The sequence below is a fragment of the Sphaerisporangium fuscum genome (genome assembly GCF_018531465.1).
In the GTDB taxonomy this organism is placed as follows: domain Bacteria; phylum Actinomycetota; class Actinomycetes; order Streptosporangiales; family Streptosporangiaceae; genus Sphaerisporangium; species Sphaerisporangium fuscum.
The window spans coordinates 1-56152 of the sequence record NZ_JAHDTF010000012.1 but is presented as its reverse complement, the minus strand read 5'-3'; the positions used below and the strand labels follow the sequence as shown (position 1 = coordinate 56152).

The window sequence follows — 56152 nt, the reverse complement described above, 5'->3', positions numbered from 1 at the left end:
AACTCCCGCAGCGCCTGATGATCCACACCCTGTGGATATCTCTGTGGATCAGGGCACAGTGCCGATGAAACGCGCGAAACCGGCCCTCGGCGGGCGAGCAAGCAAGCAACCGTCCGGGAAGGCGCCCACCGGCGCCTGGGGACAACTCTGGGGACAAGCTGGGGAAGACCTGGGGACCACTGGTGGACGACCTGGGGACGGCCTGTGGGTAGGGTCTGAGGACGACACCAGCAGGCACTTCTACCCCGTGGATAACCGGTGGAAACCTCGTGGATGACCAGTGGATGAAGCACCCGGAAACTGGGGACGGCCTGTGTGCAACGTTCGTCCGTCCCCAGGCGGAGCCGCGATACCCACCGTCCACCCACAGGCCCGGTGGACAAAAACAGGGCCCTGACCTGGGCAGACACCTGTTTTCCACAGTATCCACGGCCCCTAATGAGATGACCTGTATCTCTCTCTACTAAGAACTCAAGACCCATAGAAGGGTTCTGACCGTCCTCCCGTGCGGGAGGGTGAAGACTTGCATCAACGGCAGTCGAGCCGGATGCAGACCGCGACGACGCACAGCGGCAGATCAACAGGAGGCGGATTCCCGTGATGTTCCGGGTCGACCGAGACGTACTCGCAGAGGCGGTCGCGTGGACCGCCCGCAGCCTGCCGGCACGGCCCTCGGTGCCGGTGCTGGCCGGCATGCGTCTGGAGGTCACCGACCAGCAGCAGCTCAAGCTCTCGGGCTTCGACTACGAGGTCTCCGCCGAGGTGACCCTGGAGTTGCAGACCGGCGACCCCGGCCTCGTGCTCGTCTCGGGCCGCCTGCTCGCCGAGATCACCAGGGCGCTCCCCGCACAGCCTGTGGACTTCGTGGTGGAGGGCGCCAAGGCCGTCGTCACGTGCGGCAGTGCCAGGTTCACCCTGTTGACGATGCCCGCCGAGGACTACCCCTCGCTGCCGGTCATGCCGCCGGCGGCGGGCCGCGTCGGCAGCGACATCTTCTCCTCCGCCGTCGCCCAGGTCGCGGTGGCGGCCGGCAAGGATGACACCCTGCCCATGCTCACCGGTGTGCGCATGGAGATCGAGGGCGAGACCGTGACCCTCGCCGCGACCGACCGCTACCGTCTCGCCGTCCGCGAGCTGAAGTGGCAGCCGGACCAGCCCGACTTCTCGGCCATCGCGATGATCCCGGGCCGCACGCTCGCCGACACGGCCAAGTCGCTCACCACCGGCGCCGAGGTCGAGATCGCCCTCAGCTCCACGGGCGGCACCGGCGAGGGCATGATCGGCTTCTCCAGCGCCGGCCGCCGTACCACCACCCGCCTCCTCGACCCCGAGTTCCCCAAGTACCGCTCCCTGCTGCCGACCGAGTTCTCCGCGCACGCCGACATCCCGACCTCGGCGTTCGTGGAGGCGGTCAAGCGCGTGGCGCTGGTCGCCGAGCGCAACACCCCGGTGCGCCTGGCCTTCCACGGTGGCGAGGTCGTGCTGGAGGCGGGCAGCGGCGACGAGGCCCAGGCCGTCGAGGTGCTCCCGGTCGAGTTCGAGGGCGACGAGATCAACATCGCCTTCAACCACCAGTTCCTGCTCGAAGGCCTCGGGGCCCTCGACTCCGACGTGGCCCGCCTGCAGTTCACGACCTCCACCAAGCCCGCCATCCTCACCGGTGGAAAGCCTGTGGACGACGGCCTGACGCCCGACTACCGCTACCTGATCATGCCCATCCGCCTGTCCAGCTAGCCGTCCGGTTTTGAGACGGTGGGGCGGGGTACGGCGCGTCAGATGCGTCGTGGATGATGGAGACCTTCACGAGGGGGGCTGAGATGCAGATCGGCATGGTCGGGCTGGGCAAAATGGGTGGCAACATGGCGGAGCGGCTCCGCCGGGCAGGCCACGACGTGGTCGGGTACGACCGTGATCCCAAGGTCTCCGACGTCGGCAGTCTGGAGGAGCTCGCCGAGCGTCTGCAGGCGCCGCGGGTGGTGTGGGTGATGGTGCCCGCGGGTGGCCCGACCAGGGCGACGATCGACGAGCTCGGCAAGCTGCTCTCGCCCGGCGACATCGTGATCGACGGCGGCAACTCCCACTACCTCGACGACCAGAAGCACGCCGAGCAGCTCGGCGCCAAGAGCGTCGGATTCCTCGACGTGGGCGTCAGCGGCGGCGTGTGGGGTCTCCAGAACGGCTACGCCCTGATGGTCGGCGGCGACGCCGAGCAGGTCCAGAAGCTCATGCCGATCTTCGAGTCGCTCAAGCCCGAGGGCGAGGACGGCTTCGTCCACGCGGGCAAGGTCGGCGCGGGCCACTTCGCCAAGATGGTCCACAACGGCATCGAGTACGGCATCATGCAGGCCTTCGCCGAGGGCTGGGAGCTGCTGGAGGCCACCGAAACCGTCACCGACGTGCCCGGCACGTTCAAGAGCTGGCGCACCGGCACGGTGATCCGTTCGTGGCTGCTCGACCTGCTGGTGCGCGCCCTCGACGAGGACCCCGACCTGTCCGAGCTCAAGGGCTACGCCGAAGACTCCGGCGAGGGCCGGTGGACGGTCCAGGCGGCGATCGACCACGCCGTCCCCCTGCCCGCCATCACCGCGGCGCTGTACGCCCGCTTCGCCTCCCGGCAGGAGGACTCCCCGGCGATGAAGATGGTCGCGGCCCTGCGCAACCAGTTCGGCGGCCACGCGGTCTCCTCGGCCGAGGGCCAGCACGCCAAGGGCGCCGACGCCCCCGGCGCCGACGTCACACCCCCTGTGGAAGCCCAGCGCTGAGTGTGTCGCCGGCCAGGCGCGCCGGCGTCCCCCTGGCGGCTGTGAGGTTCGGCCGTGGTGCGGCCTCACAGCCGCAGCCCCCTGCGTGTGTAGGACGGCCCTGCGCGGCCCTGTAGGGCTCGCAGGGGCGCCGAGAAGATCGCGGCGAGGTTCAGGGTGCGATGCGTGCTGTTGTTGTCCTAGGGGCGCACTAACCTTCGTGGGGTGCATGTCGCCCATCTGTCCCTGACCGACTTCCGGTCCTACTCCGCCGTGGAGCTGGCCCTGGAGCCGGGGGTGACGGCGTTCGTCGGTCCCAACGGCCAGGGCAAGACCAATCTGGTCGAGGCCATCGGTTACGTGGCGACGCTCGGAAGCTTCCGCGTGGCGACCGACGCCCCCCTCGTCCGGCAGGGCGCCACACGGGCGATCGTCCGTTCCATGATCGTTCGCGACGATCGCCGGGCGCTGGTCGAGCTGGAGATCAACCCCGGCCGGGCCAACCGGGCCCGGCTCAACCGCTCCCCCGTCCCCAGGCCCCGCGAGATCCTCGGTCTGCTGCGCACCGTGCTGTTCGCCCCGGAGGACCTCGCGCTCGTCAAGGGCGACCCCGCCGACCGGCGAAGGTTCCTCGACGACCTGCTGGTGGCCCGGGCGCCGCGTTTCGCCGGGGTGCGCGCCGACTACGACCGCGTGCTCAAGCAGCGGGGCGCCCTGCTGCGCAGCGCCATGCAGGCCAGGCCCGGACGGCGGCAGAGCTCGCGCCGACAGGAGGCCGAGGCGGGGTTCGCCGCCGCGGGCGCGGGCGACGCCCTGAGCACGCTTGACGTCTGGGACGCCCACCTCGCCCGCCATGGCGCCGAGCTGCTCGCCGCGCGGCTGGAGCTCGTCGAGGCGCTGCGTCCGCTCGTCGCCGCGGCGTACGCCATGCTGGCCCCTTCCTCGGCCCCGGCGGACATCGAATACCGGGGCACTGTTTCCACAGGGCTGGGGATCCGCCCTGGGGAGGCGGGCCCGATGTCCACAGGCCTCCCGCTCGTGCACAGGGCATCACCAGAAATATCCACAGATCCGGGGGCGCCTGACAGGGCCGGACTCCCGGAACCGCCGAAGATGTCCACAGGCCTGGGGATGTCGTCCGACGAGGACGGCGCGGTCGGCCGCGGGCCGTCCACAGGTCTGGCCCGCCCTGTGGCCGACCGCGCCTTCCTCGAGGAGGCGCTGCGGGCGAGCCTGCTGGAGGTGCGGCAGGCGGAGCTCGAACGCGGCGTGACGCTCGTCGGCCCCCACCGCGACGACCTGCTGCTGCGCCTGGGCGAGCTTCCGGCACGCGGTTACGCCAGCCACGGCGAGTCGTGGTCGTTCGCGCTGGCGCTGCGCCTTGCCGCCTACGACCTGCTCCGGGCCGAGGGCGGTGATCCCGTGCTGATCCTCGACGACGTGTTCGCCGAGCTCGACAGCCGCCGGCGCCGCAGCCTGGCCGACATCGTGGCCCCGGCCGAGCAGGTGCTGATCACCGCGGCCGTCCCCGAAGACGTCCCCCCGCAGCTCGCGGGCGCCCGGTTCGACGTCGCGGAAGGGAGCGTCATCCGTGCCAGGTGAGTTCTCCGGCCGGCCCCCGCAGGAGGTCCCCGGCCCCGTGGCGCCCGGAGGCGTCCAGTCCCCGGAGATGATCGCGGCTCGGGGGGCGGCGCTGGCGCGCGAGAAGCTGGCCCAGGCCAAGGCCGACGCCGCCAAGCGCGGGCAGCTCCCGCGGCGCGAGCCGCGCCGCCGGGCGGCGCTCCGGCGCGACGGCGGCGACCCGCTGCTCTTCGGCCGTGCCATCCGCGACCTGCTCGCCGACCGGGGGTGGGAGCAGCCGGTCGCCGTGGGCGGCGTGTTCGGGCGCTGGCACGAGATCGTGGGACCCGACCTGGCCGCGCACACCAAGCCGGAGACCTTCGCCGACGGCGAGGTCGTGGTCGTGGCCGACTCCACCGCCTGGGCCACCCAGGTGCGTCTGCTGGCGTCCACGCTGGTCAGACGGCTGAACGAAGAGCTCGGCGACGGCACCGTGCAGCGGGTCAAGGTGCGCGGTCCCTTGAACGGCCCCAGGCCGAGGGGTGGCCTGCGCGTGACCGGTAGCCGAGGTCCGCGAGACACCTACGGCTGACGGGGCGGCTCGCGGCGGCGGAACAGCGAGATCAGGAAGGTCGCTCCCCGGGGAAACCGATCAGAATTCGCGTGGACGCCAGCGACCCCCGTCCCTCGTGGGGGGATGCTCGCGAGGGCATTGAACGCCGGACAGGCCATCACAGCCGCCGTCAATGCCACCTGATGCGCTTCTGACCGGTAGAATGAACTCGGATTCCGGACACGTCCGCATGCGAGTCACCCCCGGCTTACGGTGCCGGTACCCCTGGGTGGTCGCATCGAGGCACTCACGACGGTGACGGGCACGGCAGGGGCAGACACTTGACGGTCTGGCCTGCCGCGTGTCCGCGGCAGGAGGATTTCACACTTGTCCTACGACGCTAGCTCAATCACCGTTCTCGAAGGACTTGAGGCGGTTCGTAAGCGCCCAGGCATGTACATCGGCTCGACCGGTGAGCGGGGTCTCCACCATCTCGTCCAGGAGATCGTGGACAACTCGGTCGACGAGGCGCTCGCCGGGTACGCCGACCACATCGAGGTCACCCTTCTCGCCGACAACGGCGTCCGCGTCGTGGACAACGGCCGCGGCATCCCCGTCGGCATCGTGCCGGGCGAGCAGCGCCCGGCCGTCGAGGTCGTCCTCACCGTCCTGCACGCGGGCGGTAAGTTCGACAGCAAGTCCTACGCGGTCTCCGGCGGTCTGCACGGCGTCGGCGCGGCCGTGGTGAACGCCCTGTCCAAGCGCCTCGAGGTCGAGGTCCGCACCGACGGCCACCACTGGCGGCAGTCCTACACCCATGGTGTCCCCGACGCTCCGCTGGAGAAGGGCGAGCCGACCGACGAGACCGGCACCTCGACCACCTTCTGGGCCGACGAGACGATCTTCGAGACGACGACCTGGAACTTCGAGACGCTGTCGCGTCGCTTCCAGGAGATGGCCTTCCTGAACAAGGGCCTGACCATCGTGCTCCGCGACGAGCGCGAGGACCATGTCAACGGCGACGAACCGCACGTGGTCACCTACCACTACGAAGGCGGCATCTCCGACTTCGTCCGGCACATCAACGCGAAGAAGGAGGCGGTCCACAACTCGGTCATCGACTTCGAGTCCGAGGGCGACGGCATCTCCGTCGAGATCGCCATGCAGTGGAACTCCTCCTACACCGAGTCGGTCTACACCTTCGCCAACACGATCAACACGGCGGAGGGCGGCACCCACGAGGAGGGCTTCCGCGCCGCGCTGACGAGCATCGTCAACCGCTACGCGCGCGAGCAGAAGATCCTCAAGGAGGGCAAGGACGACAACCTCACCGGTGAGGACATCCGTGAGGGCCTGACCGCGATCATCTCGGTGAAGCTGGCGGACCCGCAGTTCGAGGGGCAGACCAAGACCAAGCTCGGCAACACCGAGGCCAAGTCGTTCGTCCAGAAGGCCTGCAACGACTTCCTGCGCGACTGGTTCGAGCGCAACCCGGGCGAGGCCAAAGAGATCCTCAACAAGTCGCTGCAGGCCTCCCGCGCCCGCATCGCCGCGCGCCAGGCCCGCGACCTCACCCGCCGCAAGTCGCTGCTGGAGGCCGGTTCGGGCCTGCCGGGCAAGCTGGCCGATTGCCAGTGGACCGAGCCCGAGAAGTGCGAGCTCTACATCGTCGAGGGTGACTCGGCGGGCGGCTCGGCCAAGGGCGGGCGCGACCCCAAGTTCCAGGCGATCCTCCCGATCCGCGGCAAGATCCTCAACGTCGAGAAGGCCCGCATCGACCGGGTGCTGAAGAACAACGAGGTCCAGGCGCTGATCACCGCGCTCGGCACGGGTGTGCACGCCGAGTTCGACATCGAGAAGCTGCGCTACCACAAGCTGATCCTGATGGCCGACGCCGACGTCGACGGTCAGCACATCACCACGCTGCTGCTGACGCTGCTGTTCCGCTTCATGCGGCCGCTGATCGAGGCCGGGCACGTCTACCTCTCGCAGCCTCCGCTCTACAAGATCAAGTGGGACCGCAAGGGCGAGGACGCCAGCTACGCCTACTCCGACCGGGAGCGCGACGCCGTCATCCAGGCCGGCATCGAGCAGGGCAAGCGCGACCCGCGCCTGCACGACGGCGTCCAGCGGTTCAAGGGTCTGGGCGAGATGAACGCCGCCCAGCTGTGGGACACCACGATGAACCCGGCCACCCGGGTTCTCCTCCAGGTCACCCTCGACGACGCCGCCCAGGCCGACGAGATGTTCACCGTGCTCATGGGTGAGGACGTCGAGGCCCGCAGGTCGTTCATCATCAGAAACGCACGGGATGTCCGCTTCCTGGACGTGTAGCGGTAGCCGTACAGCCTGATCTTCGAAAAAGGACATTTCACCCGTGACCGAAGTCAACATCCCACCGGGCACCCCCGCCGACCGCATCGAACCGGTCGACATCCAGTCCGAGATGCAGCGCAGCTACATGGACTACGCGATGTCGGTCATCGTGTCGCGCGCGCTGCCCGACGTGCGCGACGGCCTCAAGCCCGTGCACCGGCGCGTCCTGTACGCCATGTACGACGGCGGGTACCGCCCCGACCGCGGCTACTTCAAGTGCTCCCGCGTCGTCGGTGACGTGATGGGTTCCTACCACCCGCACGGCGACGCGTCGATCTACGACACGGTGGTGCGTCTCGCGCAGCCGTGGGCGCTGCGCTACACGCTGGTCGACGGCCAGGGCAACTTCGGCTCGCCCGGCAACGACCCGGCCGCCGCCATGCGGTACACCGAGTGCCGTCTCGCGCCGATCGCCATGGAGATGATCCGTGACATCGACAAGGAGACGGTCGACTTCCAGCCCAACTACGACGGCCGCTCCCAGGAGCCCGTCGTCCTGCCGTCGCGGTTCCCGAACCTCCTGGTCAACGGATCCGCCGGCATCGCGGTCGGCATGGCGACCAACATCCCGCCGCACAACCTGCGCGAAGTGATCTCCGGTGTCCGCTGGGCCCTTGAGAACCCCGAGGCCACCGACGAAGAGCTCCTCGAAGGCCTGATCGCCCGCATCAAGGGCCCCGACTTCCCCACCGGCGCCCTGATCGTCGGCCGCCGGGGGATCGACGACGCGTACCGCACCGGGCGCGGCTCGATCACCATGCGGGCCGTCGTCGAGGTCGAGGAGGACGCCAAGGGCCGGCAGTGCCTGGTCGTCACCGAGCTGCCGTACCAGGTCAACCCCGACAACCTGGCGCTGACCATCGCCGAGCTGGTGAAGGACGGCAAGGTCACCGGCATCGCCGACGTGCGCGACGAGACCTCCTCGCGCACCGGCCAGCGCCTGGTGATCGTGCTCAAGCGCGACGCCGTCGCCAAGGTCGTGCTGAACAACCTCTACAAGCACACCCAGCTGCAGACGACGTTCGGCGCCAACATGCTCGCCCTGGTCGACGGCGTGCCGCGCACGCTCCGTCTCGACCAGTTCGTCAAGCACTACATCATCCACCAGGTCGAGGTCGTCGTCCGCCGCACGCGCTACCTGCTGCGCAAGGCCGAGGAGCGCGCCCACATCCTGCGCGGCCTGCTCAAGGCCCTGGAGCGGCTCGACGACGTGATCGCGCTGATCCGCAGGTCGCCCTCGGCGGCGCAGGCCTCCGTCGGCCTGATGGAGCTGCTCGAGATCGACGAGATCCAGGCGCAGGCCATCCTCGACATGCAGCTGCGCAAGCTCGCCGCCCTCGAACGCCAGCAGATCACCGACGAGTACGACGCGCTGATGACGCAGATCGCCGACTACCAGGAGATCCTGGCGTCCGAGCCCCGCCAGCGGCAGATCGTCTCCGACGAGCTCAACGAGATCGTCAACAAGTACGGCGACGACCGCAAGACCGAGATCATCGCCTACGACGGCGACATGTCCATCGAGGACCTCATCGCCGAAGAGGACATGGTCGTCACGATCACCCGGGGCGGCTACGCCAAGCGCACCAAGACCGATCTCTACCGTGCCCAGAAGCGCGGCGGCAAGGGCGTCCGGGGCGCGCAACTGCGCCAGGACGACATCGTCGAGCACTTCTTCGTCACGACGACCCACCACTGGCTGCTGTTCTTCACCAACAAGGGCCGCGTCTACCGCATCAAGGCCTACGAGCTGCCCGACGCCGGTCGCGACGCGCGGGGCCAGCACCTGGCCAACCTCCTGGCGATGCAGCCCGACGAGCACGTCATGGAGGTCCTCGACCTTCGCGACTACGGCGTCTCGCCCTACCTCGTGCTGGCCACCCGCAGCGGCCTGGTGAAGAAGACCCGGCTCTCGGAGTACGACTCCCCGAGGTCCGGCGGCCTGATCGCCATCAACCTCCGCGAGGACGACGAGGTGATCGCGGCCCGGCTCGTCTCCGAGAACGACGACCTCCTGCTGGTCTCCCGCGGCGCCAAGTCGATCCGCTTCACCGCCTCCGACGACACGTTGCGGCCGATGGGCCGCGCGACCAGCGGTGTCATCGGCATGAGGTTCCTCGACGGCGACGAACTGCTGGCGATGAACGTGATCAGCGACGGCGAAGACGTGCTTATCGCCACAGAAGGCGGGTATGCGAAGCGGACTCCTGCCGACCAATATCCGGTACAGGGTAGAGGCGGGCAGGGTGTACTGACTGCGAAGATTGTCAGTGCCCGTGGCAAGCTGGTCGGTGCAGTCATGGTGAGTCCCGAGGACGAGGTGTTCGCTATCACCTCGGCCGGCGGGGTCATCCGGACCAGCGCGGGCGAGATCAAGCAGTCCGGCCGCCAGACCATGGGAGTGCGCCTGATGAACCTCTCAGAGGGAGACAGCGTTGTAGCCCTCGCCCGCAATGCCGAATCACTCGACAGCGAGGACAACGGGGACAACGGGGGAGATGACGACGAATGAGTCCTCAGGCCAGCTCCGGCGGTGCCGCGAAACCACCCGGTACCTCGGCGAACCGCAAGCGCCCGACCGCCGGCAAGGGGGCACGTCCGGCGTCCTCGGTGAACTCCTCCACCCGTAACCAGGTGACGGAGAGCGTTAACACCTCGGAAAACCCGGGCAAGGCGCGTTCTTCGCGGGACCAGAGTGATGACAGAGTTGTCATCGTGTCCACTGAAGATGGTTCGGCGGCCCCTGCGGGAGACGGCGAGAGCGGAGACGCGACCCTGCGCATCCGCTCGTCCGGCGTGCCCGACAAGTCCTGGTCGCCCTCTGACGGTCAGGGCGGAGGCCCGGCCAGGGCGGCGAAGCCGTCCGCCGCGACTCCGCCGCCCGCGTCCGCGTCGCAGGCGAACGCTCCGAGGCCCGGCGGTCCGGGCACGGCGCCGAAGCCCGGTCCTGGTGGCCCGCGCCCGGCGTCCTCACCCGCTGCCGGCGCATCTCAGGGCGCCCTGGGCGGGCTGGCCTCGCCGGAGCCGGTAGCCGGACGTTCCGGGCAGCGTGACAAGCCGGCCGCGGCCAAGGCACCGCGCAAGGCCCACCTCGTGCTCCGCAGGGTCGAGCCGTGGTCGGCGATGAAGTTCAGCTTCGTCGTCTCACTGGTCTGCTTCGTCGTGCTCTTCGTGGCGGTCGCCGTCCTGTACGGCGTGCTGTCCGCGCTCGGCGTCTTCGACTCCATCGTGAACACCGTGACGCAGCTCACCGTGCCCGACGGCAAGACCACCAGCGGCCTCGACATCAAGTCGTGGTTCGAGCCCGTGCGCATCCTCGGCTACACCGCCCTGCTGGGCGCGGTGAACGTCGTACTGATCACGGCGCTGTCCACGCTGGGCGCGGTCATCTACAACGTCGCCTCCGACCTGGTGGGCGGCGTCGAGGTGACCTTCAGCGAGGCCGAGTAACACCGGAGACGCCGTTGAGGGCCGTCCACAGCCCTCAACGGCATCCCGCGCCGTTGATCGCACGACGATAACGAGTGCGTCCGGTTGGCGCGGGCATGCCCAGAGCACGGTAAGCTTTTCCCTGTCAGAGAGACGGTTCGCCTCAGCGCCAGAGAGGCGATAAAGTTCTCTGGCACGCACGAGCGGGGCTATAGCTCAGACGGTTAGAGCGCTTCCCTGATAAGGAAGAGGTCCCAGGTTCAAGTCCTGGTAGCCCCACCCAGCTAAAGGCCCTATTCCGATCACGGAATAGGGCCTTTGACGGCAACGGGGACGGCAACGTCACCTGATTCCGTCTCCGAACAGCTCTCCCGAGATCTTGCCGATCGCTTCTCTGTGACTGTCCTGGTCGCCGTGCGTGTAGATCTCCATCGTCACCGAGATCCGCGCGTGCCCCAAGATCTCTTTCGCATCGCGGGGGGAGACCTTCAGATTCTTGAGCAGCGTCCCCGTCGTGTGCCGGAGGTCGTGCAGCCTGATCCGGCGCAGGCCCTGACCATCGATCAGCCGTTCAAAGGCCCGGCCGAGGTTACGTGGCTCGATCGGGCCACCGGTCCGTGAGGTGAACACCAGCCCGCTTTCCTGCCAGTCCTCGCCAGCCTTGCGCTTGGCGTTCGCCTGGAGCGCGGCGTGTTCGATCAGCGCATCTCGGACGAATGGCACCAGCGGCAGAGTCCGGCGTCCGGCGTTGGTCTTCACGGGCACCCGGACGAGCTTCCCCTTGATCCGCTGGATCTGCCAGGCGATCCGGATCGTGTTCTCGTCCAGGTCCACGTCATCCCAGCCGATGCCGAGCACTTCGCCACGGCGCAGGCCGTACAGGAGGAGGAAGACGAACGGCAGGTAGTACGGCAAGGGCTTAGCGAGCGAGAGAAACCGCCGCGCCTCCTCCGCCGACCACGGCCGGTTGGTCGAGGGGGCCTCAGACGGCAGGGTGACCAGGCGAGCCGGATTCGTGGGGATCAGCTCCTCACGCATGGCCCGAGTCAGGGCGGCACTCAGGGTGACCTTCATGGCGTAGACCGTGGCGACCGAGTGCCCCGCGCTGAGTTGCCGATTCAAGTAGGTCTGTATGGTCGTGACGCGCAGCCGGTCGAGGCGTTGCTTGCCGAGACCAGGCTTGAGGTAGAGCCGGACCATGGTCTCGTACTTGGCATAAGTGGTCGCGCGCAGCCGCAGAGGAGCGACGTGTTCCAGCCAATAGTCCAGGTACTCCCCCAGCTTCCACGGACGATCCGACACGGGCATCCCGCGCCGAGATCGGTCTTGCAGCTCGACGAGCTTGCCGTGCACCTCCTCACGAGTCTTGCCGTACTTGCGGACCCGCTTGTATGTGCCGTCTGAGGCCAACACGAAGGCAGCGCCCTCCCACCGGCCGTCTTTGCGCTGATAGATCGTGCCCTCACCGTTGGCCCGCTTGCTCGCCCGCTTGCGCCGGGGGTCTTCCGCCACGCCGGACGTCGTCTTTGCCATTACGCCGCTTCCTCTCTGAGATGGCACACAAAGTCATCCAGGGCCGCCACGGGCACCCGCCGGCTACGGCCGACCGTCACCGACTCCAGTTCTCCGGACCGGATCAGGTTGTAGACCTGCCAGCGGCTCAGCCCGAGGAGTGCCATCACTTCCGGCACCTTGAGAAGCCGCCGTTCCAGGGGAGCCACGTTCACGCCGCCTCCTGCATTGCCGAAAGTTCTTCGATGGGGTGCCCGTCTGCTCGGGCTTGGGCTTGTTTGAGTGCCGCCCGCCATTGGTGGCGTTTGCCCAGCTCATCCAGGAGCCGCTTGGCCCGAGGGGGTACGCCGCGATCGGTTGAGGTGACCGGTCGCCAGATGTACCGGTAGGGGTCGACGGGTTCGGCCTGGTCGTTGGTTGCCGAAAGGCCGAGTTGTTCCAGGACCCAGGCCCGGCGGTCTTGCTTGTGTTCGGCGAGGGTCTTGCCGGACCACTTGCGGGAGACCAGGACGCGGCGTCCGGCGTAACCGAGGTGTTCGGGCTTGTGCGCCTTGCCCCGGCACGCCCCGGGCCGCATGCCCGGCTTGGCGCCCTTGGGCTGGATGCCGTAGCGCAGCCAGTTCGGGCAGGTCGGCGCACAGGGCTCGTAGCGGAGTACGTTCATGAGCCGTTCCAGGTGCGCTCGCTGGGCGTCGTTGGTGGCCTGGTAGCAGTCGGAGAGTGATTTGGTGAGGTACTTGGTCAGGTAGTAGAGCCCTTTGTCGGTGCCGGGGGATCCGGCGAAGACGCCCTGGATGTCGATCTGGGGGCCGAGGCGGACCACGTGCAGGGGTTCGGCGTCCTGGTCGGCGTCGAGCAGGTCGAGGGCTTGTTCCCAGGTGGGGAGGACTTCGCCGGTTTCGGGGTCGAGGTAGTCGCCGGCCTGCCCGTCCTCCCGCTCGTCGGCGTTCTCGTCGCCGACCCACACGGGCAGGTGCTCGCCCTCGAACCGGACTTCATCACACGACGGCCACCACACCTGGTGATAGGTCGCAGCCGCAACGGCTCGCACGTCCGCTTTGGGCATCGTCCCCCGCACGGCCATGTGCAGGTGAGGAGCCAGCCGCTTTTGAGGCTCCACGGTGGCGAAGTACTGCACGTCGTATCCGGCGACGCGGCGGAGGTTCTGCACGAACCGGTCGACCAGCTTGGGGAAGTGGATCGCGTCGCGGGCGGCGCGAACGTAGTCGTAGGTCGCGGGGTCGACGGGGGTGCCGTCGTGGCGGACCTTGCCGTAGGTGTCGCAGGTGAGGGTGATGAACAGCGACGGCCGGTACACCGTGCCGTCCGGGGCGGTGTAGGTGCGTCCAACGGTGCGGTTCTCCCGCTGCCGCTTGGGAAGGTCGGGCGCGTCCTGGCGGCGACGAGTCGAGCGGACCCGGCGAGGCTTGCTTTCACCGGGCAGGACGCTGCCCCGTACCCCGGACTCGGCGAGCTGGTTTTCCAGGTCGGTGATGACCTCGTCCCACACGGCCAGGTCCCCGCCGGCCTGCTCGGCCAGTTCCCGGAGTTCTTCGGCGTCGGCGCGTTCTTCGACGAGCCAGAGCTGACGGTCGGTGGGCTGGTCGCGTTCGGCGACGGGTTCGTCTTCCAGGTGCCAGCCCTCGCGGGCTTGGGCCTTGCGGAGCTGCACGGCCCGTTTGGCGCACGGCTCGCACTTGGCTTCGAGAGTGGCGCCGCAGGGGACGTTGACGTATTCGGCCTTGCCGGTGGCGGTGTCGATGCGCTTGAGCACCACGGGGCGGAGACAGACCCCGTTGGCCTTGCACGCCTCTTCGATCACGTCCATGGCCAGCGGCATTGCGGCTCGTACGGCGCGGGGGATGTTGCGGTCGTTGGGGTTGGTCACGCGGCCTCACCCTCGTCGACGGCCGGGAGGGTGAGTGCGATCTGGTGGCATTCGCGGCACTCGACCAGGCCCCGCACCGGATCCAGCCACAGCACATCCAGGCACCGGCACACCTCGCACCGCAGGCCGTCGAGCAGGTGAACCAGGCTCATCGGGCATCACCCGTCTCGGCGTACTCGGCGACCATGGCGCGGATGTCGGCGTCGGAGACGTAGGCCGCGCGGACGCGCACCGGTTCGGGGGAGGCTTCCAACCGCACATATCCCACCCCCGCGCCCGTTGCCGGGTCCGAGGAGATCTGATCGGCCAACGCTCCCCGATCGCGTGCCCCGTCGCCGAGCACGAGATCCACCTGAGGCGACTCATCCAGCCGCAGAGCGACCTTGTCCGGGAACAGGTTGCGGATGGTCAGGACCTCCTTGCGCGGGTCTTGAAGCGCCGCCAGGACCCCGACGCCGACCGCCCGGCCCTGAGTCGTCAATGTCGCCAGCGCGGACGTGATGCGCTCCCTGAGCTTTCGGTCGGGTTGGTAGGCGGTAAGGAACGCCACCTCATCCACGATCAGCAGGACGAACGGATCCTCGACCGTTGGGACGTGGTTGCGCTGGACGCCCGCGAACCGTGCCGCCCGCTCCTGCATGACCTTCACGGCCGCTTCGAGGAGCTCGGCGCAGGCTTCGGGGGTGGCGGCGTACCGGTTGAACAGGTCGCGGCCGTAGGACAGCTCCATGAGCTTGGGGTCAAGCGCCCAGATCTCCACCACCCGTGCTCGCTTGGCGGGGAGTAAGCCGCGGATTGTCGACCACAGCCACGAGCCCTTGCCGGACCCTGTGGCGCCGGCCACCAGCACGTGAGTGCCGTGCAGTTTGAGCAGGTAGGCCGAGCCGTCCTCGCGCAGGCCGATCGGCACCTCCGACACGCGGACATCGCCCCACATGGGCAGCGCGGATATCGGGGTGGCGAGCAGATCACGCCGAGGAAAGAGCAGGGTTACGCGGCCGGGCTTGTCGAGCTGGACGCGGCATTCGATCCCGCTGAAGCCATGTGCGAGGTTGTCGGCCCGCTCCTGCCACTCGGCGACCGACTGGCCGGACAGCATCTTGACCCGCACGACGTCGGCGGTATCGGTGCAGGTGACTTTGACCAGGCGGGGCAGGTATTCGCGGCCGCCGAGGTGTTTGGCCAGGCCGGATACGACCATGACCGGTTGCCAGTGGCGCCGGTAGATCCACATCCACCGCCACCAGGCGCGAAGCCGTAACCCGACGCAGACGTTGAAGGACCACGGATCAGTCAGCCGCCACGCCACCAATCCCGAGACGGTAGCGACGAAGAGCACCAGGGCGAGACGCCAGCCGACCGTCACGGCCAGGGCAACCGGGGCGGCGACGGTCAGGCAGGCGATCGGGTGCCGCCACACCATCTTGACCAGGCCCGCGATGGCGCGGAACAGCATCGCGAGGATCGTGAAGATGGCTGGGGTGTTGACCACCACGGGGCGGAAGACGAGGGAGTCGGGGACGGTGGAGACGATGTCGCGGGTGTAGTCCCCGGGGAGTTTGCGCAGCATAAACTGAACGCCTCTTCTCATCACATGCGGTGTAGGGAGAGATCCGGGGGCCGCCGGAAGTTGCCGCTTCCAGCGGCCCCGCTCGAAAATCCGGTCAGGCAGCCTTGCCGGGCGTCGCCTGCTCGGAGGAACCGCCGGCGACCCGCTCGTCGCGCAGCCGCTCGCAGCCGGCCAGGAAGGCCGCCGCAGCGTCGACCAGCTCACGGGCGAACTTCACCTGGACGTCGGTCACCGTCGTGTCGCGGGTCAACCCGATGCTGATCTGAGAGTCGGCGAAGTCGATACCGATGAAGGCCGCCGGAGTGTCCCGAGACGGGAAGTAGCGGACCATGGCGGTCTCGTCGGGGTAGATGCTTACCCCCACCCGAGGCGATTCGCCCGGTTCCATCCTGATCGTGGTGTAGCTGTAGCCGCTCACGCCCTGCTCTCCTCTCGCCTGGTCTTGCGGGTGTTCTGGATGTGGTGCAGCCGTTCGACCTCCTCGGCGAAGGCCCGCGCCTGCTCGGCCAGCTCACGGGCGAACAGCAGCGAGGCGTAGTCGACCCGGTTGGCGTGCAAGGTGACCTTGACGATCGAGTTACCGGCCGACACCTCGAAGATCGGCGTGCGGTGCGGGTAGACGAAGCACGCCGACCGGCCCCGACCGTCCACGTGTAACGCGGTGGTCTGCCAGGATCCGTTGACCCGCCCGCCCATCACGCCGCGTCCTTGGCGCTCGCGGCGGGCTTGGAGACCGAAGCGCCAGCCCGAGGTGCCCGCATGTCGCGCGCCCTAACCGAGTAGGCGATCCGCTGCCCGTTCAGCCACGGCGTGACGGTGAGGCCGTCGAACTCGACCGGGATGAACGGCAGGCCCTGAAGCGGCGCCGGAGGAACCGGCTGAACCGCCGAACTGACCTTGATCTTCACCATCTTCTCGCGGGCCTCGGGGTCACAGTCCACCACCGTGACCTGCCAGACGAAGTCACCGGTGTCCTTGTCCCGCGCCCACACCGGCTTACTCGCCGTCGACGCCTCGAAGTCCTTGACCTGCTCGACCTCACCCACCATGTAGCAGCCGTGCGGGAACATCTCGCCGAAGTCCACGCGGAACGCGCGAGGGATTGACATCTTCACTCTCCCGTCCACCCCCCTAGACAGCTACGGCGCCTTCGCCGAGGCGAACTGTCTAGGGGGCTATGCATGAAAGAGTAAACGCTACGGCAAGATTCTGTCTAGGGGGGTCGACGAGGCGAGTTTGAGGCTGTCTCAGCCGGAGCTGTTCACGATCGCATACGCGGCCGTCGCGTCATCGAATGTCTTGCCCCGAGGCCAGCGCCTACCGTCGAGATCCGAGCGCTCAGCCTCTCTCACCCGCCCGATAAGCCCGGCCGGGCCATGCTCGCCAAGGATGCCGAGGCCCTCGCGCCATGTGGCCAGGTGGAACCTATCGAACAGACGAGAGGCTCCATCGCTGAGCAGAGCAGCCGCGCGAACACGGTCGGCGGGGACACTGCCGGTAAGGGCCTGCTCGGCGGCGAGGGGGTCAACTGATGCGACCCAGAACCCCCCGTCACGGTTGCGGTGATGCCGTAGCCCTTCGACGTACTCGCGATGAGCCTGCGCGTGTTCAGGACTCCCGCCGGGCAGAGCATCCATGCGGGCGCGGTAGCGCGCTCCGATCTGCGCCTCGCGGTCGTCGCAGATCACCATCGGCTCGGCCGTGTCGCCCACGTCCAGGACCAGGACCGAGTCAGCCAGGACGAGCCATTCCAGCACGTCACCGGCATGGCGGAGCATGACGACCGTGGCCGAGGGTGACCCGGCGTGGGACAGATCGCAGGTGAAGTCATGCATGGACGTCACGGCCTTGATGCCCTCGGCGAGGGTCTCGGCCAGGGGGTCGGCGCTTTGCGTCATCGAGGCGAGCAACGTCGACCCCAGCATGCGGGAGTACCAGGCCACCCCATGCGAGCAGCCAGATTCCGACCCGGCAGGCGTGCCCGCACCGTCGAGGAGCACCACGGCATCAGCGGTCGCCGCCACGAAATCCTCGTTCGGCCGCGTCGAGCTGGCGGGCTCGGTGGCGAAGGTGACGCGCACGTCAGGACTCCTCGTGCCGGTAGAGCGGGCTGGCAAGTTCCGCCTTCACCGGTTCCCCCGTCGCCGGGTCGTACTCCACCCCCACCACGGTGGAGAACCGCTTGTCGGACACCTGCCCCCACAGCGTGTTGATCTCGCCGACGATCAGGCTGACCACGCCGAGGGTTCCTTGCGGGTGGATACCGGTGAAGACCAGCACGTTGCCTTGCCCGTCCGGCCGGCCGAGGCGCCCGAGGTAGGCGTAATCCACGTTGCTGGCAGGGGTGCTGTCCTCCCCCGACCGGTAGGTGTTCCCGGTGCGGCTGTCGTGCAGCGTCCACGGTCCGTCGTCAGCCTTGACCCACTCCAGTACCGGATCGGACTCATAGAGCGCGCCCATGATCGGCGACAGACGCGGCCCGCAGATGACGATGAGGTTTGGCCGGTTGAGGTCGATCTCTCCGCCGAGGGGGACGTGTTCCAGCTCGACGGCCAGGCCGAAGCCGCGCGCCAGGTCTTCCAGCCGCTTGCCTGCGGTGACGTCTTCCATCGCCACGACCGGACGGGCTTTGATCGCGTCCTGCTTGAGCGGCGTGGCGATCGTGATCGTGCCCGTGCCCAGGAACGCGCCCTCTGGAGCCGGACCGGTGTGACGGATCTGGTGGATACGCCCGCGCGAAAGGCCGGCCTTCTCGGCGATCTGCGCATAGGACATGCCTTGCGCGTGCAGCTCCTGAATCACCCGCCGACGTAGGCGAGCCAGCTCGGTCACCTCCTGCTGCGCAAGGTTGAGTTGCTCGGTGGCAGCACGCAGCAACAGGAAAGGGTCGTCGATCGCGGCGATACGGTCCACGTTGCTGGTCTGCATGTCGGCTCCTCTGTCCAAGCCCACCAAGTCTAGGCCCCTGGACAAAACGGCGTATATCCCCCTCGACAGGAAGGGTTCAAGGTTCTCGCCGGTTCGATAGCTGACCGCGCGGATCGCTGAGCGCCGGTTAGGAACTCCTCGGGGACTCATCGCGTCCCCTCATCGAGCCGAGCCGGAGAGGATGGCCGCCCACAGTTCACGGCCTTGCGCGACACACATGCGATGGGTCTCCGTGATCTCCAGCCCAGGCCATCTCTGCACGGTTCGGCGGATGAACGCCATGCCGCCCGCGTGACACAGCTCGAAGAAGACAGCGCGGCATTCACACGTCCAGGCCACGACCCGTACGCGGGTCGCGTTCGCCGGCGGGAGCCAGACGAGCCGTTCGCAACCGGCCTGCGCAAGCGGTACGTGAGGGCTAAGGCACTCGTCATGCACTCGACGCCCCAGCGCCAGGGAGCGGAGTCGGCGAAGCAGTAGCGGTGTCGACCAGCATCACCGCCCACACGGTGCGTCCGTTCTCGTCCCCGCGGACACCGTAGGAGTCGGCCAGCGTCGCCACCAGGAGCAGCCCACGCCCACCCTCCTGCTCCTCGTCCGGCGACAGCATCGCGGGAGCGCCCGAACCGCCCTCATCGCTGACGCCGAGCCACACGCGATCGTGATGAGCCTGAATCCCGACGTAGAACCGGCCGCCGAACCTCTTACTGGCCGAGTGCCGGATCGCGTTCGTCGCCAGTTCGCTCACGATCAGCTCCGCCGTATCCACCACCGGCCATCCGGAGAGGAACGCGGTCACGAACCGGCGAGCTTCCGTCACCGACGGGGGAGAGGACAGGAAGGATCGAGACATGCGCCATGGGGTCATGGAAGCGCTCCGTCGTCTAGGGGGCTATACGACCACGACGGCAGCGTATGACCAGCGCTAGCAACGCCTCAAGGAATTCGACGCATAAATGCGTCAGTTCTCTGAACGGCTCGTCAACTTGCGGAAATCCGTCCCGATATCTGCCAGCAGGCTCCGCAGCTCATCCCCATACACCGCCGCCCCCGCGAAGGCATCGAACACCTCACGGTGAGCCGACACCTCTGCCTGCTCGGTCACCACGACCTCACCCGTGATCACCTCGGCGACCGACACCGCCCCATCGAAGACCGCGAACCCATGTAGCGGAAAGGCCGGCACCTCCACAGACCACGGCACCACACCAAGCCGCACATGCCCCAGCGTCGACACCTGAGCCAGCCGATCAAGCTGAGCCACCATCAACGACGGCGACCCCGGCCACGTCCGCACCGCTCCCTCGGTCAGGACGAAGGAGAACCGACGCCCCTCCTCGAACAGCACCGCCTGCCCCTGCACGCGGATCGCCGCAGCTTTGGCCGCGTCCTCCTCATCCACCGCACGCCCGACCGTTAACGCCAACCGCGCATACTCCGCCGTCTGCAACAGCGCCGGGATCATTGCCGAAGAAAAACACGCGATCTCACGAGCAGCCCGCACACGCGCAGCATCGGCCGACTCCCGACCAGCCAGACCGCCACGAAGCCGCGCAACCTCATCCCGCAGCCGAGCAACCAGCGCATCCAGCTCTACCCGCTCCGCCAGCCCCAGGCCCAGCGCATCCGACACCCGCTCCACCGTCTCCGGAGTCGGCAGGAGCCCGCCGGTCTCTATCCGCGAGATCGTCGACTGCCCTACGCCTGCACGCTGAGCCAGTTCCTTACCCGTCAGCCCCGCATCCCTGCGCAACCGCCGAACCAACTCGCCCAGCTCACGCAGCCGTCCTCGCCGTTCCTCCACATCGAGCGTTCTACCATCGCCCACCCGAGGTGCACCGATGCTCAGCGCGGATCTTGCCGAATTGTGCTTTTAGGTATCAAGGCGACGGCGCTCCGCGCCGCCGCACGGCCCGCCGCCCGCTCCGCCCGGCCGGGCGTGCGGCGTGGACGCCGGTCCCGACCGGCGGCGGGACTCCGGGCCGCCCGCCGTACACAGCGCCCGCCGCACCAAGCCGCCCCCGCCGACCAGGGACGCGCCGCCGCACAGACGCAGTACATGCAGTCCTGGGTGTAATCGTCGACGGCTCCCCTTGCCACTCTTCCCTGGAGTTCGACCTGTCGGACAAACTTTCTTTTCTCCACAGCTCGGGAAGGGCATTTAGCCTGATCGCCGATGGTGCGACTTGACTGCGAAGAGTAGTTTCCACAGGGATGTCCCCAATTTGTCCACACCCGTCCCCAAGAACGGCACACGTTATCCACAGCGTTATCGACAGGACGCGTTGCCTCTACCGGTTGGACCGGACACACTGTCGTATCGATCAGCCCATGCGTTGATCTGAGAGCTAGAAGGTCGTTCAAAAACGAACGGCCCCCTGCGCCAACAGGGAGCCGCTCTCATGTCCACCCAAGCGGTCAAACAAGGAAGGACGAACGTGAGACTACCGGGACGCTCCAAGGGGGAGAAGCAGGAACCGGCTCCGAAGCCCGAAACGCTTCCCCAGCGATGGGTCCTCATACTCGCAATCTCAACAGCAGTCGGCATCATGGTCGGTGCCGCAAGCGTGAATGTGGGCGCCGGGGTCGGTGCCGGCTCTGGCCTGGCACTCCTGCTCCACAACGTCATGTCCTGAAAGTGTCTCCACCGTCCTCCTCGCTGATCGAGTGTCCCGGTTGAGGCCACCGAGTCAAGGGCGCCTTCGGCGTCGCTTCGCGATCAACTTCGTTGACCCTTGACACGGCGGCCTCGCCCTGGGGATCGGCAGCTACGAGGAGGACGGGGGAGAACCAGGCGACGGCTGGGCACGTCGAGGAGTGACGGCAGCGTTGACGGCAACAGTGCCGAACAACCACTCCTGATCTCTCACGGCCATCACGGTGCCGAGCCTGCCGGAAGCCCTTCGACGGGCAGGGTGATCGAGCTGATAAGGAAGAGGTCCCAGGTTCAAGTCCTGGTAGCCCCACCAGCCAAAACGCCCCGTACGGGTCAACGTACGGGGCGTTTTAGTGCAATGGCTCCTGAAACAGGTCATCGACCTTACGAATGGTGCTTTCCCGGCTCTCCTCGTCGCCGTAGATCTCCATCGTCTCCGAGATCCGGCTGTGGCCAAAGATCTCCATGGCATCACGTGCGGCCACGCCGAGCCTCTTGAGCAGTGACGTGGCCGTGTGCCGGAGATCGTGAAGCCGGATCGGCCGCAGTTCCTCGTCCTTGACGATCCGCTCAACGGAGCGCGCGAGGTTACGCGGTTCGATCGGCGCCCGGACTTGGTCGTGAGCACCTGTCCTGTCTCCACACTCGCAGCCCGTCGCCTGGGGCCTGTCCCGGCCGCCGGTGACTCCGGGCCCTGGGTAGACGTCTGGCGGGTAGATTCCAATCTTGGGAGGCAGCATGGTCGACAAGCCACGGATGACATTGACGGCGACGGTGCTCGGTGCGTCCGATGCCCGCGCCCTGGCGGCCTTCTACCAGCGACTGCTCGGCTGGGCGGTAAAGCAGGAGGAACCTGACTGGGTGACGCTCCGCGCGCCCGACGGAGTGGCGGGGCTGTCGTTTCAGACCGAACCGGCTTACGTCAGGCCGACGTGGCCCGCTGGTCCTGGGGATCAGCAGATGATGATGCACTTGGACATCGAGGTAGACAGCCTGGACACCGCCGGAGCCCATGCGGTCGCGGCAGGGGCAACGCTCGCCGAACACCAGCCCCAAGACGACGTACGGGTCTACCTCGATCCCGCGGGACACCCATTCTGCCTGTGGACCCGGTAGGCAAGGGCATTACCGCCGAACCCGTTTCCACAGGCGGAACCAAGAGCGCCCTGCGGGGCGCTCCGGCTCCGGGATGATCGCCCGTGCACAAGCAGGGCCGTAGGTGGTTGTGGTGCAAGACCTGTCCTGCCGGGCAGGCCTTTATGCGTAGAGGAACCAGAACCCGTTCTCGTAGGAGCACCGGAAGGAGGTCCACCAGCCCCACTGGATGCCCAGGTTTCCGCCGTTGTAGCAGTCGGACTGCAAGTAGTAGGCGTACCGGATACTTTCGGCCTGAGCGGGGGCGGTGGTCATGGACAGCAGTACGCCGGTGGCCAGAGCGGCGGAGACGAGTAGGGCCCGTAGCTTGCGCATCCGATTCCTCCAAGGGGCATCGCACGAGGGACGCTGTCGCGGAGAACCTGCAGACCGCTGACAGGTCGAGGACTGGTGGGCGGTACTCGCACTATCGCATCGGTGATCGGCGCCGAACAGGTGGCGGCCCTTCCGCGTAACGGGCGACGGACGTGACCACGGCCGATGGGAGGGGCGGCGGGTGAAGAGCGTGAAAGATTCATCGGGACCCCGTCAGGGCGTGGCGCTCACGATAATTCGCTCGCCGCTGCCGTCTCGGCGGAGTCAGCCTCTGGCGAGGTCGAGAGCGGCATCCACTGGCGGAAGTACAGCGGGCTGAAGAGAAGCGACGGCCTGCCTGACGGTGCAGGGCCGCTGGTGGGCGGTGAGCGCGTCTCTTCAGCCCGCCGGCCGGATCAGAGGTCGAGCTGGTAGCCGTAGACCTGGTGAGTCGGCGTGTAGCCCAACCTGTCGTTGACGGCGCGCATGTAGCGGTTGCTGTCGGCGGTGTCGGTCAGCAGGCCGTCCAGAGCAGGGTGGCGCTCCCTCGCCTGCCGGATCGCCTCGGCCTTCATCCACAGGCTGAGGCCGTGGCCGCGATGTTCGGGCAGGACGCCCGTGCCGTAGTGCTGGCCGTCGCCCGTGCCGTCGCCCCGGACGACCAGTTCGGTGAAGCCGGCGATCGAGCCGTCCGACTCGTCGACGGCGACGACGGTGTGCAGCAGGTCGCCGCGTTCGCCGACGGTCCGGGCCACGGCCCGGACGCGGTCGACGTCCCAGGTTTCGATGCCGTGGTCGGTGTCGTCCATCGGCATGTCGTCCATCGCTCTGCGGGACGCGGCGAAGGTCACGGCGAGCTCGTCCGGGACCACGCCGTCCCACGACGCCAGCCTGTAGCCGGGGTGGGGCCGTTCGACGATCTCGGCGAGTTCCTCCAGGTCGACCTGCTTCAGCGGCAGCCGGGCGTACGTCAGGGTGAGGACCCGGCGGAAGTCCCGGGCACGCAGGAACAGATCGCCGGGTGAGCCGGCCTCGACCTGGGTGAGAACGGAGCGCCGGCCGTCGCCGCGGGCCGCCTCCGTGGCGGCCGCGAGCAGGAGGGTGCCGACGCCGCGTCGCCGTTCGGCGGGATGGACGGCGAGGTCGAGTTCGGCCCGGTGGGTCTGGCCCGGCCGGGTGAACAGGCGCAGGAACGCCGAACCGACGGGAGTCCCGTCCGGGTGGGACGCCAGCCAGGCGAGGCGATGGCTGGAGTGGGTGCGGACGGGGTCGGTCAGCGGGGTGATGCCAATGGACACAGTGTCTCCGTCGTGGGGATGTGGATCAGGGCAGGGTGCGAGGTCGGCTGGAAGAAGCTCCTGCGCATGTGCCGTACACCTCCTTCACGACGAGCCCGCCGAAACGCGGGCGACTGGCGGAACGTACTGCGCCGGCCTGGCGCGCGGCAACCGAATTACGAACCGCCGCGGCGCAGGGGCGGGCGGCGTGCCCAGGTGGCCCAGCGCCAGAGCCATTCCAGCGGGCCCTGCGTGTAGCGGCGCAGCCAGAGCGTGGACCATCCCCACTGGACGGTCAGGATGGCACCGGCGATCAGCAGAATCGTCGTCAGGGGCCAGGTGTGCGGCGAGGTGCCGATGATGTGGGCGATCGCCAGGACGAGGACGGTGGCGCTCAGGTAGTTCGTCAGCGCCATGCGCCCCAGCGGTGCGAACACGGCCCGCAGCACCGGCCGTAGCGATGTCCTGAGCAGGACCAGCATGGTGCACACGTACGCCCCGGCGATCAGCAGTCCGGCCCCGGACATGGCGACGGTGAACGACGAGCCGCTCGCGCCGTCGGCCTGCCACCATGCGAGGGGCGCCGCGCCCGCCGCCAGGGCCGGGGCCAGCACGGCCGGCACCCGCGTCGATCGCTCGAGGCGGTCGACCACGCCGTAGCGGACGAGCGCCGAACCCAGCAGGAACAGTCCGGCGATCAGGACGAACCTGTCGGCGTGGACGAACAGCGAGGCCGGGATGAGCACGGCGGCCAGAGCGGCGACGGCCCAGCGGGGCAGCCAGGACGACGGCAGCAGCACCAGCAGACCGACGACGGCGTAGGTGCTCAGGATGTCCCCCAGCCACAGCAGCAGGAAGTGCGCCAGGCCGAGCGCGAGCAGCACCAGGAGCCGGCGCAGCAGCATCAGCCGCGGGCGGGCGGTGCGTCCCGCGGCCGAGCCGAGCAGCAGCGAGAACCCGATGCCGAACAGCAGGGAGAAGATCGGGAAGAAGCGCTGCTCGACGAGCAGGCCCATCCACATCTCCCCCTGGCTCGCCGGCCGGTCCGACGCCAGGACGTCGCCGAAGCCCCCCGCGGCCGCGATGGGCTGGACGTTGGCCACGAGGATCCCGCACAGGGCGAACCCGCGGATCACGTCGAGCGCGACGATGCGCACCCGGCCGCCGGAGGTGGCGGCGCTACCACTCGGGCCGCCCGTGCCCGGACGGTCGAGCGGCCGGGCCGGGGGGACCGAGGGGGCAGAGTCCGAGTCGTCGGGGCGCCGCCGCCGCGCGGGCTTGGGCGCTCGCACGTGGGGGAAGAGCGTTTCGTCTGACATGGGGCCTCATCCTGCGTTCCCGGCACGGCGCGGGTATCGGTCGAAAGCAGGGCCGTACGGCGGCCGACGGTACTTTCGGCCGGTGCGGCACCCGGGCCGGGATCCCTAGCGTGACCGGCGTGAGCGTTCGGAAATGGTGGGCCGCACGGGCCGGGTCGCCTGGGCTGGACGGGGTGGACGTCCGGAGGTGGTGGGCCGGGTCGCCCGGGTTGAGCGGTGTGCGCGGGCTCGTCACCGACGTCGGGCTCGCCGTCGTGTCCGTGGTGCTGCTCGCCTTCACGGCGTACCGCGTCGCGGGGAGCTGGGGCGGCGACTACTGGCCGTTCGGCTGCGCCGCCGGAGCGGTGGTGGGCGCGATCGCCCTGGCGCGGCGGCGCGGCCGGGCATGGGCGGCGGTCGCGGGCTTCGCCGTGGCGGCGGCCGCCGTTCTGGCGGCCCGGTTCGCCCATCTGCCGGCCGAGCCCGGCCCCGCCATGGCGGTGGCCCTGGCCGTGCTGGTCGGCTCCGCCGTCAGGACGCTGCCGGTCCCGTCGGCGTGCGCGGTGGCGGCCGGAGGGCTGGCCGTGGCGGCCGGCAGCATGCTCTCCTCGCATTCGTCCACGTCAGGCGTCCCGAGCGTGATGGTGCTGAACGTCATGGGATGGCTCGCCGCCCTCGCGGCCGGGCTGTGCGCGCGGCTGATCGCCGCCCGCCGCCGGGCCGTGGTCGAGGAAGTGCGCCGCGACGAGCGCCTGGAGCTGGCCCGGGAACTGCACGACGTCCTCGCCCACCACGTCACCGGCATCGTGCTGCGGGCCCAGGCCGCCCGTCTGACGGCGCGCAGGCACCCCGAGACGGTGGACGGCTCGCTGGCGGACATCGAGGCCGCGGGCTCCGGTGCGCTCGCCGCGACGCGCCGCGTCGTCGGCCTGCTGCGTGACGTGGGCGACGGGGCGCCGGCCCGGCTCGGCCTCGAGGGGCTCGCCGAGTTGGTCGCCCGCTTCGACGGCCGGGGACCCGAGGTACGCCTGCGGGCGGCCGCCGACGAGGCGGCGTGGCCTCCGGGGGTGGCCGGCACGGTCTACCGGATCGTCCAGGAAGCGCTGACGAACGTGGCCCGCCATGCTCCGCGCGCCCGCTCGGTCACCGTCGGCGTGGAGCAGGACGGGGAGAGGGTCACCGTCGAGGTCGTGGACGACGGTCCGCCGGTCTTCGCGCGGCGCGGCCGCCGGGCCGGGTACGGCCTGGTCGGGATGCGTGAACGCGTCGAGGCCCTCGGCGGCACGCTGCGCGCCGGCCCGCGTCCGGGGAACGGCTGGTCGGTGTCCGCGACCCTGCCCGTCCGGGACGCCACGAAATGACCATCAGGGTGCTGGTGGCCGACGACCAGGCGATGATCCGCGGCTGTCTGCGGATCATCCTCGAGGACCAGCCCGACATCGCCGTCGTCGCCGAGGCCCGCGACGGCGCCGAGGCGGTCGCCCTGGCCAGGAGTCTCCGGCCGGACGTGTGCCTCGTGGACGTCCAGATGCCTCGTCTCGACGGCATCGACGTCACCCGCGCCCTGGCAGGGCCCGGTGTCCCCGACCCGCTGCGGGTGATCGTGGTCACCACCTTCGACCTCGACGAGTACGTCTACGGCGCGCTGCGCGGCGGCGCTGTCGGCTTCGTCCTGAAGGACGCCGGACCGACCCTGCTCGTCGAGGCCGTCCGCGCCGCGCACGCCGGGGAGGCGTTGATCTCCCCGTCGGTCACCCTCCGGCTGCTGCGCCACCTGACGGTCGCCGAGGCGCCACCGGCCCGCCGGCCGGCCCAGCCGTTGTCCGGGCGGGAGACCGAGGTCGTCCGGGCGATCGCCCGAGGCCGTACCAACCAGGAGATCGCCGCCGAGTTGCTCATCTCGCTGAGCACCGTCAAGGGCCACATCTCTCACATTCAGGGCAAGCTCGGGGGGCGCAACCGGGTCGGGATCGCGGTTTGGGCGTGGGAGAACCATCTGATGGACCCCGAGATGTGAGCGGTCCGATCCCGATCCTCCTCAGGTGGGCTCGCCAGCAGGGCGGGTACCTGTCCGGGCTCGGCCGCGGCGACTTTCCGCCGACGGTGACCTCCGGTTGTCCGAGTACCTGCCCGCGTGTCACTTGTAGCCCCTTCCCGAAACGTCTGGCAGTGCTTCTGTAAGCGATTGTGCGAGCGCCGGGACCTGGGATTTCCGCTGGTCGAGGTCGTGGTTCCGGAAAGGCGGCACGCTCCGCTTCGTGCCGGGCTTTGCCGGACGATATGCACGGACGAGAGATATCGAAGACCCGTCAGAATGGGCTCCGGTATTTCTCGGCTTACCCGGTGGTCGAACTTTATGTGATCGGTTAGTCTCTGGACGGTCAAGTCGCGACCGGGGGACATCTGATGATGAAGGCGCGCTCTGAGCAGGGTGATGACCAGCGGTTACAGGGCGCGCCGCACCGGGAGATACGGCTGGCGCCCCGCCTGGCCAAGGTCATCGTCACGGTGGTGTTCTGCGGCTTCGCCCTTGTCGACATCATCAGGTTCGTCGGATCGACACCGCGGGCCCAGGGGGTCTGGATCATCGTCGGGGGCGTCCTGATCGTCGTCCTCCTGCTCATGCAGCTACTGCACTTCGGTCGCGCCTCGTCACGGCGCGATCCACGGCGGCGGCTGACGATGCTGTTCCTGCAGGCCGCGCTGGTCTACCTGCCGTTCCACTGGCTGGGGCCCGGGTGGCTGGCGATGCCGAGTTTCGTCGCCAGCAACGCCCTTCTCGTGCTCACGCCGGGGCCCGCCTGGACGATCTTCTCGGTGGTCATCGTCGGAGACGTGGCGCTCCAGGCCATCTACGACGCGAGCGCGCTGTCCCTGGCCTACGTGGCCACCTCGACGGTGATCACGGCGCTGGTGGTGTACGGACTGACCCGGATGTCCGAACTCGTCACGGAGGTGTACCACTCGCGCATCGCGCTGGCGCAGATGGCCGTGGAACAGGAGCGCGTCCGCTTCGCCCGCGACCTGCACGACCTGCTCGGATACAGCCTTTCCACCATCGCCTTGAAGACCGAGCTCGCCCACCGCCTGGGCAAGGAGAACTGGGAGCGTACGAACGAGGAACTCCTGGACGTCCTGCGGATCTCTCGCCAGGCCCTCGCCGACGTGCGGGAGGTCTCCAGCGGCTACCGGCGGATGTCGCTGGAGGACGAGCTGCGGGCGGCCGAGTCGATTCTCGCGGCCGCCGAGATCGAGCCGACCGTGACGGCCGATTCGCTCGACTTCTCCGCGCTCTCGGAGCGCGCCGGCACCGTACTGGCGACCGTGCTGCGCGAGGGCATCACGAACCTTCTGCGGCACAGCGACGCCCGTCACTGCACCATCAGCCTCGGGCACGAGGGCGCGTCCGACGACGGGGTGGTGCGGCTGTCGCTGCGCAACGACGGCGTCCGCGCCGAGCCGTTGGAGGAGGCCGGGGCGTCCGGCCGGGCGGGCACCGGCATCCTCAACCTGACGACGCGGGTCGAGGCCCTGGGGGGACGGCTGGTGGCGGGGGTCGGCCGCGACGGGTGGTTCCACCTGGACGCCGAGGTGCGCACCCGTCCTCCGGGGCCCGCCGGCGCGGCGCCGGATCGGTGAGCGCACCATAACCTCACCGACAGAGTGCTGCCGCCGCCGGGCACGATCTGCTGATCACCTGCTGTGGTCACCGTACGACGGGGGCGATGACCGTGGTGACGATCTTCTGGACGGCTTCGGGCTCGGGCCGGGTGCTCTTCCGGTCGGCGAAGAGCAGGTGGCTCGCCCCGAGCAGCGTGGGGGCGAGGGTCTCGATGTCCGCGTCGGCCGAGATGCGGCCCAGGTCGCGCTCGGCGGTGAGGTAGGAGGCGACCATCGCGGCGGCCTCCGTCAGGAGCGGGATGCCGGTCGGCCGGTCCTGGCGGAGCCGGGCGCGCAGGTCGTCGCGGAAGATGATGAGGCTGACGATCGCCACGGCGACCGACCCGAACAGGGTCGTCAGTGCGCCGGTGAGGTTGCCGATGACGGTGCCGGTTCCGGCCGACTCGCGCAGGGCGGCGGCCTGGGCGTCGAGCCGGGCGATGCGGTCGAGCACGAGCTCGGCGAGGAACGCGTCGAAGTCGGCGAAGTGCCGGTGGAGGACGCCTTTGGCGCAGCCCGCCTCGGTGGTGACCGCCCGGCTGGTCAGGGCGCTCGGCCCGTCGAAGAGCAGGATGCGCTCGGCGGCGTCGAAGAGCTGCTCACGCGCGTCGCGAAGAGCTACTCCCGTGGGCATCGCGCTTCTCCTTCCTCTTGCCCGGCTTCACCAGATTGACATAGTGGGCAAGCGCCCGTTTATAGTGGGCGCATGCCCACTATAAACCAGGCTCCTGACCCCGAACCCCATCGCGCCCGGCACATGGCGGAGTCGTTCGGCGTGGACGTCGAACGGTACGACCGGACCCGCCCCCACTACCCCGACGCGATGGTGGAGCAGATCGTCGCCGCCAGCCCGGGGCCGGACGTCCTCGACGTCGGCTGCGGCACCGGCATAGCGTCCCGGCAGTTCCAGGCGGCCGGCTGCAAGGTGCTCGGGGTCGAACCCGACGCGCGGATGGCCGACTTCGCGCGGGGCACCGGCATCGAGGTCGAGGTGGCGACGTTCGAAGCCTGGGACCCCGCCGACCGCACCTTCGACGCGGTCATCGCCGGGACGGCCTGGCACTGGGTGAACCCGGTCGCGGGAGCGGCCAAGGCGGCACAGGTCCTACGCCCAGGCGGGCGGCTGGCGCTCTTCTGGCACGTGTTCGAGCTTCCGCCGGAGGTGGCGGAAGCCCTTGCCGCGGTCTACAAGCGGGTGCTGCCCGACTCGCCGTTCAACCACCAGTCGACCAGGTCGGCCATGGACGCGTACCAGGTGATGTTCACCAAAGCCTCCGACGGGATCGGGCAGGTGGGCGGGTTCACCGAGCCGGAGCAGTGGCGGTTCGACTGGCGGCGGTCCTACAGCCGGGACGAGTGGCTGGACCAGCTCCCCACCCAGGGCATCCTCACCCAGCTTCCACCGGACAAACTGACGGAGATCCTGACGAGCGTCGGCACCGCCATCGACGCCATGGGCGGACATTTCACGATGAACTACACCACCGTGGCCGTCACCGCCGTCCTATCCGCCTGAAGTCTCTTCTGGCGCCCAGCCGTCCGGCGATGGCGACCGCTGCGATAAGAAGTACGGGTGGAGATCGTCGAGGAGCCTTTCGCCGGCCCCTACGAGGGAGTCATGATCAGCCCTCGTGGGGACGGCGAGGTGGGGGTCCTCGTCCTGGCCGGTTCGAGCGGACGCATCGACGTGGAACGGGCGCGCCTACTGGCCCGGCACGGCGCGGTGGCGTTGTCGATTCGCTGGTTCGGCGGTCCAGGACAACCACCGGGCATCTGTGAAGTCTCCTTGGAGACCTTCGTCACCGCTGTCGATCTGCTGGTGGACGCCGGGGTGCGGCGTGTCGGCGTCGTGGGCCTTTCCAAAGGCGCCGAGGCGGCGCTGCTCACTGCGGGAGTCGATCCGCGCGTCGACGCGGTGGTCGCCCTGTCGCCCACCTCGATGGTCTGGGCGAATGTCGGCCCCGGGCTCGATGGCCGTACCCACCCGTACCGATCTTCATGGACGTGGCGGGGCGAGCCGGTGCCGTTCGTCCCCTATGACGACACCTGGTCTCCCGCGGAGCCGGAAGGCCCGCCGACGGCTTGCCGCGCCCTCTACGAGAGCAGCCGCGCCCGCTTCCCCCGAGCGGCGGAGGCGGCAGCCATCCCCATTGAGCGGGCGGACTGCGAGCTGCTGCTTGTGGCCGGTGCGGACGACCAGATGTGGCCCTCATTGCCCTATGCCGAAGAGCTGGCCGCCCGCCGCCTGGCCGTGGGACGTCCCGCGCGCATCGTCAGCAGCCGGGACGCCGGCCATCGTCCCCGTCTGCCTGGGGAGTCGCCTTCCCCCGAGTCGGCGAAGTACCTGTACGGAGGCTCGGCGAACGCGGACGCTGCTCTTGGGACGGTCGCCTGGCCCCACATCCTCCAGACCCTCCAGCTCACGCCGTGACCTGTGCCGGAAATGCGACCATCGTCGCATGCAGGATCGAAGCCGTCACGAGCTACTGACCGAGAGACTTTCGCTGCGGCGGCCGGTGCCGGACGACGTCGCCGCGATTCTCGCCATCCACAGCGATCCCCCCACCTGCGCCCACAATCCCTCGGACGCCCTGTCTCGCCGTCAGGAGGCCCTGGAGCTCTTCCAGCGTTGGAGTGATCATTGGCGACGCTTCGGCTACGGCTACTGGGTGGTGCGACGACGCGGCTCGGATCATCAACTGGGGTTCTGCGGGGTCAAGTCCATGGATTTGAACGGCATGAGCGTACTCAACCTCTTTTACCGCTTCGAGGCCTCCTCGTGGGGCCAGGGGCTGGCCGGTCAGGCCGCGACCGCGGTAGTCGAATGGGCGTCCGTGCGTGTTCCCGATCTGCCCGTCATCGCGCGCGTGCGCCCGGCCAACATCGCCTCTCAGCGGGTGGCCGTGCGCGCCGGTCTGCTGCGCGCCGGGCATCTGGACACGAACGGCGAGGACGGCCTGGACTGGATCTTCGCCAAGAACCTGCCCGACTGACCGAGGCGCACCGCCGTAGCGGAGGCCTCCAGGCCCCGGCGAATCCACGCCGCCGTAGCGGAGGCCTCCAGGCCCGGCGAATCCACGCCGCCGCCCACGAAAAGGTGCCCTCGGCTCGCTTCGTTCGCGGCGCCTCTCACTCACCCGGTACCCATCGCACCGCAGTGGCTCCGCGTCGCGTTCGTAGGGCTGCGCCGACGCCCTGTCTACGTCGGTGGGTGCGCTGTTGGGCGGCGCTGCCAGGTGCTGTCCGACACCTCCCGCCATAGCGTTCACCTTCACCACATTGCAACGAACGATCAGCTGTCATTGCATTAACTGCGAAGACCGTTGCAACAATTTAGCTGTAATGACCTGCAAAAATGCCTATTTCACGCAACACAGGCGTTGTGAAGATCTGGAAAGCAACGTAGCGTTTCTGACGTCAGAAACAACGCGGCAAGCGCAACACCAGGAGCACACCATGAACAAGTTCGACACCCCCGCCCCGATCACCACCGTCCTGAACATTCCCGCCGGACGCGTCCAGCTCATCGCCGCCGACCGCACCGACACCACCGTCGAGATCCAGCCCGCCAACGCCGCCAAGAGCCGCGACGTCAAAGCAGCCGAACAGACCACCGTCGAATACGCCGACGGCGTCCTTCGCATCCAGACCCCGGCGAAGAACCAGTACCTCGGCCCCACCGGAGCCATCGAGGTGACGGTGAAGCTGCCCACCGGCTCCCACATCGACGCCAAGACCGCCAGCGCCGAACTGCGCACCCTCGGCCGCCTCGGCGACGTCACCTTCGACGGCGCCTACCGCCACATCAAGCTCGACCAGACCGCGAGTCTGCACCTCACCGCCACCGACGGCGACATCGAAATCGGCCGCCTGGACGGCCCCGCCCAGATCAGCACCGCACGCGGCGACATCCGCATCATCCAAGCCACCACCGGCAACCTCGAGCTGCGCACCCAGTCCGGCGACATCACCGTCACCGCGGCCCCCGGCGTCTCAGCCTCCCTCGACGCCGGCACCTCCTACGGCCGTATTACCAACACCCTCAAGAACAACGGCACCCCCGAGCTGACCATCCACGCCACCACCTCCAACGGCGACATCACCGCCCACAGCCTCTGACCCGCAGCCATGCCGCAAGGCCCGACCACCAACCAACCGAACAGGGCCGTCAGACCAACCGGTCTGACGGCCCTGAACCTTTCCGCCGCCGCCTCAACTCTCGGACAGAGCCGGCCCGGCTGGAACTCGACCGGCTCCAGCACTTTGTCAGGGCCGGTTGTTCTTGCCGTCCAGCCACAGCGTGTCGGACTCGTCCCGATGGGACCCGGAGCTGCCGACGTGCTTGGCGTCGATCTGCGGCCCCTTCTTGATCACGTGCACCAGCGCCATCGCGTGGCCACGCCCAAGGTCGTAGTCCTGCTTGAGCCAGTCGATGATCACTCCGGCCTTGGTGGACGGGTCGTCGAAGCCGCGCTCCTTCGCCAGGGCGATGAACTCACGTGGTGTCAGTCCGGTCTTGTCCTCGATGTTGTCGAGGTAGGCCTGGAACGACATTGCTTTCTCTCCGTTCTGCTGCGGACATATCGCCCGTGGTGCCCGATCGATGGTCGTCCAGGGTGGACCTGGGCGGGGAGCCTACCTGGTTCGCGCTCCGGCGAGCCGGGTGAAGGTGTCGTGGAGGATCTCGGCGCAGGCGACGGGGTCCGTGGTGGGACCCTGGTGATCACCAGGGAATTCGGTCGCCTTGATGTCGAGCCGTTGGGCCAGCGCCAGGGCCGACCGCAGGGGGACGCCCGCGGGCGAGGCGGCTCCCACGCCTACGGCGATCGGCACGGAGCCGGCACGTAGCGCGGCGACGTCGGGCTCGAAACGCAGCACCGGCAACAGCACATGGGCGAAGAAGTAGTCGAGGTTCCCCTGGATCCGGCCCATCATCTCCAGCGCCTCGGGAGGGAGCCGGGAGGGGTCCGGCATCGCGGGGGGAGCACCGTCGTCCCCCGCGATGGTGGCCACGAACTTCTGCATCGCGGCCCCCGGACCCTCGCTGCGGTAGGTGTCGTGAACCTCTTGGAACGTCGCCCGCCAGTGCGCACTGTCCGGCAGGAACTCCGGGATCGGGGGTTCATGGGCCACCAGGGCACGCACCTGCTCAGGGTGACGTGCCGCCAGATCGAGCCCGGTGAGCGCGCCACCGCTGGTGCCCAGTACGTAGGCGGGTTCGCCGCCGAGGGCTGCGAGCAGGTGGTGCGCGTCCTCACCGAAGGTCGCGACGCTCTGGTCCTCGGGCGGCCCGGTCAGGCTGCTGCGGGACAGCCCGCGCTGGTCGTACGTGACGACGGTGTAGCGGTCGGAGAGCAGTGCGGCGAGCCCGGCCAGTGCCCCGGCATCGGCGGGGGCACCCGGGATCATCAGCAGCAGCGGGCCGGATCCGCTGACCTCGTAGTGCAGTCGTGCTCCGGGAACCTGGAGTGTCTCGTTCATGGATGGTGCCGTTCTTTCTGCGACAGGTGGGTTCAGGGCCGCTGGTAGGTCAGGTCCACGACGCCGGTGGTGAACGCGGCGGATCGGGTGAGCCGGAGGGGGATCGGGCCGGCGGTCTCGGCGAAGAGGCGCTGCCCGCCGCCCAGCACGATCGGGTGGACCAGCAGGCGCAGCTCGTCGATGAGGCCCGCGCGCAGCAGCATCCGGGTCAGGGTGACGCTGCCCGACAGGTGGATGTTCTTTCCCGGCTGCTGCTTGAGGGCGGCCAGGGTGGTGACGACGTCGCCCCTGACCAGGGTCGAGTTCGCCCAGGTCGTGGTGTCCAGGGTGGCCGAGACGACCAGTTTGCGGATGCCGTTCAGCTGATCGGCCAGTTCACCGGTCTGGTGCGGCCAGACCGCGGCGAAGGCCTCGTAGGTCACCCGGCCCAGCAGCAGAGTGTCCGCCGCGGCGTGCATCTGGCCGACCGCGTCGCTCATCTCCTCGTTCAGGTAGGGGAAGTGCCACTTCTCCGGCGCTTCCACGACACCGTCCAGTGACATGAACAGTCCGGCCGTGATTCTCCGGACGGCGGTCATGCGATCACTCCTTCGGGGCTTCACCGGGCAGCCTCGGTGCTCCGGCGGAAGCAAGCTTGTCTTTTGCAACTAAGCTTTGTCAACTGAAGTATGAGATAAGATCTGCATCATGGCGTCTCGTGAGTACGGACAGTTCTGCGGCCTGGCCCGCGCGATGGAGATGATCGGCGAACGGTGGAGCGTGCTGATCCTCCGTAACCTGTTCGCCGGCCCTCAGCGCTTCACCGACCTCCGCAAGGGCCTGCCCGCCATCCCGACCAACATCCTGTCGGCCCGCCTCAAGCAGCTGGAGGAGACGGGCCTCGCCACCCGCCGCGCGCTGCCGCATCCCGAACGCGCGGTCGTCTACGAGCTCACCGACTACGGACGCGACCTCGAACCGGCGTTGATCGCACTCGGCCGCTGGGGTGCCCGGACGATGACCCAGCCCCGGCCTGGCGAAGTCGTCACCGCCGAGTCGGTCGCCATGTCCTTCCGCACCACCTACCAGCCGGAGGCGGCTCAGGGGCTCACCGCCGGCTACGAGGTCCGGATGGGCGACTTCACGTTCAACCTGCAGATCACCGACGGGGTTCTGGCCGTCGGCATCGGCCCGCACCCCGCTCCCGACCTCGTCATCGAACGGCTGACCGGCCACCCGATCCGCGAACTCATGACCGGTGACAAGACCCCGGACGAACTACTCCGCGACGGCGGCATCCGGGTGGAAGGCGACCCCGCGCTTCTCAACCGATTCGCCGAGATCTTCCGCCTCTGACATCGGAAAGGCGTCCGCCCCGCCCACGGCGCCTTCGGCGCGCTCTATTTCAGGCGACTCTCACCTCACCCGGAACCGCCGCAGCACAGCTCGATCGAAATGTGCGGCAGCCGGTCGGTTTCTCGCAGTCCCGGGGTGCTCTGTTACCGCGGGGCCAAGCTGTGCCACCCCAGCTCTACTGGGTCAGACGCTATTCGTCGGTCATGCCCTCCTCAGCCCGGCTGGCCATGGCGGCCCGCCTCGAGGGTCGCGCGGAGGGTGGCCAGGGTCGCGGCGATGCGGGTCAGGTCGCCAGAGGAAACCGCCGCGGTCAGCGAGACGAGTTCGCTTTCGACGAGGGGGCGGGAAGCGGCCAGCAGCTTCTCGCCCTCGGATGTGAGGCGGAGGACGGACGAGCGGCGGTCCTGGGGGTGTGCGACCCGCACGCACCAGCCCGCGGCCTCGAGCCGGTCGACCGCCTTGCTGACGGCTCCCACGGTGATCGCCAGCTCGCCGACGATGTCGAGCACGCGGCACCCCGGCACCCGGTCGATGATTTCCAGAAGCTCGTACTGTCCCAGTCCCAGCCCTTGTTCGGCGCGCAGCCGGGCGCTCACCGCGTTGTAGAGCCGGGTCTCGACGCGAACGAGGTCGGTGAAGATCGGGGTGACGTGGCTCACGAAAACCTCCAATAGATTCCCGGGAATCATCTTCTATGGAATCCGGTTGGGGAAGGCAGATGGATTCCCAGGAATCAATCCTCTCATCCCACCCCCTGGAGGCCCGACATGTCCCGACAGCAGCGCGACGCCCTGGACGCCCTGCTCCGTTCCGCTCCCCGCGGCGAGACGCCGCCCACTCCCAAGGAGCAGCGCAGCGGTTTCGCCGCAGCCATCACCCGCCCCGCGCCGGAGGGCGTGGCCACCCGCAGGACCGTCCTGGGCGGGCGACCCGCCCTGGAGCTGGAGCCGGCCGAGGTCTCCGGCCGCGGCAGGCTGCTCTACCTGCACGGCGGCGGCTACGTCGTCGGCTCGCCCGACACCCACGCCGGGCTCGTCGGCGAACTGGCCCGCCGCGCGGGGCTGCGGGCGACATCGGTGGACTACAGGCTGGCGCCCGAGCACCCATTCCCCGCGGCCGTCGACGACGGGCTCGCGGCCTACCGTGAGCTGCTGGCGGCGGGCACCAGCCCGCGGGACCTCGTGGTGGCCGGCGACTCCGCCGGGGTCGGGCTGAGCATCGCCACCTTGCTCGCGGCCCGGGAGGCCGGGCTGCCGCAACCAGCCGCCGTGGTCGTCTTTTCTCCCTGGGTCGACCTCACCCTCGCTGGAGCGAGCATCCGTTCCAAAGAGGACGCCGACCCCATCTTCACCGAGGCGGACATGCGCGCCTATGCCGATCTGTACGTCGGCGCCGGCGACCGGGCGCATCCCCTGGCCAGTCCGGTGTTCGGCGACCTCACCGGACTGCCCCCACTGCTGGTGCAGGTCGGGGCGAACGAGGTGCTGCTCGACGACGCGGTCCGGCTGGCCGGCCGCGCGGGCGCCGACGACGTCGAGGTCACACTCGAAGTCTGGCCTGGCCTCCCCCACGTCTTCCAGCACCACTACGACCGCCTCGACGAGGCGGACGCCGCACTCGACCGCGCCGCCCGCTTCCTCACCGGCCACCTGGACGCCGGCCACCGGGGCGCCGGCCGTCTCGAACCGGTCCACTGACCCTGATCCCGGCGGCCGGGCCCGCGGCCGCCGGGAAGCCGTGGTGTTACGAGTCCTGCCTCTGAAGCTCTTCGGGAGCGTGGGCGCTGAGGGGCCTCAGCCAGTGGATCTCCAGATCCTCGCGTAGGTAGTCCATGCGCCTCTCCTGGAACCGGGCGAGGTCGGGCTGGGCGAGGTGCCTGCGCAGGTCGTCCCCCGAACGCCACAGCTCGTAGAAGACCAGCGTCGTGGGGTCGGACGCGTCGCGGTGGACCTGGTACTGCCAGGAGCCGGGCTCGGCACGGGTCGGCTCGACGAACGACAGCAGCAGCCGCTCCAGTTCCTCGGCGCGTTCGGGTCGGGGCCGGGCGAATCCGTAGATCCCGATGGGGCCCTCTCCATCAGGTATGACGATTTTCATACCTATGGAGGTTAGGTGCGGCCCTAGGTATGATGCAAGTCGTACCTAGAGGGGGAGGACATGGATCTCGGCAAGGTGTTCGCCGCGCTCGCCGACGACTCCCGGCGGCGAATGGTGGCCGAACTCGCGGCCGATCCGGAGGACCGGGAGCGCCCCTGCGGATCCTTCGACCTGCCGGTGAAGAAGGCCACACGTACCCACCACTTCCGAGTCCTTCGGGAAGCCGGCCTCGTCGCACAGCGCGATCACGGCAACGGGAGCGCGCTGAGATTGCTCAGGAAGGACATCGAGCAGCACTGCCCCGGCCTGCTGCAACTCCTCGTCGCCGAACTGGGGCAATCGGACGCGGACAAGGCGCCCTGACGCCCGAGCCTGCCCGAGGTCGCCGGGTTCGCGCGCCTGCCGACCGTTTAGGTGGTGTCGCCGCCACGAAAAGGTGCCTTCGGCGCGCCTTATTCGAGGCGACCCTCACCTCGCCCGGAACCGCCGCACCGCAAGGCGTCTCAACTCCACACAGTCCGGTGCTGTGGCATGCCTTCTCTGTTGATACGGCGTGCGCACTCGTGACAGCTCGCCGGACAGGCCGGGGTGAGCCGCAACTGCCCGTTCCGGCTCTCGATTGTTCGAGCAGCTCTCTGCTTTCGCCGGCCTGCGGGTCGGTGAGTGGTAACCGTGGTGAGGGTCGCTCTTAATAAAGCGTGCGGAAGGCACCATGTCGGCGCGGGTGCCGGTCCACCAGAGCTCGTCTGTGACCGGCAATGGGTTCGACAACCCTCAGCGAGGGTCGAAGCGACGCCTGAAACGGTGTCGCCGACCACGAAAAGGTGCCTTCGGCGCGCTTTGTTCGAGGCGGCCCTCGCCGCACCCGTAACCGCCACACCGCAGCTCGATCGCCCGCTCGGACATCACTGCAACTGAGCCTCGAATCTGCGCAGTCTCCTCTGTAGGCGGGTTGAGTCGGTGGCTCGTGCGATCTCCGCGACGTCGGCGGCGACCGCACGAGCCTGCGTGATGTCCGCCATGGCCGCATGAGCCTCAGCCGAGTGCAAGAGATATTGCGCCGCCCACTCGGAACGGCGCACCTCAACGGGTAGGGCCGCGAGTCCTTGCTGTATCAGCTCGATGGCCGCGCTGTGCCGGCCGAGAAGCCGGTAAGCCAGTCCGCGTTGCATCAGCAGATAGTCAGAGTCGTAGAAATAGATCCATGGCGGCTCTTCCTCCGGATGCTCCCCGGCCGCCTGTGCCAGCTCCAAGGCCTCGTCGAGCTTCCGGTCGGTCGCCTCTCCATCGCCTGTAAGGGCATGTCCTCGGGCTTCTTGTTGAGCACCGAGCGCCCGTACGCCGGGGCTGACCGTTCGCTCACGCTGGGCGGCCTGCGACAGACCGATCATGGGTTCTACACGGCCGGAGAGCCACCCTAGGTAGCCCTTCATGCTCAAGATGGTGGCGATCATGTTCCTGTCGTCGGTCTCGGTGCTCCACTCCAGGGCGCGGTCGTAGTACCGGTTCGCATCGACCGGCCGTGAGCTGTTCGCGTGCAACCATCCCGCGAACTGCGACCACTGGCTTGCCATGTCCAACATCGGCCTTCGAAATGGACCCCTGGAGTCGATGACGAGCCGCTCGACGACCGTCAGCTGAGCTGTCACGACACCTAGAAGCGGCGCGGACCCGACCAGGTCTTCTGTGCGTCGCTGGGCGGCCAGTACATGCGCCAACGAATCCAGGACCCCGAGATCCAGCCGACGCGGTGCCCGCGCCGCCTCGTCGAGCCGCTCGGCGTCCTGTTGCGGCCACAGGGAGGTCTGCCTGAAGAGCCCGCTCTCGTCGGCACCGAAGGCGTGCGCGTACAAGAGGGGATAAGGATCGCGGGGCCGGTGTTTCCCCGCCTCCCAGTTCTTGATCGAACGGACGAGGGACTCCCGTCCGGGCATCGGGATCTGCAACGCGTCGGCCGCCAAGGTCAGGCGCCTGGCCATCTCCTTCTGTGACCAGCCCCTCTCGCGTCGCCCAGAACGCAGTCGGCCGGCCCACGTCGGTATCTCTTCCATCGCGGACCTCAGGGGGTAGGGGAACGTCCTACCTCCAGTTTCCCCTATCACCCTCTGGTTGTGCACGATTACGCGGGGTTGAGATGGGAGGTGTCCGAAAGAACGCGGGACCCGCAGGCGACCTCACCGCCGCACGGGTCCCTTGATCAGGAAGTGAGTCCTGACCCGTGCCCAAGCCTAGAGTCATTCGTGTCCGGCACCATGCCGATGCGCCTCCCAGACCGATGGGGTGCCGGTGGTGCGGTCATCCGCCGTACGCGCACGACGCGGCCGGCCTTCCGCACCGGCGTCACCATGAGTGGGAGCACCCCACCAACGCGCAGATGCGCGCCCGACTGGACGCCCGGCGCCGCCTCGGTCTGTGCGGCCCGCTCCCGGCCGCGGCTCCGGCCCGTCCGCTGAAGCTCCACCCGCCCGCCGTCGCCCGCCCCGCTCGGCCGGTCACCGCGTCATCGCCTTCGGGGCGCGGCCGTTCGCCGGACAGGAGGCGGTTGCAGCGTGAGGCCGTGGCATGAGCGGGGCATCGGGACGGCCGGCCGACCATGCCGATCACGAGCCGCCGGTGTTGTGGACGTGGGCCGCGGACGACCTCCGCGGGCGCGGCGTACGTGGGGTGACCGATGTACCCGGCACGGCGCACCGCGAGCTGCTGGCCGCGCTGCGGGCGATGCCGAAGCGGGGGCAGGGCAGTATCCGCCAGGCGCGGCTGGATCTCTGCGCGCACCCCTACCCGGCTTACCGCTATGGGCCGGTTCTGGTACGCGCCCGCCGGGACGGTACCACCGGCGAGATCGTCTTCCGGTATCGCGCGGGATGGCGATAGCGAAGACCCGCAGCAAGGCGGTGCCTCGCTGCGGGTCCGTGAGTGGTGAGTGCGGTGAGACTCGCCTCGAATGAAGCGTGCCGAAGGCACCTTCTCGTGGTCGGTGAGGTCAAAAGAATCCGGGCCGGCCCCGTACAGGGCCGACCCGGATGGGAGTGCGTCAGACCAGGTCGAAGCGGTCGGCGTTCATGACCTTGTTCCACGCCGCGACGAAGTCCTTCACGAACTTCTCCTTGGCGTCGTCGCTCGCGTAGACCTCGGAGAGGGCGCGCAGCTCCGAGTTCGAGCCGAAGACGAGGTCGGCGCGGGTGCCGGTCCACTTGAGCTCGCCCGTGGCCGCGTCGCGGCCCTCGAAGATGCTCTGGTCCTCGGAGATCGACTTCCACGTCGTGCCCATGTCGAGCAGGTTGACGAAGAAGTCGTTGGTCAGCACGCCGGGGTTCGTGGTGAAGACGCCGAGGTGCGACTGCTTGTAGTTGGCGCCCAGGACGCGGAGGCCACCGACGAGCACCGTCATCTCGGGGGCGCTCAGGGTCAGCAGGTTCGCCCGGTCGATCAGCAGGTACTCGGCCGGCAGCCGGTTGCCCTTGCCGACGTAGTTGCGGAACCCGTCGGCGGTCGGCTCCAGCGCGACGAACGACTCCACGTCCGTCTGCTCCTGGGAGGCGTCCGTGCGGCCCGGGGTGAAGGGGACCTCCACGTCGAACCCGGCGTCCTTGGCGGCCTTCTCGACGGCCGCGCCACCGGCGAGGACGATGAGGTCGGCGAGCGAGATCTGCTTGCCGCCGGTCTGGGTGGCGTTGAAGGACTCCTGGATCCCCTCGAGGGTGCGCAGCACCGTCGCGAGCTGGTCGGGGTCGTTGACCTCCCACCCGCTCTGCGGCTCGAGGCGGATGCGGGCGCCGTTGGCGCCGCCGCGCTTGTCGCTGCCCCGGAAGGACGAGGCCGACGCCCACGCGGTGAAGACGAGCTGGGACACCGACAGTCCCGAGGCGAGGATCTGGGCCTTGAGGGCGGCGATGTCGGCGGCGTCGACGAGCTCGTGCGTCACCGGGGGCAGCGGGTCCTGCCAGATCAGCGTCTCGGTCGGGACCTCCGGGCCGAGGTAGCGTACGACCGGGCCCATGTCGCGGTGGGTCAGCTTGAACCACGCGCGGGCGAAGGCGTCGGCGAACTCGTCGGGGTTCTCGTAGAAGCGCCGCGAGATCTGCTCGTAGATCGGGTCGAACCGGAGCGCGAGGTCGGTGGTCAGCATCGACGGCGCGTGACGCTTCGACGGGTCGTGGGCGTCGGGCACCGTGCCCTCACCGGCACCGTGCTTCGGCTTCCACTGGTGCGCGCCGGCCGGGCTCTTGGTCAGCTCCCACTCGTAGCCGAACAGGTTCCAGAAGAAGTTGCTGGACCACTTCGTCGGCGTCGTGGTCCAGGTGACCTCGAGACCGCTGGTGATCGTGTCGCCGCCCTTGCCGGTGCCGAAGCTGTTCCGCCAGCCGAGGCCCTGCTCCTCGAACGAGGCGGCCTCGGGGTCGGGGCCGACGTTGTCCGCCGGACCGGCACCGTGGGTCTTGCCGAAGGTGTGACCGCCCGCGATCAGGGCGACCGTCTCCTCGTCGTTCATCGCCATGCGGCGGAAGGTCTCACGGATGTCGCGGGCCGCGGCGAGCGGGTCCGGGTTGCCGTTCGGGCCCTCAGGGTTGACGTAGATGAGGCCCATCTGGACCGCGCCGAGGGGGTTCTCCAGCTCACGGTCGCCGGTGTAGCGCGCGTCGCCGAGCCAGGTGGTCTCCGGACCCCAGTACACGTCCTCCTCGGGCTCCCAGACGTCCTCGCGGCCGCCGCCGAAGCCGAAGGTCTTGAAGCCCATCGACTCCAGGGCGACGTTGCCGGCGAGGATCAGCAGGTCGGCCCAGGAGATCTTCTGGCCGTACTTCTTCTTGACCGGCCACAGCAGGCGGCGGGCCTTGTCGAGGTTGGCGTTGTCCGGCCAGCTGTTGAGCGGGGCGAAGCGCTGCTGGCCAGCCCCGGCGCCGCCGCGGCCGTCACTGATCCGGTAGGTGCCCGCGCTGTGCCACGCCATGCGGACGATGAGCGGGCCGTAGTGACCGAAGTCGGCCGGCCACCAGTCCTGCGAGGTGGTCAGCACCTCCGCGATGTCCTGCTTCACGGCCGCGAGGTCGAGGCTCTTGAACGCCTCCGCATAGTTGAAGTCCTCACCGAGGGGGTTGGCCACGGCCGGGTTCTTGGCGAGGATCTTCAGGTTGAGGCGCTCCGGCCACCACTGGCGGTTTCCGCCGCCCTGCGTCGGGTGCAGGGCACGCTGGTGCGCGACCGGGCAGCCGCCTTCGTCCCCCGACTTCGGGTCGGTGACGATCGCGTCATGGTTCTCGGACATGGGAATCCTTCCGGACTGGATCAGGGTGGCTCATCAACTGCGGACGGTGGAACAGTCGGGGCACAGGCCCCAATAGATGACCTCGGCCTCGTCGATCGAGAAGCCGTGGTCGTCGGACGCGGTCAGGCAGGGCGCCTCGCCGACCGAGCAGTCGACGTCGGCGACGACACCGCACGACCGGCACACGACGTGGTGATGGTTGTCCCCGACGCGCCCCTCGAACCGGGCCGGGCTGCCGGGCGGTTCGATGCGGCGGAGCAGTCCCGCCGCGGTGAGCGCGTGGAGGGCTTCGTACACGGCTTGCAGGGACACGTGGCCCACGCGGTCGCGCACGCCGGAGGCGATCGACTCGACGTCGAGGTGGTCACCGTCCCGGACGGTCTCCAGCAGTGCGACGCGGGCCGCCGTCACCCGCAGGCCGGCACCGCGCAACTCCTCTGCGGCGGTCGGAGTGTGAGACGCGGTCATGCGTCAAACCTACAGGGATAAACCCGAATGATTCAAGTTAACGAATGACCCGCGTTTAGTAATGCTTCAGGAGAGGTTCGTAGCGTGGCGGGTCCGCTACGGAAGGTCGCGCAGCGGGAGCCTCGGGGCCCGCGCGGGCGGACAGGAGGAATGTCGATCACGGATGTGGGATACTCAGATCGGTTGCCAAACCGCTATCCGGGCTTCGGGTAGCGGTTTTTTGTTTCCCGTGAAACCTCGGTCACGTGCGCCAGTCCTGCCATGACCCCGCACAAGGAGAAGCATGACCACCCCCTCCCTGCCTCGGCAGCTCGCCCGTACCCGGCGCTTCGCCCTCGGCGTCCCGAGCCGGGCCACCGTCTCACCGGATGGCGGCACGGTCTTCTTCCTGCGTACCAGTGCGGGGGACGACCCCGTCTCCTGTCTGTGGGCGCTCGACGTGGCCACCGGGAAGGAACGGCTGCTCGCGGACCCGCGGGTCCTCCTCGCCGGGACAGCGGAGGAACTGTCCCCCGAGGAGCGCGTCCGGCGGGAGCGCGCCCGCGAGATGTCCTCCGGCATCGTCGCCTACGCGGCGGACGACGCCTGCGAGCTGCTCGTGTTCGCGCTCTCCGGCGGGCTGTGGACGCTGCGTCCAGCCGACGGCTCGGTGCGGCGCCTGCCCGCCGTCGAGCCCGTCGCCGATCCCCGCCCGGACCCCACCGGCCGGCGCGTGGCGTACGTCACCGGCGGCGCCATGCGCGTGATCGAGGCCGACGGCGGCGAGGACCGGCCGGTCGCGGTCCCGGACGGACCAGAGATCGGCTTCGGTCTCCCCGAGCACGTCGCCGCCGAGTCGATGGGCCGCCACCGCGGGTACTGGTGGGCGCCGGACGGACGGGAGCTGCTGGTCGCCAAGGTGGACACCACACGCGTGCAGCGCTGGTACCTCGCCGACCCCGCCGACCCCGGTCGTCCGCCCGTCAGCTTCCCCTACCCGGCCGCCGGCACCCGCAACGCCGAGGTCACCCTGTGGATCGCCGGTGTCGAAGGGACGCTACGCCAGGTCGAATGGGACACCGCGTCGTTCGAGTACCTCACCGCGGCGGGCTGGGACTCCTCCGGCCCCTACGCCGCCGTGCAGACCCGCAGCCAGCGGCACGTCCGCGTCCTCGGCATCGACCCCGCCACCGGCGCCACCGAGGTACTCGGCGATCAGCACGATGACGCGTGGGTGGAGCTGATCTCTGGACTGCCCGCGCGCACGCGGGCGGGCGTCCTGCTGACCAGCGGCGACACCGGCGACACGCGTCACCTGCTGTTCGGCGGACGGCCCGTCACCCCGCCCGGGCTGCAGCTGAACGCCGTCCTCGCGGTGGACGGCGAGACCGTGCTGTTCACCGCGTCCGACGAACCGACCGAGGTCCACCTGTGGGCCTACGACCCCGCGTCCGGCCTGCGCAGGGTGAGCACCGAGCCGGGCGTGCACGGCGGGACCCGGCGGGCGGGCACCACCGTCCTGGTCTCCCGCTCCCTCGACCGCCCCGGAACGCGCACCACCGTCCAGCCTGAGGGCGGGGACGGCGTCGAGATCGTCTCGCACGCCCAGCGTCCCGTGCTGGAACCCCGGGTGGAGATCCTCTCCCTCGGCCCCCGCGCGCTGCGCGCCGCCCTCTTCCTGCCCTCCTGGTACGAAGACGGCCCGCTACCGGTGCTGATGGACCCGTACGGCGGACCGGCCATGCGCAAGGTGACCGCCGAACAGGCGTGGTGGACGTACGTCTCGCAGTGGTTCGCCGAGCAGGGCTTCGCCGTGCTGGCCGTCGACGGGCGCGGCACGCCCGGCCGGGGACCCACGTGGGAGCGGGCCGTCCACCTCGACCTCGCCGAGCCGGTGCTCGCCGACCAGGTGGAGGCCCTCCAGGAGGCCGCCGCGTGCCGCCCCTCGCTCGACCTCACCCGGGTCGGCATCCGCGGCTGGTCGTTCGGCGGGTACCTCGCCGCCCTCGCGGTGCTGCGCCGGCCGGACGTCTTCCACGCCGCCGTCGCCGGGGCCCCGGTCACCGACCAGCGGCTGTACGACACCCACTGGCGCGAGCGGCACCTGGGGCACCCCGACGAGCACCCGGAGGCGTACGACCGCTGCTCGCCGATCGCCTCGGCGGCCTCACTGAGCCGTCCACTGCTGCTGGTCCACGGGCTCGCCGACGACAACGTGTTCGCCGCGCACACCCTGCGCCTCTCCGCCGCGCTGCTGGCGGCGGGACGGCCGCACGAGGTGCTGCCGCTGTCCGGCACGACACATCTTCCCAGCGAGGAAACGGTGGCGGAGAACCTCCTGCTGCACCAGCTCGACTTCCTCCAGCGTGCCCTGGGCCTGCCCCGGCGCCCGGCCGGCTGAGCCGCCCACCGACGTCCTGAGGTCAGCCGGTGCCGGCCTTCAGGCGTCGCAGGGTGGCCCGCCTTCCTTCGGGCTCACCCGCCTTCCTTGCCCAGGCGGTCGGCGAGCAGGATCTTGCCCCGGTCTCCGGCCTGCCTGCACTGCTGTTGAAGCTCCGAGAACCATTCGGTCAGCTCAGCGTCGCCCTGGCGTCGGGCGTCCTCCTTGTAGGTCTCCAGGCGCCAGGCGTCCTCCAGGCATCCCTGCACCACGGTGATCAGGTCGTAGTTCTTGTCCTTGACCGGGCTCTCGGGCCGCTGCGTCATGATCAGTCCCCCGTGTCTCCGCTTCCCGTTAGATGCCTGATTCCCGGACCTTGACCGGATAACCGCTGATCAGGGGCAGGTCACTCGGCGGCCGCCGGGGGCGGCCGTACGGAGCAGGCCGCCGTGGCGCGCAGCACATCGGCCAGCTGACGAGCGTTGGTCTGCGCGTAGTCCCGGTAACAGTTGTTCATGAGGACGTGGGTCGCCGAGGCGTCCTCGGCCAGCTCGCACAGCTTGGGCGCCCACTCCCGCAGCTCCTCCGGACGGTAGAGGTAACCGAAGCGCTCGTAGATGTCGCGGCTACGCCATTTGTCGCTGTGGCCGTGGAAGCGGACGATCTCCAGGTCCGCCGTGGCCGCGACGACGGGCGGGACCGAGCAGGGGTGGCCCTGCGGCATGTCGACGCAGACGTACGGGATGGCGTACGAGCGGAGGAAGTCCAGCGTCTCGGCCCGGTTCTCCTCGGTCATCCAGGTCCCGTTGCGGAACTCCACGGAGATCTCCAGCGGCTCGCACCGCCGCTTGCACTCCAGGATGTAGTGCTTGTTGCCCTTGCCGATCGGGAACCAGCGCGGGAACTGGAACAGCACGGCCCCGAACCTGCCCGCCTCCCACAGCGGAAGCAGCGCCGTCACGAACCGCTCCCACACCTGCTCCACCACGGCCGGGTCGACGTCCCGTACGTACAAATTCTTCGCGCCCGGCTCCACCTCGCCCCGCAGATCCCTGGGCAGGGCAGCCGGGCGGGTCGGATGGCCGGTCAGCAGCGAGAACGCCTTGGCGTCGAAGGTGAAGCCCGGCGGGGTCCGCTCCGCCCACAGCCGCGCCGTCTCCTCGGCGGGCAGCGCGTAGTAGGTCGAGTCCACCTCCACCACCGGGAAACACGAGGCGTAGTACCGCAGCCGCTCCTCCGCCGTCGTCACCTCCGGCGGGTACCACCCGGACCGCAGGAGGGTCTTGTCCGTCCACGACGCCGTGCCGACGAGGATCTCACCCATGTCGCCGACGGTCCCGCCGCCCGCTCACATACTGGTGTGCGGCCGGGCTCTCCGGCCGGCGAAGTGGTAGGTCTCCCCCCGCGAGATGTAGCGGACGCGGTCCGACAACCCGAGGCGGCTGACGTGCCGGCGGAAGTCGTCCAGCCCGGACTTGAACGCCTCGTAGTCGTCGTAGTGGATGGGCAGCGCCCGGCTCGGCTTCATCAGATCGACCCACTGGGCGCCCTGCATACCGTCCATGGTGACCACGATCTTGCCGGGCAGGGTGGTCCCTCCGAGATGCACCATCGCGAGATCGATCTCCGGGAAGCGCTGCGGGATCGACTCCAGGCGCTGGTCGAAGAGGGTGTCTCCGCTGATGTGCATACGGAGATCCACCTCGCCCTCCTCGTGGCCGAACTCCAGCATGCTGCCCATGACCTGCGGCAGCAGCTTGTCGATCACACCCGGCCCGTGGCGCCCGGGGGTTGCGGTGATCCGCAGTGTGTGCCCTCTGCGGTTCAGCCGGCAGTCCTCCCAGGTCTCCAGGCTCACCGTGTTGTGGAATCCCTGGCGCCTCAGCCGATGGGCGGCCTGCGGGGTGGTGATGATCGGCGTGTTCCGGTCGAGATCCCGGCGCACCACCCGGTCCCAGTGATCACCGTGCAGGTGCGACAGCACGACGGCGTCGATCTCGGGGAGCTGGTTGATCTCGATCGCCGGATTCGTACGGCGGCGGGTGCTCAGCCCCCAGCCGAGATAGGCGCGCTGGCCGCGGTGGAGGAAGTTCGGGTCGGTCAGCAGCGTGAACCCCTGACAGCGGATCAACGTGGTGGCGTTTCCGACGAAGAAGACACTCGCCTCTGCCGGCTCGGACATCGGGGCCACCTCCCCTCTCTCCAGATATTTCAGGTTAAGCACACAACAAGCACCGCCCCGGTACGGGGGGGCACGGCGTTGACCAGCGGTTTTGCCGTCGTTGCCCATACCTGACGGAAGGTGACAGGTACCGGGGGCAGGATGGTCGTGCACCACAACCAAGGAGGACGACGTGCCACGAGCCAACGGCACCTTTGACATCGACGGCTGGGAGCCGGAGACCTACGACGAGCGCGAAGGAGCCACGCTCGGCCGGGTCCACATAACCAAGACCTTCCACGGCGACCTGGACGGCACCAGCACCACCGACATCATGACCGCGATGACGCAGGTGGAGGGCTCGGCCGCCTACGTGGGGTTCGAGCGCTTCACCGGGACGCTCCATGGGCGCAAGGGCACCTTCGTGCTGCACCACACCGCCAGGGGGAGCCGCGGGGAGCAGTCGATGAACTGGATGATCGTGCCCGACTCCGGCACCGGGGAGCTGCACGGCATCCACGGGGAAGGCCAGATCATCGTCGAGGGCGGCGCCCACTCGTACTACCTGGACTACGAGATCGGCTGACGCTCGTCCCCTTCCGGGGGCATCGCGATCGCGCGGGGCGCGCCCGACACCCCCGGCGGCCACCGCGATCGGCGGACCGCCTGCAACGCCTCCTGACCACCACCGCGGTCAACGGGTCGCCTCAACGCCTCCCCGGTCGCCACTGTTGGTCAGCCGGGTCCCTTCCCAACGCCTTCCCGGCCGCCGCTGTAGGTCAGCCGCGTGCCTTCCCAACGCCTTCCCGGCCGTCGCTGTTGGTCAGCCGCGTGCCTTCAACGCCTCCCGGCCGCCACCGCCACCTCGGGCCTCGCGAGATACAGCGTCGCCAGCTCCCTCGCCGTCGCCTCCAGCCGCTCACGCAGCTCGTACGGCTCGAGCACCTCGACCGCCGCACCCAGCTTCATGAACTCCATCTGAGCGTGGTCGAGGGACTCGATGGGCACGACGGCGGTCACCCAGCCGTCCTCGTCGGGGCCGGTACCGGTCCGCTCGACGGCCTCGACCACGGCGGAACTCATCAGCTCGCGCATCCGTCTCCTGCCCGCGGGCGAGAGCCGCACGGTCGCCTCGCCCTGGTACAGCCGGCTGCGGAAATCGTTCAGGAACGACCGCCAGTAGGCCGGCAGGTCGAAGCCCGCCGGCCGTTCGAAGGACTCGTCCAGGACCTTGAGGCCCAGGACCTGGTGCACCCGGTACGTACGGATCTGCTCCCCGCCGCGCGCGACCAGGTACCACTTCCCGCCCTTGAGGACGACGGCGTACGGATCCAGGAAGCGCGTGACGTCCGTGGGCTCCGTCCAACGGCGGTAGCGCACCTCGATGCGACGCTGGTTCCAGACGGCGTCGGCGATGGCCGCCAGGTGCGGCGAGCGGTCGCCATCGTGGTACCACCCGTGGGCGTCGAGATGGAAGCGCTCCTGGATCCGCCTCGCCCGCTCACGCAGCTCGGCCGGGAGCGCGGCCTGCAGCTTCAACTGCGCCGCCGCGACCACCGCGCCGAGGCCCAGCTCGGCGGCCGGCCCCGGCATCCCCGCCAGGAACAGCGCCTCCGCCTCCTCGCTGCTCAGCCCGGTGAGCCTGGCGCGATAGCCCTCCAGCAACTGGTAACCACCCGCCGGCCCGGCGTCGCCGAACAGCGGAACCCCCGCGGCCTGCAAGGACTCCACGTCCCGGTAAATCGTGCGAACCGAAACCTCCAGCGTCCCCGCCAGCTGCCGCGCCGTCATCCGGCCTCGGGTCTGGAGCAGGAGCAGGATGGAAAGCAGTCGGCTGGCACGCATATCGCTGACAATACGTGTCAGTCTGGTTCCTGCACCCCGAATCACTAATGACGATGGGCCAGCAGGCCGGCCTGTAGGAACTTACGGACTAGCCCCTGATCACGCCCTTGGTCGGCTCTTACCTGAAGGGCCGAGACTGGTAACCGATGTCGCGAAGACGGTTCCGTATCGGAAGATTGTGGACAACCGCTCCACGTGCGACCAAGGGAGGGAGCCGATCCCTTGCTAGGCTGCAAGCATCTGTTAGGAACCCGGCGTTGTCCCATCCCCGGCTGATGGGACCGTTGAGAAGTGGGGTTACACCGTGAAGAAGCTGCTCGTTCTCGCGCTCGTTGCCCTTGGGGGGCTACTCGTCTGGCGCAAGGTGCAGGCCGACCGCGCCGAGCTGGACCTGTGGACTGAGGCAACCGGTAGCGAGAACTGACCACCCCGGCTGCCGATGCGGGGTGCGTTGATGGTTCTGGATCAAGGCGGAGGTGAAGGCATGAACACCGCCTCACCCATCAGGCTCGCCTGCCTCGATCTGGCCGGCACCACCATCGGCGACATCGCCATGGTGGAGCGGGCGTTCGCCGAGGCGATCGCCACGCAGGGCATAGTCCCCGGGACCGGGGCATATGCGCGTGCCATGGTGCACGTGCATCGGTCCCGGGGCTGTCCCGCCATCGACATCTTCCGCGGCCTGTTCCCCGACAACGAGGCCCAGGCCCAGGCCGCCAACCTCACCTTCGAGCGCTCCTACGAGGGCGCGATCGAGCGGGCGGGCCTCTTTCCCCTTCCCGGCACCGTCGAGGCCCTCGAGAAGCTCCGCGCCGCCGGGATCAAGATCTGCGTGATGACCGGCTTCAGCCGCGCCACCCTCGGCCGCGTGCTGGGCGCCGTCGGCTGGACCGACAAGATCGACCTGGCCCTCTGCCCCGAAGACGCGGGCCGCGGCCGCCCCTGGCCCGACATGGTCCTCACCGCGGTCCTCAGACTCCGCATCGACGATGTCCGCCACGTCGCCGTGGTCGGCGACTCCGAAAGCGACATGCTCAGCGGAAGCCGCGCCGGCGCCTCGGTGGTCGCCGGCGTCCTCACCGGAGTCCACAGCCGCGAACGCCTCCTCCAGGGCGGCGCCACCACGATCATCGACTCCATAGCCGACTTCCCCACCCTCATCCTCGACAGCACCCCCACCACGGCCCCAGTAGCCACTTCCTCCCGGTAGGCTGTCCTCCAACAAGGGGCCTTAGCTCAGTTGGCAGAGCGCCTGCTTTGCAAGCAGGATGTCAGGAGTTCGAATCTCCTAGGCTCCACCGCAGGTAAAGGCCACTTTCCATGATCGGGACGTGGCCTTTTCGATCATGTACAGCAGTACAGTACAGCGACGACTACGCATCTGATCCCACGTGCGCAGAAGCCGTCAAGGCCGGCTTCCTGAGGCAGCCGCGGGGGTTGTTGCACCACATCGCGGCGGCGCCAGGCCGAGCACTTCGCTGAGGCCCAGGTCAACGCAAGCTGTGAATGCACGCAAGATCATTTCTGGAGTCTCAACGGCAACGGGCTCTGACAACCGTTAGGCCTATCGTTCGTGTCCGATGGGATGGCAATGTCGGTTAACCGTGTGTAGGTGCGTCCGCTTATCGCGGCCGCGCTAGTTCTGCCCCTGCTCTGCATCGTCTTACTCTCGTTCCCTGCATGGGTCTGCTGGCCCTTCCTCACTGAGGAAAAGCGTAAGACGGTGATCAAGTTCCTCGCTCAACTCACTCTGTGGGCCAAGGCGATTGGCGCGGGCAGCTAGCCTCGCACGAGCACAACGAAGAAGTGCCCTGCATATGCTGCAGGGCACTTCTTCTATTCTTGCTGCCAATCCCCCATCAATCGCCGGCGGTGCGCGGGCGGAGCGTGGACGGCCAGGAGGACAGGCGGAGCGTGCGGTTGGTGCCGGCGGGGGTGGTGGCGCCGACGGGGGTGGAGGCGGTGGGGCGGTCGGACTGGCACCGCTGTTTCTCTGAAGCGGTCATCGGGCCGGTGCGCTGGTAGACGCGGTCGGACAGTTCGGTGGCGGGGTAGTCGAGGGCGGTGTACAGGCGCCAGTCGGTGTTGGGGTCGGCGGGAGTGGGGTTGGATTTGAACCAGCCCTCGGTACGCCGGCGGCCGGCCTGGGTCTCGATCCAGGAGGCTTCCGAGGGTTGGAGGATCTCGGTGATGTTGCCTGTGGCGGAGGTCGTCCAGGGAGGGGTGGCGGTTCCGGTGGCGAACTGCTGGGACATGTTGCTCGTCGTGGTACCGCCGTTCGGCGTCGTGGCACCGGGCAGTGCGGCGGCGGCCGGCAGGTCACCGTAGGAACGTCCGGTGAAGGGGACCGGGCGGGTGCGGGTGAGGGCGTTACGGGTGCAGTTGATGTAGGTGTCGCCGTTGAGTTGGGCGGGCTCGTAGTAGGCGTACGAGTAGGCCTTGTCCGGGGTGAAGGTGCATTTGTCCGGGGTGCTGTTGCAGTAGTTGACGGCCTCGGTGACCGGCCTGCTGTCGTTGCCGTAGAAGGCCTGGGAGGGCGGCAGGGCGGTCTTGGGGATGGTCTTGTCGACCGGCGGAGGAACCTGCACCGCCCGCACGTTGGCGATCATCGGTCCGCAGTTGCCGTTGGCGTTGGCGGAGTTCGGTACCTGAGAGGTGAAGGTGAGCAGTGGTTCGTGCTCGGAGGCGGTGAAGGTGTAGGTCTGCCCGAGGCGCCAGACGCCCTTGCCCAGGGTATTGAGCTTCTTGTCGGGGTCGGGGGCGGTCGTCCGCTCGCTGAGCTGTCCGCCGGCTCCTTCGATGGTGTAGGGCTGTCCTTGGGCGACGGCGGCAGGGGTGCACGCGGCGGCGATACCGGGACTGTCGTCGAAGGTGACGGTGACCAGGGCGCCGGCGCGTACGCCGCGCAGTCGTTGCTTGAACCCGTAGTTGGCTGTGGGGAAGCGCAGCATGACGGCGACCTGGTCGTCCGGGTGCCCGGACTGTGTGCCGGCGTATCGTCCGACCCCGGACGCCGTGCCGGATCCGGAGGTCGAACCGACGGACCAACCCTGGACCGCGGCCCAGTTCACGTTGCCCGGCGGGAAGGGGGGAAGGGCGAAGTCGCCGTTGATGACCCTGACCGGCAGAGTGCCTGCCGTGTCAGCGTGGGAGGGCTGGGCGGTGGCGGACACGGCGAGGGACAGGGTTACGGCGACGCCGGCGGCCCGCACCATGCCGAGCGCGACACGTGGGTGTGTGACGTTCACGATGATCTCCACGGGATGAGTGCTCGGACGGGATGGTCAGAAACGCCGGACGGGGAGCACGATGCGTTCCTTCAGCCGGGAACCCGGTGGCAGCGCGGGAACGGGCGTCAGCAGGTCGGCCAGGCGAGGGGGTGGATTGGTGTTGTCGTCCGGGGCGGTCTTGGCGTGGGGATGTACCTGTTCGCAGGAGTTGCCGGGCATGACGAAGGTTTCGGCGTAGAAGGTGCTGCTGTTGACGCTGGACGGCCCGGTGACCACGATGTTGCGCAGATTCAGCCCTCCACCAGCACTGATCGTTCCAGCGATCCGCTGCATGGCGGCGCTGGCCGCGAAGGTCAGCGCGTCACCTGGGCGCACCTTGGCCCTGTAGGTCGTCGACTCGGTGTGTTCGCTGGTCCAGCCGTGCTGGTACTGGAGCTTGAAGGCACCTTGGAAGGCGCCCTTGAGACCGAGCGAGCCGGCCAGTTTGCCGCTGCCGTTGGCGCCGGCCTTGGCTCCGACGGAGGCACTGGGGCCCTGCTGCTTGTTCGGAGTGTCGAAGCTGCCGCTGCCCTCGGCGTTCACTCCGGCCGACACCTCGCCGGAGGCGTTGATCTGTCCCTCGACCGAGATGTTGCCGGTGATCTCGCCGCCCAGATTGTCGCTGCTACCGGTCTTCAACGTGATCACGCGCTCCACGTTGATGTCGTCGTCGGTGCAGTTGATGGCCGCGTTGCCCAGCGACTTGACGGCGCTGTAGAAATCCCCGGACGACGCCGTGTCGATGTTGAACCGGCACCCACCGGGGTGGGTTGCGCAGTAATCGGTCACCGGGCGCGTCGACGGTAGAGGCTTGTCGCCGACGAAGGCCTGGGCGGTGGGGATGCGCGGTTCGGGGCCGGCGAACGCGGCCACCGGCATCAGCGCGATCAGGGCGGTCGTGGGGAGTGTCCGAGTCAGGCTCTTGATCTTGGTCATCGGTTCATCAACTCGCAGACACCGGTCAGCTCGCCGGTGGTGTCGGAGGCTTTCAGAGCCGGAGGCAGGTCGGCGGCGAACGCCGCGCAGGCGGAGTGCATCACCGCCCCGGCGTTGTCGGATGGACCGGGCCGGAAGGTGTCCAACTCGTGCCGGACGTTGTCCATGCCCGCATGCTCATCGGCACCCGCACCGATGAGGTTCGTCATGCACTGCTTGCCCTGCGCCGATCCAGGGGCACACTGCTTGACCTTGTCCTTGGCTTCGGCGATGTCCTTCTTGGCCTCGGCGGCGTCCTTCTTGGCGTCCTCACGCCCGGACTCCACACCGCCCCGTTCCTGAGATGACGCGCCACACGGCTTCGGTTCACCGCCGGGGCAGGGCTCTTCCTTCGGCGGCGGATCCGACTGGGCTGCCGAGGTATGGGGTGTAGGGGACGTCGTCGCGGCGGCTGCGGGGGTGAGAGCGCAGGTGGCCGCTATCAACGCGGCCGACGCGAGCATGGCAAGAGAGCCAGGTAGGCGAATGCTGTGCATGTCCTTCTTCCGGCGATCGAGCGGATGATCTAGTACCACGAGATGCAGACGGTAGCGGCATGCGTACCGAAAGTAAGATCACCACGCCTGACGTGTTCACCGATTCATCGGCTTGGCCCGCGTCCCACTTGGACCAGCACGGTCAAGATCCTTCGACTTGGTCTTTCACGCGGCTTTATGCCTGGTGGCCCGACTCGGATTCATGATCCAGGTTGACTACGTGCAGCCACATCCCTCAGCCCGGTCCTAACAGGACCTGAATGAAAGCGAGAGCTTGCCCATGCCGAGCATCAGGCGCTGCGCCGTGCTGTCCTCGACTGCGATCACCATCGCCCTCGTCACGTTCCCGTCTGCCGCCCATGCCGACACCACGACTTTCAACTCACGCATCAATAACCGGATGGACGGTAGCCACCTTGCGCTCTCGGGCGACGCCGTAGCCGAGGGGACGCGGGCCTTCACGGTACGGTCCCCAGCCCTGCAGCAGTACAGGACAGCCCGCTGGACGATCATCGAGAAGGCCAACGGTTTCTACATCTTCAAGAACGAAGTGGCCGGCAAGTGCCTCCAGCCTGCCAGCGGTGCTCCAGTGGCGGGAGACACCGTGGTCGTCAAGACCTGTGACGACTCGCCCCTGCAGGACTGGTCCCGCCGGGACGAGGTGGCCGAAACCAACGTCAACACCGAGTGGGGCAGTCTCCGTCCACGCACCAACCCCGCGCTTGCGATAACGCTCCAGAGCTACGAGCCCTCCACCACCTGGGACCACATCTATCTCGACCTGGACCAGAACTCCGCCGACAGGCTGTGGCACTTCACTCCGTCCAACGCCGTCTAGGGGTGATGGCCCCATCCCTTACGACTGCTGGTGCCACTGGTCCTGCGCGCATGTCCGTCCAGTGCAGGACTACCACGGCACGATCCTCTTACCGGCCTCCGGCCGGGTGCGCGTACAGCAGTGGAATACAGCAACGCCGCCTCACAGAGCCACACGCCACCGGTGAGCAAATACCACTTGAGCAGGGCGAGAAGCCCTCTACGTCGTGACTGGCGCCCGTTTGCAAGCAGGATGTCAGGAGTTCGAATCTCCTAGGCTCCACCCCAGTTGCCTCATCGTGACGTCGGGTCGGTCGCAGTTGAGGCCGACAAGATCGTCAGGTGTGAGCTGGTCAAGTTGTGCCCGGACGATCGAGCGAGCGACCGCATACAGCGCGCGCATACTTATCCACAGGCTCTTGTTGCGTGAGGAACATAACTTGGCTCTTCACGCCGACCATGGGTACGACCTATCAAGTGCGGGGGTAGCGGTAGTCACTCAGCTAGTCACTCGCGACTCGTTTCCATGATCGGAAACGAGGTGTTTGGCTGGTGGAGCCTAGTAGTGCTTTGTTAGGTCGGTCGATGGCGGTTGCGGCGTGACGGTTTCAGTCTTTGATGGCAGGTGGGGCATGCGCCGGTCCAGGTCGCGAGTAGCAGTTGTAACTCGCGGATGACCTTGTAGA

General features: G+C 68.6%; 57 protein-coding genes and 2 tRNA genes (1 of these 59 cut by a window edge). 27 read left to right on the top strand and 32 right to left on the bottom strand.

All coding sequences use genetic code 11. The annotated features are described in order from the left end of the window. The 9 genes from dnaA to KIK05_RS15385 all read left to right on the top strand — a co-directional run. A protein-coding gene (gene dnaA, locus KIK05_RS15425; RefSeq protein ID WP_214411398.1) for a chromosomal replication initiator protein DnaA crosses the window boundary here: on the top strand, window positions 1-18 show its 3' portion. Its footprint begins 1893 nt before the window's first position; 18 of the gene's 1911 nt are visible here — the last part of the coding sequence; the start codon falls outside the window, past its left edge; its stop codon occupies window positions 16-18. A 579-nt stretch (window positions 19-597) separates the two neighbouring features. After that, window positions 598-1734 (top strand): DNA polymerase III subunit beta, encoded by a 1137-nt coding sequence (dnaN, locus tag KIK05_RS15420; RefSeq protein WP_214411397.1) that lies wholly within the window; start codon window positions 598-600, stop codon window positions 1732-1734. An 83-nt stretch (window positions 1735-1817) separates the two neighbouring features. Continuing rightward, complete coding sequence (gene gnd / locus KIK05_RS15415) at window positions 1818-2762, top strand: phosphogluconate dehydrogenase (NAD(+)-dependent, decarboxylating) (RefSeq protein WP_214411396.1); 945 nt, start codon at window positions 1818-1820, stop codon at window positions 2760-2762. 204 nt (window positions 2763-2966) lie between these two features. Further along, entirely contained in the window at window positions 2967-4343 is a 1377-nt protein-coding gene (locus KIK05_RS15410) for a DNA replication/repair protein RecF (RefSeq protein ID WP_214411395.1), read from the top strand. Next, window positions 4333-4893, top strand: a complete 561-nt coding sequence (locus KIK05_RS15405; protein WP_308249932.1) for a DciA family protein — start codon at window positions 4333-4335, stop codon at window positions 4891-4893. The genes KIK05_RS15410 and KIK05_RS15405 overlap by 11 nt, the downstream gene beginning before the upstream one ends. A 348-nt stretch (window positions 4894-5241) precedes the next feature. Further along, on the top strand, window positions 5242-7188 hold the full coding sequence (gyrB, locus tag KIK05_RS15400; RefSeq protein ID WP_214411394.1) for a DNA topoisomerase (ATP-hydrolyzing) subunit B: 1947 nt from the start codon (window positions 5242-5244) through the stop codon (window positions 7186-7188). A gap of 43 nt (window positions 7189-7231) precedes the next feature. Beyond that, window positions 7232-9742: a DNA gyrase subunit A gene (gene gyrA / locus KIK05_RS15395; protein WP_214411393.1), complete on the top strand. Its 2511-nt coding sequence runs from the start codon at window positions 7232-7234 to the stop codon at window positions 9740-9742. A gap of 203 nt (window positions 9743-9945) precedes the next feature. Next, window positions 9946-10680: a DUF3566 domain-containing protein gene (locus tag KIK05_RS15390; RefSeq protein ID WP_308249931.1), complete on the top strand. Its 735-nt coding sequence runs from the start codon at window positions 9946-9948 to the stop codon at window positions 10678-10680. Window positions 10681-10864: 184 nt separating this feature from the next. Then, window positions 10865-10938, top strand: a tRNA-Ile gene (locus tag KIK05_RS15385). Window positions 10939-11001: 63 nt separating this feature from the next. Here KIK05_RS15385 and KIK05_RS15380 read toward each other — a convergent pair. The 13 genes from KIK05_RS15380 to KIK05_RS15320 form a co-directional block, all read right to left on the bottom strand. Next, window positions 11002-12192 (bottom strand): tyrosine-type recombinase/integrase, encoded by a 1191-nt coding sequence (locus KIK05_RS15380; protein WP_214411392.1) that lies wholly within the window; start codon window positions 12190-12192, stop codon window positions 11002-11004. After that, window positions 12192-12386: a helix-turn-helix domain-containing protein gene (locus KIK05_RS46915; RefSeq protein ID WP_308249930.1), complete on the bottom strand. Its 195-nt coding sequence runs from the start codon at window positions 12384-12386 to the stop codon at window positions 12192-12194. The genes KIK05_RS15380 and KIK05_RS46915 overlap by 1 nt, the downstream gene beginning before the upstream one ends. Beyond that, entirely contained in the window at window positions 12383-14059 is a 1677-nt protein-coding gene (locus KIK05_RS15370; protein WP_372455591.1) for a replication initiator, read from the bottom strand. Before KIK05_RS15370 ends, KIK05_RS46915 begins: the two co-directional genes overlap by 4 nt. Continuing rightward, the gene (locus tag KIK05_RS15365) at window positions 14056-14211 is read right to left on the bottom strand and encodes a hypothetical protein (RefSeq protein ID WP_214411390.1); all 156 of its coding nucleotides are present in this window, start codon (window positions 14209-14211) and stop codon (window positions 14056-14058) included. The genes KIK05_RS15370 and KIK05_RS15365 overlap by 4 nt, the downstream gene beginning before the upstream one ends. After that, complete coding sequence (locus tag KIK05_RS15360) at window positions 14208-15650, bottom strand: FtsK/SpoIIIE domain-containing protein (RefSeq protein WP_250562851.1); 1443 nt, start codon at window positions 15648-15650, stop codon at window positions 14208-14210. The genes KIK05_RS15365 and KIK05_RS15360 overlap by 4 nt, the downstream gene beginning before the upstream one ends. Window positions 15651-15723: 73 nt before the next feature. Further along, window positions 15724-16047, bottom strand: a complete 324-nt coding sequence (locus tag KIK05_RS15355) for a hypothetical protein (protein ID WP_214411389.1) — start codon at window positions 16045-16047, stop codon at window positions 15724-15726. Then, window positions 16044-16325, bottom strand: a complete 282-nt coding sequence (locus KIK05_RS15350) for a hypothetical protein (RefSeq protein WP_214411388.1) — start codon at window positions 16323-16325, stop codon at window positions 16044-16046. Before KIK05_RS15350 ends, KIK05_RS15355 begins: the two co-directional genes overlap by 4 nt. Further along, window positions 16325-16738 carry a plasmid replication, integration and excision activator gene (locus tag KIK05_RS15345; RefSeq protein WP_214411387.1) on the bottom strand — a complete coding sequence of 138 codons (414 nt, stop codon included), beginning with the start codon at window positions 16736-16738 and terminating at the stop codon, window positions 16325-16327. The genes KIK05_RS15350 and KIK05_RS15345 overlap by 1 nt, the downstream gene beginning before the upstream one ends. Window positions 16739-16876: 138 nt before the next feature. Then, a complete protein-coding gene (locus tag KIK05_RS15340) occupies window positions 16877-17710 on the bottom strand; it encodes a protein phosphatase 2C domain-containing protein (RefSeq protein WP_214411386.1) in 834 nt (277 codons plus the stop codon). A gap of 1 nt (window position 17711) precedes the next feature. Next, entirely contained in the window at window positions 17712-18557 is an 846-nt protein-coding gene (locus KIK05_RS15335; RefSeq protein ID WP_250562850.1) for a sigma factor-like helix-turn-helix DNA-binding protein, read from the bottom strand. Window positions 18558-18987: 430 nt separating this feature from the next. Beyond that, window positions 18988-19425, bottom strand: a complete 438-nt coding sequence (locus KIK05_RS15330; protein ID WP_214411385.1) for an ATP-binding protein — start codon at window positions 19423-19425, stop codon at window positions 18988-18990. 93 nt (window positions 19426-19518) lie between these two features. Then, complete coding sequence (locus tag KIK05_RS15325) at window positions 19519-20361, bottom strand: helix-turn-helix domain-containing protein (protein ID WP_214411384.1); 843 nt, start codon at window positions 20359-20361, stop codon at window positions 19519-19521. A 1202-nt stretch (window positions 20362-21563) separates the two neighbouring features. Then, window positions 21564-21953 carry a tyrosine-type recombinase/integrase gene (locus KIK05_RS15320; protein WP_250562871.1) on the bottom strand — a complete coding sequence of 130 codons (390 nt, stop codon included), beginning with the start codon at window positions 21951-21953 and terminating at the stop codon, window positions 21564-21566. Between KIK05_RS15320 and KIK05_RS15315 the strand changes: the two genes are divergently transcribed. Then, window positions 21952-22329 (top strand): VOC family protein, encoded by a 378-nt coding sequence (locus KIK05_RS15315; RefSeq protein WP_250562849.1) that lies wholly within the window; start codon window positions 21952-21954, stop codon window positions 22327-22329. The two genes, KIK05_RS15320 and KIK05_RS15315, sit on opposite strands and share 2 nt — an antisense overlap. A 141-nt stretch (window positions 22330-22470) precedes the next feature. On the opposite strand, the gene KIK05_RS15310 is transcribed toward KIK05_RS15315, so the two are convergent. The 3 genes from KIK05_RS15310 to KIK05_RS15300 all read right to left on the bottom strand — a co-directional run bounded on the left by KIK05_RS15310 (window position 22471) and on the right by KIK05_RS15300 (window position 25258). After that, window positions 22471-22683, bottom strand: coding sequence for a hypothetical protein (locus tag KIK05_RS15310; RefSeq protein ID WP_214411382.1), 213 nt, complete (start codon window positions 22681-22683; stop codon window positions 22471-22473). A 395-nt stretch (window positions 22684-23078) separates the two neighbouring features. Continuing rightward, window positions 23079-23960 carry a GNAT family N-acetyltransferase gene (locus KIK05_RS15305; protein ID WP_214411381.1) on the bottom strand — a complete coding sequence of 294 codons (882 nt, stop codon included), beginning with the start codon at window positions 23958-23960 and terminating at the stop codon, window positions 23079-23081. A gap of 155 nt (window positions 23961-24115) precedes the next feature. Then, complete coding sequence (locus KIK05_RS15300) at window positions 24116-25258, bottom strand: DUF418 domain-containing protein (protein WP_214411380.1); 1143 nt, start codon at window positions 25256-25258, stop codon at window positions 24116-24118. A 119-nt stretch (window positions 25259-25377) separates the two neighbouring features. Here KIK05_RS15300 and KIK05_RS15295 point away from each other — a divergent pair, with 119 nt between their 5' ends. The 3 genes from KIK05_RS15295 (at window position 25378) to KIK05_RS15285 (ending at window position 28876) form a co-directional block, all read left to right on the top strand. Further along, window positions 25378-26598 carry a sensor histidine kinase gene (locus tag KIK05_RS15295; protein WP_308249929.1) on the top strand — a complete coding sequence of 407 codons (1221 nt, stop codon included), beginning with the start codon at window positions 25378-25380 and terminating at the stop codon, window positions 26596-26598. Beyond that, the gene (locus KIK05_RS15290; RefSeq protein ID WP_214411379.1) at window positions 26595-27254 is read left to right on the top strand and encodes a response regulator; all 660 of its coding nucleotides are present in this window, start codon (window positions 26595-26597) and stop codon (window positions 27252-27254) included. The genes KIK05_RS15295 and KIK05_RS15290 overlap by 4 nt, the downstream gene beginning before the upstream one ends. 392 nt (window positions 27255-27646) lie before the next feature. After that, complete coding sequence (locus KIK05_RS15285; RefSeq protein ID WP_214411378.1) at window positions 27647-28876, top strand: sensor histidine kinase; 1230 nt, start codon at window positions 27647-27649, stop codon at window positions 28874-28876. Between the two features lie 67 nt (window positions 28877-28943). Here KIK05_RS15285 and KIK05_RS15280 read toward each other — a convergent pair whose 3' ends face one another. After that, entirely contained in the window at window positions 28944-29531 is a 588-nt protein-coding gene (locus tag KIK05_RS15280; protein WP_214411377.1) for a TetR/AcrR family transcriptional regulator, read from the bottom strand. Window positions 29532-29603: 72 nt separating this feature from the next. Between KIK05_RS15280 and KIK05_RS15275 the strand changes: the two genes are divergently transcribed. The 4 genes from KIK05_RS15275 (at window position 29604) to KIK05_RS15260 (ending at window position 33016) form a co-directional block, all read left to right on the top strand. Then, entirely contained in the window at window positions 29604-30413 is an 810-nt protein-coding gene (locus tag KIK05_RS15275; protein ID WP_214411376.1) for a class I SAM-dependent methyltransferase, read from the top strand. A 57-nt stretch (window positions 30414-30470) separates the two neighbouring features. Then, window positions 30471-31328, top strand: coding sequence for an acyl-CoA thioester hydrolase/BAAT C-terminal domain-containing protein (locus KIK05_RS15270; RefSeq protein ID WP_214411375.1), 858 nt, complete (start codon window positions 30471-30473; stop codon window positions 31326-31328). 28 nt (window positions 31329-31356) lie between these two features. Then, window positions 31357-31890, top strand: coding sequence for a GNAT family N-acetyltransferase (locus tag KIK05_RS15265; RefSeq protein ID WP_214411374.1), 534 nt, complete (start codon window positions 31357-31359; stop codon window positions 31888-31890). Between the two features lie 463 nt (window positions 31891-32353). After that, entirely contained in the window at window positions 32354-33016 is a 663-nt protein-coding gene (locus KIK05_RS15260) for a DUF4097 family beta strand repeat-containing protein (protein ID WP_214411373.1), read from the top strand. 147 nt (window positions 33017-33163) lie between these two features. Here KIK05_RS15260 and KIK05_RS15255 read toward each other — a convergent pair whose 3' ends face one another. From KIK05_RS15255 to KIK05_RS15245, 3 genes are all read right to left on the bottom strand, one after another. Further along, a complete protein-coding gene (locus KIK05_RS15255; protein ID WP_214411372.1) occupies window positions 33164-33451 on the bottom strand; it encodes a DUF4287 domain-containing protein in 288 nt (95 codons plus the stop codon). Window positions 33452-33532: 81 nt separating this feature from the next. Further along, on the bottom strand, window positions 33533-34378 hold the full coding sequence (locus KIK05_RS15250) for an alpha/beta fold hydrolase (protein ID WP_214411371.1): 846 nt from the start codon (window positions 34376-34378) through the stop codon (window positions 33533-33535). A 32-nt stretch (window positions 34379-34410) separates the two neighbouring features. Continuing rightward, entirely contained in the window at window positions 34411-34956 is a 546-nt protein-coding gene (locus tag KIK05_RS15245; RefSeq protein WP_214411370.1) for a dihydrofolate reductase family protein, read from the bottom strand. A gap of 109 nt (window positions 34957-35065) precedes the next feature. On the opposite strand from KIK05_RS15245, the gene KIK05_RS15240 reads away from it, so the two are divergent. Further along, window positions 35066-35713 carry a winged helix-turn-helix transcriptional regulator gene (locus KIK05_RS15240; protein WP_250562848.1) on the top strand — a complete coding sequence of 216 codons (648 nt, stop codon included), beginning with the start codon at window positions 35066-35068 and terminating at the stop codon, window positions 35711-35713. A gap of 212 nt (window positions 35714-35925) precedes the next feature. On the opposite strand, the gene KIK05_RS15235 is transcribed toward KIK05_RS15240, so the two are convergent. Beyond that, complete coding sequence (locus KIK05_RS15235; protein ID WP_308249928.1) at window positions 35926-36372, bottom strand: MarR family winged helix-turn-helix transcriptional regulator; 447 nt, start codon at window positions 36370-36372, stop codon at window positions 35926-35928. A gap of 108 nt (window positions 36373-36480) precedes the next feature. Between KIK05_RS15235 and KIK05_RS15230 the strand changes: the two genes are divergently transcribed. After that, the gene (locus tag KIK05_RS15230) at window positions 36481-37410 is read left to right on the top strand and encodes an alpha/beta hydrolase (protein WP_214411368.1); all 930 of its coding nucleotides are present in this window, start codon (window positions 36481-36483) and stop codon (window positions 37408-37410) included. 46 nt (window positions 37411-37456) lie between these two features. Here the strand turns inward: KIK05_RS15230 and KIK05_RS15225 are convergent, their stop codons facing one another. Next, window positions 37457-37810 (bottom strand): putative quinol monooxygenase, encoded by a 354-nt coding sequence (locus KIK05_RS15225; protein WP_214411367.1) that lies wholly within the window; start codon window positions 37808-37810, stop codon window positions 37457-37459. 60 nt (window positions 37811-37870) lie between these two features. Here KIK05_RS15225 and KIK05_RS15220 point away from each other — a divergent pair, with 60 nt between their 5' ends. Further along, on the top strand, window positions 37871-38173 hold the full coding sequence (locus tag KIK05_RS15220; protein WP_214411366.1) for an ArsR/SmtB family transcription factor: 303 nt from the start codon (window positions 37871-37873) through the stop codon (window positions 38171-38173). A 542-nt stretch (window positions 38174-38715) separates the two neighbouring features. On the opposite strand, the gene KIK05_RS15215 is transcribed toward KIK05_RS15220, so the two are convergent. Then, window positions 38716-39789: an NsdA family TPR-like regulatory protein gene (locus KIK05_RS15215; protein WP_214411365.1), complete on the bottom strand. Its 1074-nt coding sequence runs from the start codon at window positions 39787-39789 to the stop codon at window positions 38716-38718. A 685-nt stretch (window positions 39790-40474) separates the two neighbouring features. Here KIK05_RS15215 and KIK05_RS15210 point away from each other — a divergent pair. Next, window positions 40475-40684 carry a hypothetical protein gene (locus tag KIK05_RS15210; RefSeq protein ID WP_214411364.1) on the top strand — a complete coding sequence of 70 codons (210 nt, stop codon included), beginning with the start codon at window positions 40475-40477 and terminating at the stop codon, window positions 40682-40684. 160 nt (window positions 40685-40844) lie between these two features. On the opposite strand, the gene katG is transcribed toward KIK05_RS15210, so the two are convergent. Further along, window positions 40845-43076, bottom strand: coding sequence for a catalase/peroxidase HPI (katG, locus tag KIK05_RS15205; RefSeq protein WP_214411363.1), 2232 nt, complete (start codon window positions 43074-43076; stop codon window positions 40845-40847). A gap of 33 nt (window positions 43077-43109) precedes the next feature. Next, the gene (locus tag KIK05_RS15200) at window positions 43110-43544 is read right to left on the bottom strand and encodes a Fur family transcriptional regulator (protein WP_214411362.1); all 435 of its coding nucleotides are present in this window, start codon (window positions 43542-43544) and stop codon (window positions 43110-43112) included. Between the two features lie 283 nt (window positions 43545-43827). Between KIK05_RS15200 and KIK05_RS15195 the strand changes: the two genes are divergently transcribed. Continuing rightward, window positions 43828-45924: a S9 family peptidase gene (locus tag KIK05_RS15195; protein WP_214411361.1), complete on the top strand. Its 2097-nt coding sequence runs from the start codon at window positions 43828-43830 to the stop codon at window positions 45922-45924. A 74-nt stretch (window positions 45925-45998) separates the two neighbouring features. Here KIK05_RS15195 and KIK05_RS15190 read toward each other — a convergent pair whose 3' ends face one another. From KIK05_RS15190 to KIK05_RS15180, 3 genes are all read right to left on the bottom strand, one after another. Further along, window positions 45999-46229: a hypothetical protein gene (locus KIK05_RS15190; RefSeq protein WP_214411360.1), complete on the bottom strand. Its 231-nt coding sequence runs from the start codon at window positions 46227-46229 to the stop codon at window positions 45999-46001. 80 nt (window positions 46230-46309) lie between these two features. Next, a complete protein-coding gene (locus KIK05_RS15185) occupies window positions 46310-47227 on the bottom strand; it encodes a DUF72 domain-containing protein (protein WP_214411359.1) in 918 nt (305 codons plus the stop codon). A gap of 24 nt (window positions 47228-47251) precedes the next feature. After that, window positions 47252-48085, bottom strand: a complete 834-nt coding sequence (locus KIK05_RS15180) for an MBL fold metallo-hydrolase (protein ID WP_214411358.1) — start codon at window positions 48083-48085, stop codon at window positions 47252-47254. 172 nt (window positions 48086-48257) lie between these two features. On the opposite strand from KIK05_RS15180, the gene KIK05_RS15175 reads away from it, so the two are divergent. Next, window positions 48258-48650, top strand: a complete 393-nt coding sequence (locus tag KIK05_RS15175; protein ID WP_214411357.1) for a DUF3224 domain-containing protein — start codon at window positions 48258-48260, stop codon at window positions 48648-48650. A 251-nt stretch (window positions 48651-48901) separates the two neighbouring features. Here KIK05_RS15175 and KIK05_RS15170 read toward each other — a convergent pair whose 3' ends face one another. Beyond that, entirely contained in the window at window positions 48902-49909 is a 1008-nt protein-coding gene (locus KIK05_RS15170) for a helix-turn-helix transcriptional regulator (protein WP_214411356.1), read from the bottom strand. Between the two features lie 304 nt (window positions 49910-50213). Here KIK05_RS15170 and KIK05_RS15165 point away from each other — a divergent pair, with 304 nt between their 5' ends. The 3 genes from KIK05_RS15165 (at window position 50214) to KIK05_RS15155 (ending at window position 51207) form a co-directional block, all read left to right on the top strand. Next, entirely contained in the window at window positions 50214-50333 is a 120-nt protein-coding gene (locus KIK05_RS15165) for a DLW-39 family protein (RefSeq protein WP_211264163.1), read from the top strand. A gap of 60 nt (window positions 50334-50393) precedes the next feature. Beyond that, window positions 50394-51119 (top strand): HAD-IA family hydrolase, encoded by a 726-nt coding sequence (locus KIK05_RS15160; RefSeq protein ID WP_214411355.1) that lies wholly within the window; start codon window positions 50394-50396, stop codon window positions 51117-51119. Window positions 51120-51134: 15 nt separating this feature from the next. Further along, window positions 51135-51207, top strand: a tRNA-Ala gene (locus KIK05_RS15155). A gap of 561 nt (window positions 51208-51768) precedes the next feature. Here the strand turns inward: KIK05_RS15155 and KIK05_RS15150 are convergent. Genes KIK05_RS15150 through KIK05_RS15140 form a run of 3 tightly spaced genes read right to left on the bottom strand, consistent with a single transcriptional unit; the run spans window position 51769 to window position 54440 of the window. Further along, a complete protein-coding gene (locus tag KIK05_RS15150; RefSeq protein WP_214411354.1) occupies window positions 51769-53157 on the bottom strand; it encodes a hypothetical protein in 1389 nt (462 codons plus the stop codon). 36 nt (window positions 53158-53193) lie between these two features. Then, on the bottom strand, window positions 53194-54114 hold the full coding sequence (locus KIK05_RS15145; RefSeq protein WP_214411353.1) for a hypothetical protein: 921 nt from the start codon (window positions 54112-54114) through the stop codon (window positions 53194-53196). Further along, window positions 54111-54440, bottom strand: a complete 330-nt coding sequence (locus KIK05_RS15140) for a hypothetical protein (RefSeq protein ID WP_214411352.1) — start codon at window positions 54438-54440, stop codon at window positions 54111-54113. The genes KIK05_RS15145 and KIK05_RS15140 overlap by 4 nt, the downstream gene beginning before the upstream one ends. A 610-nt stretch (window positions 54441-55050) precedes the next feature. Between KIK05_RS15140 and KIK05_RS15135 the strand changes: the two genes are divergently transcribed. Then, the gene (locus tag KIK05_RS15135; protein ID WP_214411351.1) at window positions 55051-55488 is read left to right on the top strand and encodes an RICIN domain-containing protein; all 438 of its coding nucleotides are present in this window, start codon (window positions 55051-55053) and stop codon (window positions 55486-55488) included. Window positions 55489-56152: the final 664 nt, after the last annotated feature.

Coding starts and splice junctions, on each gene's coding strand:
- gnd (WP_214411396.1), top strand. CDS start 1,818: ATGCAGATCGGCATGGTCGGGCTGGGCAAAATGGGTGGCAACATGGCG.
- KIK05_RS15380 (WP_214411392.1), bottom strand. CDS start 12,192: ATGGCAAAGACGACGTCCGGCGTGGCGGAAGACCCCCGGCGCAAGCGG.
- KIK05_RS15365 (WP_214411390.1), bottom strand. CDS start 14,211: ATGAGCCTGGTTCACCTGCTCGACGGCCTGCGGTGCGAGGTGTGCCGG.
- KIK05_RS15360 (WP_250562851.1), bottom strand. CDS start 15,650: ATGAGAAGAGGCGTTCAGTTTATGCTGCGCAAACTCCCCGGGGACTAC.
- KIK05_RS15350 (WP_214411388.1), bottom strand. CDS start 16,325: ATGGGCGGGCGGGTCAACGGATCCTGGCAGACCACCGCGTTACACGTG.
- KIK05_RS15345 (WP_214411387.1), bottom strand. CDS start 16,738: ATGTCAATCCCTCGCGCGTTCCGCGTGGACTTCGGCGAGATGTTCCCG.
- KIK05_RS15335 (WP_250562850.1), bottom strand. CDS start 18,557: ATGCAGACCAGCAACGTGGACCGTATCGCCGCGATCGACGACCCTTTC.
- KIK05_RS15330 (WP_214411385.1), bottom strand. CDS start 19,425: ATGACCCCATGGCGCATGTCTCGATCCTTCCTGTCCTCTCCCCCGTCG.
- KIK05_RS15315 (WP_250562849.1), top strand. CDS start 21,952: ATGGTCGACAAGCCACGGATGACATTGACGGCGACGGTGCTCGGTGCG.
- KIK05_RS15320 (WP_250562871.1), bottom strand. CDS start 21,953: ATGCTGCCTCCCAAGATTGGAATCTACCCGCCAGACGTCTACCCAGGG.
- KIK05_RS15310 (WP_214411382.1), bottom strand. CDS start 22,683: ATGCGCAAGCTACGGGCCCTACTCGTCTCCGCCGCTCTGGCCACCGGC.
- KIK05_RS15300 (WP_214411380.1), bottom strand. CDS start 25,258: ATGTCAGACGAAACGCTCTTCCCCCACGTGCGAGCGCCCAAGCCCGCG.
- KIK05_RS15290 (WP_214411379.1), top strand. CDS start 26,595: ATGACCATCAGGGTGCTGGTGGCCGACGACCAGGCGATGATCCGCGGC.
- KIK05_RS15285 (WP_214411378.1), top strand. CDS start 27,647: ATGAAGGCGCGCTCTGAGCAGGGTGATGACCAGCGGTTACAGGGCGCG.
- KIK05_RS15280 (WP_214411377.1), bottom strand. CDS start 29,531: ATGCCCACGGGAGTAGCTCTTCGCGACGCGCGTGAGCAGCTCTTCGAC.
- KIK05_RS15275 (WP_214411376.1), top strand. CDS start 29,604: ATGCCCACTATAAACCAGGCTCCTGACCCCGAACCCCATCGCGCCCGG.
- KIK05_RS15265 (WP_214411374.1), top strand. CDS start 31,357: ATGCAGGATCGAAGCCGTCACGAGCTACTGACCGAGAGACTTTCGCTG.
- KIK05_RS15260 (WP_214411373.1), top strand. CDS start 32,354: ATGAACAAGTTCGACACCCCCGCCCCGATCACCACCGTCCTGAACATT.
- KIK05_RS15255 (WP_214411372.1), bottom strand. CDS start 33,451: ATGTCGTTCCAGGCCTACCTCGACAACATCGAGGACAAGACCGGACTG.
- KIK05_RS15250 (WP_214411371.1), bottom strand. CDS start 34,378: ATGAACGAGACACTCCAGGTTCCCGGAGCACGACTGCACTACGAGGTC.
- KIK05_RS15245 (WP_214411370.1), bottom strand. CDS start 34,956: ATGACCGCCGTCCGGAGAATCACGGCCGGACTGTTCATGTCACTGGAC.
- KIK05_RS15240 (WP_250562848.1), top strand. CDS start 35,066: ATGGCGTCTCGTGAGTACGGACAGTTCTGCGGCCTGGCCCGCGCGATG.
- KIK05_RS15230 (WP_214411368.1), top strand. CDS start 36,481: ATGTCCCGACAGCAGCGCGACGCCCTGGACGCCCTGCTCCGTTCCGCT.
- KIK05_RS15225 (WP_214411367.1), bottom strand. CDS start 37,810: ATGAAAATCGTCATACCTGATGGAGAGGGCCCCATCGGGATCTACGGA.
- KIK05_RS15220 (WP_214411366.1), top strand. CDS start 37,871: ATGGATCTCGGCAAGGTGTTCGCCGCGCTCGCCGACGACTCCCGGCGG.
- KIK05_RS15215 (WP_214411365.1), bottom strand. CDS start 39,789: ATGGCCAGGCGCCTGACCTTGGCGGCCGACGCGTTGCAGATCCCGATG.
- katG (WP_214411363.1), bottom strand. CDS start 43,076: ATGTCCGAGAACCATGACGCGATCGTCACCGACCCGAAGTCGGGGGAC.
- KIK05_RS15200 (WP_214411362.1), bottom strand. CDS start 43,544: ATGACCGCGTCTCACACTCCGACCGCCGCAGAGGAGTTGCGCGGTGCC.
- KIK05_RS15195 (WP_214411361.1), top strand. CDS start 43,828: ATGACCACCCCCTCCCTGCCTCGGCAGCTCGCCCGTACCCGGCGCTTC.
- KIK05_RS15190 (WP_214411360.1), bottom strand. CDS start 46,229: ATGACGCAGCGGCCCGAGAGCCCGGTCAAGGACAAGAACTACGACCTG.
- KIK05_RS15185 (WP_214411359.1), bottom strand. CDS start 47,227: ATGGGTGAGATCCTCGTCGGCACGGCGTCGTGGACGGACAAGACCCTC.
- KIK05_RS15180 (WP_214411358.1), bottom strand. CDS start 48,085: ATGTCCGAGCCGGCAGAGGCGAGTGTCTTCTTCGTCGGAAACGCCACC.
- KIK05_RS15170 (WP_214411356.1), bottom strand. CDS start 49,909: ATGCGTGCCAGCCGACTGCTTTCCATCCTGCTCCTGCTCCAGACCCGA.
- KIK05_RS15160 (WP_214411355.1), top strand. CDS start 50,394: ATGAACACCGCCTCACCCATCAGGCTCGCCTGCCTCGATCTGGCCGGC.
- KIK05_RS15145 (WP_214411353.1), bottom strand. CDS start 54,114: ATGACCAAGATCAAGAGCCTGACTCGGACACTCCCCACGACCGCCCTG.
- KIK05_RS15135 (WP_214411351.1), top strand. CDS start 55,051: ATGGACGGTAGCCACCTTGCGCTCTCGGGCGACGCCGTAGCCGAGGGG.